The sequence below is a fragment of the Candidatus Thiodiazotropha endolucinida genome, from assembly GCF_001715975.1.
Taxonomy (GTDB): Bacteria; Pseudomonadota; Gammaproteobacteria; order Chromatiales; family Chromatiaceae; genus Thiodiazotropha; species Thiodiazotropha endolucinida.
Genome location: NZ_MARB01000014.1, coordinates 1 through 57,671 on the forward strand (window position 1 = coordinate 1; position 57,671 = coordinate 57,671).

Annotated in this window: 54 protein-coding genes and 1 pseudogene (1 of these 55 running past the window's edge); 29 read left to right on the forward strand and 26 right to left on the reverse strand. The window is 52.7% G+C overall.

Features of this window, described 5'->3' with window-relative positions; genetic code table 11:
* Positions 1–263 precede the first annotated feature (263 nt).
* On the reverse strand, positions 264–1,493 hold the full coding sequence (locus tag CODIS_RS12470; protein WP_235615211.1) for a pyridoxal phosphate-dependent aminotransferase: 1,230 nt from the start codon (positions 1,491–1,493) through the stop codon (positions 264–266).
* Between the two features lie 250 nt (positions 1,494–1,743).
* Here CODIS_RS12470 and CODIS_RS12475 point away from each other — a divergent pair, with 250 nt between their 5' ends.
* Complete coding sequence (locus CODIS_RS12475) at positions 1,744–3,708, forward strand: acetoacetate--CoA ligase (protein WP_083220737.1); 1,965 nt, start codon at positions 1,744–1,746, stop codon at positions 3,706–3,708.
* A gap of 124 nt (positions 3,709–3,832) precedes the next feature.
* On the opposite strand, the gene CODIS_RS12480 is transcribed toward CODIS_RS12475, so the two are convergent.
* The 14 genes from CODIS_RS12480 to CODIS_RS12545 form a co-directional block, all read right to left on the reverse strand.
* The gene (locus CODIS_RS12480; RefSeq protein ID WP_305782113.1) at positions 3,833–4,282 is read right to left on the reverse strand and encodes a YSC84-related protein; all 450 of its coding nucleotides are present in this window, start codon (positions 4,280–4,282) and stop codon (positions 3,833–3,835) included.
* A 402-nt stretch (positions 4,283–4,684) separates the two neighbouring features.
* Entirely contained in the window at positions 4,685–5,935 is a 1,251-nt protein-coding gene (locus CODIS_RS12485) for an OmpP1/FadL family transporter (protein ID WP_235615212.1), read from the reverse strand.
* 341 nt (positions 5,936–6,276) lie between these two features.
* Positions 6,277–6,900 (reverse strand): V-type ATP synthase subunit D, encoded by a 624-nt coding sequence (locus CODIS_RS12490; RefSeq protein WP_069125543.1) that lies wholly within the window; start codon positions 6,898–6,900, stop codon positions 6,277–6,279.
* Complete coding sequence (locus CODIS_RS12495) at positions 6,897–8,276, reverse strand: V-type ATP synthase subunit B (RefSeq protein WP_069125547.1); 1,380 nt, start codon at positions 8,274–8,276, stop codon at positions 6,897–6,899. The genes CODIS_RS12490 and CODIS_RS12495 overlap by 4 nt, the downstream gene beginning before the upstream one ends.
* A complete protein-coding gene (locus CODIS_RS12500; RefSeq protein ID WP_069125549.1) occupies positions 8,273–10,072 on the reverse strand; it encodes a V-type ATP synthase subunit A in 1,800 nt (599 codons plus the stop codon). Before CODIS_RS12500 ends, CODIS_RS12495 begins: the two co-directional genes overlap by 4 nt.
* A 2-nt stretch (positions 10,073–10,074) precedes the next feature.
* The gene (locus CODIS_RS12505; protein WP_069125552.1) at positions 10,075–10,707 is read right to left on the reverse strand and encodes a V-type ATP synthase subunit E; all 633 of its coding nucleotides are present in this window, start codon (positions 10,705–10,707) and stop codon (positions 10,075–10,077) included.
* 15 nt (positions 10,708–10,722) lie between these two features.
* Entirely contained in the window at positions 10,723–11,046 is a 324-nt protein-coding gene (locus CODIS_RS12510; protein WP_162420212.1) for a V-type ATP synthase subunit F, read from the reverse strand.
* A gap of 2 nt (positions 11,047–11,048) precedes the next feature.
* A complete protein-coding gene (locus CODIS_RS12515) occupies positions 11,049–11,486 on the reverse strand; it encodes an ATP synthase subunit C (protein ID WP_069125558.1) in 438 nt (145 codons plus the stop codon).
* A gap of 156 nt (positions 11,487–11,642) precedes the next feature.
* On the reverse strand, positions 11,643–13,520 hold the full coding sequence (locus CODIS_RS12520; protein WP_069125561.1) for a V-type ATP synthase subunit I: 1,878 nt from the start codon (positions 13,518–13,520) through the stop codon (positions 11,643–11,645).
* Positions 13,513–14,574 (reverse strand): V-type ATPase subunit, encoded by a 1,062-nt coding sequence (locus CODIS_RS12525; RefSeq protein WP_069125564.1) that lies wholly within the window; start codon positions 14,572–14,574, stop codon positions 13,513–13,515. The genes CODIS_RS12520 and CODIS_RS12525 overlap by 8 nt, the downstream gene beginning before the upstream one ends.
* Positions 14,575–14,583: 9 nt before the next feature.
* A complete protein-coding gene (locus CODIS_RS12530; protein WP_069125836.1) occupies positions 14,584–14,910 on the reverse strand; it encodes an ATPase in 327 nt (108 codons plus the stop codon).
* Between the two features lie 183 nt (positions 14,911–15,093).
* The gene (locus CODIS_RS12535) at positions 15,094–15,486 is read right to left on the reverse strand and encodes a gamma-butyrobetaine hydroxylase family protein (RefSeq protein WP_069125565.1); all 393 of its coding nucleotides are present in this window, start codon (positions 15,484–15,486) and stop codon (positions 15,094–15,096) included.
* Entirely contained in the window at positions 15,486–16,538 is a 1,053-nt protein-coding gene (gene hemH / locus CODIS_RS12540; RefSeq protein WP_069125567.1) for a ferrochelatase, read from the reverse strand. Before hemH ends, CODIS_RS12535 begins: the two co-directional genes overlap by 1 nt.
* Positions 16,539–16,542: 4 nt before the next feature.
* Complete coding sequence (locus CODIS_RS12545; RefSeq protein WP_069125569.1) at positions 16,543–17,466, reverse strand: hypothetical protein; 924 nt, start codon at positions 17,464–17,466, stop codon at positions 16,543–16,545.
* 290 nt (positions 17,467–17,756) lie between these two features.
* Here CODIS_RS12545 and nth point away from each other — a divergent pair, with 290 nt between their 5' ends.
* The 4 genes from nth to CODIS_RS12565 are packed head-to-tail and all read left to right on the forward strand — an operon-like array spanning position 17,757 to position 19,547.
* Positions 17,757–18,389 (forward strand): endonuclease III, encoded by a 633-nt coding sequence (gene nth / locus CODIS_RS12550; RefSeq protein ID WP_069125572.1) that lies wholly within the window; start codon positions 17,757–17,759, stop codon positions 18,387–18,389.
* 57 nt (positions 18,390–18,446) lie between these two features.
* The gene (locus tag CODIS_RS12555) at positions 18,447–18,905 is read left to right on the forward strand and encodes a DUF302 domain-containing protein (RefSeq protein WP_069125837.1); all 459 of its coding nucleotides are present in this window, start codon (positions 18,447–18,449) and stop codon (positions 18,903–18,905) included.
* Between the two features lie 22 nt (positions 18,906–18,927).
* Positions 18,928–19,356, forward strand: coding sequence for a DUF1841 family protein (locus CODIS_RS12560; RefSeq protein WP_417903659.1), 429 nt, complete (start codon positions 18,928–18,930; stop codon positions 19,354–19,356).
* Complete coding sequence (locus CODIS_RS12565) at positions 19,356–19,547, forward strand: hypothetical protein (RefSeq protein WP_069125575.1); 192 nt, start codon at positions 19,356–19,358, stop codon at positions 19,545–19,547. The genes CODIS_RS12560 and CODIS_RS12565 overlap by 1 nt, the downstream gene beginning before the upstream one ends.
* Before the next feature lie 93 nt (positions 19,548–19,640).
* Here the strand turns inward: CODIS_RS12565 and CODIS_RS12570 are convergent, their stop codons facing one another.
* Together CODIS_RS12570 and CODIS_RS12575 are read right to left on the reverse strand one after the other, a co-directional pair.
* Complete coding sequence (locus CODIS_RS12570) at positions 19,641–20,009, reverse strand: PilZ domain-containing protein (RefSeq protein WP_069125578.1); 369 nt, start codon at positions 20,007–20,009, stop codon at positions 19,641–19,643.
* Positions 20,010–20,017: 8 nt separating this feature from the next.
* Complete coding sequence (locus CODIS_RS12575) at positions 20,018–20,656, reverse strand: FHA domain-containing protein (RefSeq protein ID WP_069125580.1); 639 nt, start codon at positions 20,654–20,656, stop codon at positions 20,018–20,020.
* Between the two features lie 398 nt (positions 20,657–21,054).
* Between CODIS_RS12575 and CODIS_RS12580 the strand changes: the two are divergent.
* The 10 genes and pseudogenes from CODIS_RS12580 (at position 21,055) to CODIS_RS12625 (ending at position 32,400) form a co-directional block, all read left to right on the forward strand.
* Positions 21,055–22,531: pseudogene (locus CODIS_RS12580) on the forward strand (sigma-54 dependent transcriptional regulator).
* 114 nt (positions 22,532–22,645) lie between these two features.
* On the forward strand, positions 22,646–23,878 hold the full coding sequence (locus tag CODIS_RS12585; RefSeq protein ID WP_069125583.1) for a sensor histidine kinase: 1,233 nt from the start codon (positions 22,646–22,648) through the stop codon (positions 23,876–23,878).
* Positions 23,875–25,215 (forward strand): sigma-54-dependent transcriptional regulator, encoded by a 1,341-nt coding sequence (locus CODIS_RS12590; RefSeq protein ID WP_069125589.1) that lies wholly within the window; start codon positions 23,875–23,877, stop codon positions 25,213–25,215. The genes CODIS_RS12585 and CODIS_RS12590 overlap by 4 nt, the downstream gene beginning before the upstream one ends.
* A gap of 68 nt (positions 25,216–25,283) precedes the next feature.
* Positions 25,284–25,592, forward strand: coding sequence for a flagellar hook-basal body complex protein FliE (gene fliE / locus CODIS_RS12595; RefSeq protein WP_069125592.1), 309 nt, complete (start codon positions 25,284–25,286; stop codon positions 25,590–25,592).
* Between the two features lie 23 nt (positions 25,593–25,615).
* Complete coding sequence (fliF, locus tag CODIS_RS12600; protein WP_069125595.1) at positions 25,616–27,295, forward strand: flagellar basal-body MS-ring/collar protein FliF; 1,680 nt, start codon at positions 25,616–25,618, stop codon at positions 27,293–27,295.
* On the forward strand, positions 27,285–28,337 hold the full coding sequence (gene fliG, locus CODIS_RS12605) for a flagellar motor switch protein FliG (protein WP_069125598.1): 1,053 nt from the start codon (positions 27,285–27,287) through the stop codon (positions 28,335–28,337). Before fliF ends, fliG begins: the two co-directional genes overlap by 11 nt.
* Positions 28,321–29,001: a flagellar assembly protein FliH gene (locus CODIS_RS12610; protein WP_069125600.1), complete on the forward strand. Its 681-nt coding sequence runs from the start codon at positions 28,321–28,323 to the stop codon at positions 28,999–29,001. The genes fliG and CODIS_RS12610 overlap by 17 nt, the downstream gene beginning before the upstream one ends.
* Before the next feature lie 6 nt (positions 29,002–29,007).
* The gene (fliI, locus tag CODIS_RS12615; RefSeq protein ID WP_069125603.1) at positions 29,008–30,423 is read left to right on the forward strand and encodes a flagellar protein export ATPase FliI; all 1,416 of its coding nucleotides are present in this window, start codon (positions 29,008–29,010) and stop codon (positions 30,421–30,423) included.
* Between the two features lie 15 nt (positions 30,424–30,438).
* Positions 30,439–30,870, forward strand: coding sequence for a flagellar export protein FliJ (gene fliJ / locus CODIS_RS12620; protein WP_069125605.1), 432 nt, complete (start codon positions 30,439–30,441; stop codon positions 30,868–30,870).
* Positions 30,871–31,158: 288 nt separating this feature from the next.
* Positions 31,159–32,400 (forward strand): EAL and HDOD domain-containing protein, encoded by a 1,242-nt coding sequence (locus CODIS_RS12625; RefSeq protein WP_069125608.1) that lies wholly within the window; start codon positions 31,159–31,161, stop codon positions 32,398–32,400.
* A 109-nt stretch (positions 32,401–32,509) separates the two neighbouring features.
* Here the strand turns inward: CODIS_RS12625 and CODIS_RS12630 are convergent, their stop codons facing one another.
* Genes CODIS_RS12630 through fliK form a run of 3 tightly spaced genes read right to left on the reverse strand, consistent with a single transcriptional unit; the run spans position 32,510 to position 34,284 of the window.
* Positions 32,510–32,785 carry a hypothetical protein gene (locus tag CODIS_RS12630; protein ID WP_154723115.1) on the reverse strand — a complete coding sequence of 92 codons (276 nt, stop codon included), beginning with the start codon at positions 32,783–32,785 and terminating at the stop codon, positions 32,510–32,512.
* Positions 32,786–32,833: 48 nt separating this feature from the next.
* Positions 32,834–33,127: an EscU/YscU/HrcU family type III secretion system export apparatus switch protein gene (locus CODIS_RS12635; protein ID WP_069125614.1), complete on the reverse strand. Its 294-nt coding sequence runs from the start codon at positions 33,125–33,127 to the stop codon at positions 32,834–32,836.
* Positions 33,124–34,284: a flagellar hook-length control protein FliK gene (fliK, locus tag CODIS_RS12640; RefSeq protein WP_069125841.1), complete on the reverse strand. Its 1,161-nt coding sequence runs from the start codon at positions 34,282–34,284 to the stop codon at positions 33,124–33,126. The genes CODIS_RS12635 and fliK overlap by 4 nt, the downstream gene beginning before the upstream one ends.
* A 443-nt stretch (positions 34,285–34,727) precedes the next feature.
* Between fliK and CODIS_RS12645 the strand changes: the two genes are divergently transcribed.
* Complete coding sequence (locus CODIS_RS12645) at positions 34,728–35,510, forward strand: pentapeptide repeat-containing protein (protein ID WP_069125617.1); 783 nt, start codon at positions 34,728–34,730, stop codon at positions 35,508–35,510.
* Between the two features lie 58 nt (positions 35,511–35,568).
* On the opposite strand, the gene amrA is transcribed toward CODIS_RS12645, so the two are convergent.
* Positions 35,569–36,156, reverse strand: a complete 588-nt coding sequence (gene amrA, locus CODIS_RS12650; RefSeq protein ID WP_069125619.1) for an AmmeMemoRadiSam system protein A — start codon at positions 36,154–36,156, stop codon at positions 35,569–35,571.
* Between the two features lie 349 nt (positions 36,157–36,505).
* On the opposite strand from amrA, the gene rdgC reads away from it, so the two are divergent.
* Positions 36,506–37,414 (forward strand): recombination-associated protein RdgC, encoded by a 909-nt coding sequence (gene rdgC / locus CODIS_RS12655; RefSeq protein WP_069125622.1) that lies wholly within the window; start codon positions 36,506–36,508, stop codon positions 37,412–37,414.
* A 281-nt stretch (positions 37,415–37,695) separates the two neighbouring features.
* On the opposite strand, the gene CODIS_RS12660 is transcribed toward rdgC, so the two are convergent.
* The 3 genes from CODIS_RS12660 to tviB form a co-directional block, all read right to left on the reverse strand.
* Positions 37,696–38,703 (reverse strand): NAD-dependent epimerase, encoded by a 1,008-nt coding sequence (locus tag CODIS_RS12660; RefSeq protein WP_069125625.1) that lies wholly within the window; start codon positions 38,701–38,703, stop codon positions 37,696–37,698.
* A 106-nt stretch (positions 38,704–38,809) separates the two neighbouring features.
* Complete coding sequence (locus tag CODIS_RS12665; RefSeq protein WP_069125628.1) at positions 38,810–39,841, reverse strand: SDR family oxidoreductase; 1,032 nt, start codon at positions 39,839–39,841, stop codon at positions 38,810–38,812.
* Positions 39,838–41,115, reverse strand: coding sequence for a Vi polysaccharide biosynthesis UDP-N-acetylglucosamine C-6 dehydrogenase TviB (tviB, locus tag CODIS_RS12670; protein ID WP_069125630.1), 1,278 nt, complete (start codon positions 41,113–41,115; stop codon positions 39,838–39,840). Before tviB ends, CODIS_RS12665 begins: the two co-directional genes overlap by 4 nt.
* A 354-nt stretch (positions 41,116–41,469) precedes the next feature.
* Between tviB and CODIS_RS12675 the strand changes: the two genes are divergently transcribed.
* Positions 41,470–43,146 carry a B12-binding domain-containing radical SAM protein gene (locus CODIS_RS12675; protein WP_069125633.1) on the forward strand — a complete coding sequence of 559 codons (1,677 nt, stop codon included), beginning with the start codon at positions 41,470–41,472 and terminating at the stop codon, positions 43,144–43,146.
* A 68-nt stretch (positions 43,147–43,214) separates the two neighbouring features.
* Here CODIS_RS12675 and CODIS_RS12680 read toward each other — a convergent pair whose 3' ends face one another.
* A complete protein-coding gene (locus CODIS_RS12680) occupies positions 43,215–45,404 on the reverse strand; it encodes a tRNA(Met) cytidine acetyltransferase TmcA (protein ID WP_154723116.1) in 2,190 nt (729 codons plus the stop codon).
* A 234-nt stretch (positions 45,405–45,638) separates the two neighbouring features.
* On the opposite strand from CODIS_RS12680, the gene hypF reads away from it, so the two are divergent.
* The 4 genes from hypF (at position 45,639) to CODIS_RS12700 (ending at position 50,687) form a co-directional block, all read left to right on the forward strand.
* Positions 45,639–47,984 carry a carbamoyltransferase HypF gene (gene hypF, locus CODIS_RS12685; RefSeq protein WP_069125639.1) on the forward strand — a complete coding sequence of 782 codons (2,346 nt, stop codon included), beginning with the start codon at positions 45,639–45,641 and terminating at the stop codon, positions 47,982–47,984.
* Positions 47,985–48,059: 75 nt separating this feature from the next.
* Positions 48,060–49,133: an AmmeMemoRadiSam system radical SAM enzyme gene (amrS, locus tag CODIS_RS12690; protein ID WP_069125642.1), complete on the forward strand. Its 1,074-nt coding sequence runs from the start codon at positions 48,060–48,062 to the stop codon at positions 49,131–49,133.
* Positions 49,134–49,230: 97 nt separating this feature from the next.
* Positions 49,231–50,031, forward strand: a complete 801-nt coding sequence (gene amrB, locus CODIS_RS12695; RefSeq protein ID WP_069125843.1) for an AmmeMemoRadiSam system protein B — start codon at positions 49,231–49,233, stop codon at positions 50,029–50,031.
* Positions 50,028–50,687 carry a DNA-primase RepB domain-containing protein gene (locus tag CODIS_RS12700; protein ID WP_154723117.1) on the forward strand — a complete coding sequence of 220 codons (660 nt, stop codon included), beginning with the start codon at positions 50,028–50,030 and terminating at the stop codon, positions 50,685–50,687. The genes amrB and CODIS_RS12700 overlap by 4 nt, the downstream gene beginning before the upstream one ends.
* Positions 50,688–50,843: 156 nt before the next feature.
* Here the strand turns inward: CODIS_RS12700 and nadB are convergent, their stop codons facing one another.
* The gene (gene nadB, locus CODIS_RS12705; RefSeq protein WP_069125648.1) at positions 50,844–52,463 is read right to left on the reverse strand and encodes an L-aspartate oxidase; all 1,620 of its coding nucleotides are present in this window, start codon (positions 52,461–52,463) and stop codon (positions 50,844–50,846) included.
* A 181-nt stretch (positions 52,464–52,644) separates the two neighbouring features.
* On the opposite strand from nadB, the gene rpoE reads away from it, so the two are divergent.
* From rpoE to lepA, 7 genes are all read left to right on the forward strand, one after another.
* Entirely contained in the window at positions 52,645–53,223 is a 579-nt protein-coding gene (gene rpoE, locus CODIS_RS12710; protein ID WP_069125651.1) for an RNA polymerase sigma factor RpoE, read from the forward strand.
* Between the two features lie 16 nt (positions 53,224–53,239).
* The gene (locus CODIS_RS12715; protein WP_069125653.1) at positions 53,240–53,830 is read left to right on the forward strand and encodes a sigma-E factor negative regulatory protein; all 591 of its coding nucleotides are present in this window, start codon (positions 53,240–53,242) and stop codon (positions 53,828–53,830) included.
* A 26-nt stretch (positions 53,831–53,856) separates the two neighbouring features.
* Positions 53,857–54,858, forward strand: a complete 1,002-nt coding sequence (locus CODIS_RS12720; protein WP_069125656.1) for a MucB/RseB C-terminal domain-containing protein — start codon at positions 53,857–53,859, stop codon at positions 54,856–54,858.
* Positions 54,851–55,336: a SoxR reducing system RseC family protein gene (locus CODIS_RS12725; RefSeq protein ID WP_069125659.1), complete on the forward strand. Its 486-nt coding sequence runs from the start codon at positions 54,851–54,853 to the stop codon at positions 55,334–55,336. Before CODIS_RS12720 ends, CODIS_RS12725 begins: the two co-directional genes overlap by 8 nt.
* A gap of 82 nt (positions 55,337–55,418) precedes the next feature.
* The gene (locus tag CODIS_RS12730) at positions 55,419–56,855 is read left to right on the forward strand and encodes a DegQ family serine endoprotease (protein ID WP_069125661.1); all 1,437 of its coding nucleotides are present in this window, start codon (positions 55,419–55,421) and stop codon (positions 56,853–56,855) included.
* Positions 56,852–57,094: a glutaredoxin family protein gene (locus CODIS_RS12735; protein ID WP_069125664.1), complete on the forward strand. Its 243-nt coding sequence runs from the start codon at positions 56,852–56,854 to the stop codon at positions 57,092–57,094. The genes CODIS_RS12730 and CODIS_RS12735 overlap by 4 nt, the downstream gene beginning before the upstream one ends.
* A 92-nt stretch (positions 57,095–57,186) precedes the next feature.
* Positions 57,187–57,671 carry the start of a translation elongation factor 4 gene (gene lepA / locus CODIS_RS12740; protein ID WP_069125666.1) on the forward strand. Its footprint extends 1,321 nt past the window's final position, so 485 of the gene's 1,806 nt are visible here — the first part of the coding sequence; it begins with the start codon at positions 57,187–57,189; its stop codon lies off the right edge, out of view.

Sequence of the window (57,671 nt, forward strand, 5' to 3'; positions counted from 1 at the left end):
GGGGCTGTTTTTGCGCCCAGCGGCGTTATCATTCGCTCATGTAGCATAACTACACCTCGCTCATTCTGCCTTGCTGGACACAAAAACAGCCCCAGCAGGGCGTATTGGATTAGTGTTAACAGGCCCTAGTTGGGGCGAATATGGCGCCCACTTACCTGGTACATTGCTTGTCTGTCTGCTGTTGTGCACGGGTTCATTCAAGCGATTGGCATTATACCGAAATCAAAGGCCAGTATGGAACACAATACAACTGACGCTTTGGTTCACCCTCCCAGCCACTCCGCCAGCTGTTCCACTGCGGTTGTAACCCGGCTGCAGTATCGGCGTATGAATTCATCATCTATCGTTTCGGCTTCAGCCTTTTCCAGGGCATGTGACCCGGTGAAATCCACGACAGCGATGCGTGTGGAGAGTTCCTTTGAACGGCGTCCAAAACAGGCGCCAGGCAACAGCGCCACACCCCGCTCCTGCAACAACCGATCGCAAAAACTCAGGCTGTCCTTGATGTCGCGGCAGGCTAGTTGCTGGCGATAAGCATCAAAGCGGGGAAAGAGGTAAAAACCACCTGAGGATGGGTGAACCGCTGCACCGGTATCCGATAGCGTCCTGCAGGCATAATCAGACAGCGCGGCGAGAATCGCTCTGCAATGATTCAGGTAGACAGCCATCTCGGGATGATCCTCCATGGCGGTGATCGCAGCATACTGTATGGGTGCGCTGGTGGAGGTAAATGTTTCACTGGCAACAGCGGCCACTGCATCCGCCAGCCAGCTGAGACTGTCCGGAAAGACGAAGAAACCCAGTCGCCAACCACCGGCACCGCACCATTTGCTTAAACCGTTACTGATGATGGTGCCTTCCGGGTAGTAGCGTGCCAGAGAGCGATGACTACCCTTGAAATGCGTACCGCTATAGATCTCATCGGAGAGTGCAAGCACGCGGTATTTACGTAATACATCCGCCAAGGCTTTGAGTCGTTCCTCAGTGTAACAGAGACCGGTGGGATTACTGGGCGAGTTGAGAATCAAAAGACGCGGTCGATCCGGATCTTGTCGGCACAATTCTTCCAGGATTTCGGGCTCCACTCCCAATCCTGTTTCCGGGCGTGTGCGTAGCCAATGGATCTGCCGGCCGATGATACGTGCCTGTGGCGCATAGGAGACCCAGGATGGCGAAGGGATTACCAGGTCGCCGTAATAGACCAATTGAACCAGAAACATCAGCTCCTTCGTACCGGGACCCACCACGATATTGTCGACAGCGTAGTCAAGGCCCTCGGTGCGTTTCACCCAGTTGACAATGGCCTCACGAAGCGCGGGGAGTCCCTTGACCGGCAAATAGTCTTTCTGATGAGCGTTTCTCGCGAGGCTCTCGCGCACATGTGCCGGTACAGGAAAAGGGGACTGTCCCAATCCCAGCCGATAGACATCACGCCCCGAAGCCATGAGCAGACGCGACCGCTCATTGATCGCCAGGGTTGCGGATTCTCCCATACCCCTGACATTTAAATTAAGATAAACCTCAGGAGAACGAGGTTGATTGACAGACATAAACTGTACCTTGTATTGGATTGTTCTCTAAACATAATAGCGGTGATCACAGATACCTATCCGGATCATCCATAGTGTTAATACGATCGTAATAGTGTTTAGGATGTCTGATGAATCGGTCATCCTGGAAAACAAACGATCACTCGTTTGATGAGTGCTATTAGCTCCATTTAACCGGCAAGAGAGCATTGCCATGAGCAATAACGATACAGAACAGCCCCCTCACCCGGTATGGATACCTTCCAAGAAGCTGATGGAACAGTGCCAGATGGCGCTATTCATGCGCCAGGCAGGGGAGTGGCAGGGGCGGGAATTTACTGAATATGGTCAGCTCTGGGAGTGGTCTGTCACTGACCCCGTCGCGTTCTGGAGTGCCTTGTGGCGCTTTTGCGATGTTGTTGCCAGTCGTGAATGGGACGAGCTACTACAAGATGGGAACCTGATGCCGGGGGCTCGCTGGTTTACAGGGGCGAGACTCAATTTCGCGGAGAATCTGCTGCGATTCAGGGATGATCATCCTGCATTGATCTGTATTGGCGAGGAGGAGGGTGGTGGTACCTTGCAATATACTGAGCTCTACCACGCCAGCGCCCGGCTTGCCGCGGCACTTTGTCAACTGGGTATAAAACCGGGTGACCGGGTTGCCGCCATCCTGCCGAACATTCCGCATGCGGTAATAGGTATGTTAGCCACATCCTGGCTGGGTGCCGTGTGGTCATCCTGCTCACCGGACTTCGGTAGTGAAGGGATTGTGGATCGTTTTGGACAGATCGAACCCAAGCTGCTCATAGTCGCAGATGGCTATCGCTACAAAGGCCGATCCATCGATATTCGCGATAAGATCAGTCAGGTTAGGGCCGAGCTGCCTGGCTGTGAGCATTGTCTGTTCGTGTCCTGGCAGGGGACAGGTGAAATCGAAGATGTGATCCACTGGGAGAGTGCATTGGATAACGATTTCCCTTTGCCACCCTTTACCCAGCTGCCTTTCGATCATCCGCTGGCAATCCTGTTCTCTTCCGGTACCACCGGAAAGCCGAAATGTATCGTGCATGGAGCCGGCGGCACGCTGTTGCAACATCTGAAAGAGCATCGCCTGCATACGGATATCCGTCGCGAGGATCGTCTGTTCTACTTCACTACCTGCGGTTGGATGATGTGGAACTGGTTGGTCTCGGGTCTCGCTTCAGGCACCACGCTGATACTTTACGACGGTAATCCCATGTATCCGTTACCCGATCGTTTATGGCGTGTGGCGGACGATATAGGTATTACCGTATTCGGTACCAGCGCTAAATATATCACGGCTCAGCAGAAAGCAGATGTGACAGTGAAGCATAAACTGCCTCTGTCTAAGTTGCGTACGCTGCTCTCCACTGGTTCACCACTGGCAGCCGAGGCCTTCGACTATATTCACCAGGCGATCAAACCGGGAGTACAGATCAGTTCCATCTCGGGAGGTACCGATATCATCTCCTGTTTCGCTTTGGGAAATCCCATGCTGCCGGTGTATCGCGGCCAACTGCAGTGTCGTGGTCTGGGGATGGCGGTGGATGTGTACGATGCTGAAGGAACGAGTCTCAACAACCAGTCGGGTGAGATGGTCTGTAAAAAGCCCTTTCCAAGCATGCCGGTCGGCTTTTGGAATGACCGTCACGGGTGCCGTTATCGTGCTGCCTATTTCGAGCGTTTTACAGGTGTCTGGACCCATGGAGACTGGACACGCATAACCGGGCAGGGTGGACTGATCATAGAGGGTCGATCCGATACGGTGCTCAATCCGGGTGGTGTGCGTATCGGCACTGCCGAGATCTACCGTCAAGTTGAGCGGCTGCCACAGGTGAAGGAGTGTGTCTGCGTGGGACAACAGTGGGATGATGACGTGCGCGTTGTGCTGTTCGTGGTCCTGCAACAGGAACTGGTTTTGAATGAAGAACTACGCCAACGGATAAATGACACCCTACGGATAAACGCCAGTCCTCGACATGTGCCTTCAAAAGTGATCCAGGTGACCGACATTCCGAGGACGCGCAATGGAAAAGTTTCTGAAATCGCCGTTCGGGATACCGTCGAGGGAAGAGCGGTTGCCAATACGGAGTCACTGATTAATCCCGATGTCTTAATGCAATATCGTAACCTGCCTGAGTTGGCTGTTTCGTAGTTAGCTACTTCGCCGTGTAGCTGAATTTCTGACCGCCGATGCTCGCCTCATACATCAAGCCGCCCTTGGCGACGGTAAAGGTGGCCATGCCTTTGTGATATTTACCTGAGGTGATGGCATCATGTTAACCGCCACTTGCGCCGACAGAACTTCCTGTGGTCGTCGCAGCGGCTGAGGCACCCGCGGTGATCGCGACAGCGGTAGCCTGCGCGCCGAATTCGAAGTTGCCGCTGGTAAACTCATCCAGTGCCCGCTTGTCCTGGAAAAAAATAATCATGCTGTAGGCCTGTCCGCCGAGTTGCAGGCCGATTGTTACCTGAGTGACCTTGGTATCGCCGATGTGCGCGCCATTCTCGTACACACGCCCCTTGCCGAAGGCGCCGCCAATGCCGATCCCCGCCTTTCCAACGGTGGGAAAAACAGCATAGCCATGATGGTTGTCGAAGAACCATCCACTTTCACTGGCGGCATTAAAGACATCAACTGTCTCCTGATATTCATCGGCCCAGGCATTCACCACTGAGAGAAGAAACAAGACAGTAATCGAATAAATGGAAGTGATTCTAATATTCATTATTGTTTACCCTCCAGTCGCCGGTGTGGGTATGATCTGCTGATAGGCGCACTATCAACCATTAGGTATTATAGATGGGGAGAAGCTTTATATTCCCTCCATTTTACCTCAATTAGACCACGCATTTGATCATAAGATTATAAATTTAGAACAAATATAAGCGGTTATTAAAATGTGTCTTTTTTTGTAAACTTTTTGCTTCTATCGGGTGTATGTAAACTATGGGGCCGCCTTGGTTATTACGCGGAACGCGTTTTATCAGTTAATACCTATTTTTTTAAAACCACTTTGTTGCAACAAGGTTTGTTGTGAGCATGGTCTATTACAAGTCGTTAACGCTCCATATACACGAATATTGTGTCTTGACGAGAATATAGGTATTGATAATAAAAATGATTGAGCTCAGAAATGGTGTGCCCAACTTAGTTCCAGTTCCCACTGCTCCATTTCCACCGAGCCTGTCTGGCCGGGTGTAAAGACCGGATTGCTTCCCTCTATCTTCTCATTCAGTGCACGTGTCAATGACAGATTGATTTGATTCATTTTATTAAAGGAAAAAGTGGTGCCGAAGCTCAGGTGGTCACGGATCGTTGCCGGTGCAAGTACATTGAACAGCGCCTGTCCGCCTTCAAACAGCTCATCGGCACGGCTATATCCTGCACGAAAGGTCCACTGAGGATCATATTTCCACTGTACCCCGAGTTTCCAGATTCCCATGTCGTCCCAACCAAATCCCAAGCCCTGATCCGAACCAAGGCGTTGACTGGGATTGGCGAAGAAGTTGACATCATTGCTATTCGCGAGAGACCTTACTTCACCGTAATTGATATACTGATAGTCAAGCGTCAATGTAACCGTTGGGCTGGCAACATAAGAGAGTCCAATAACCCATGTTGAGGGGGTATCGAAATCCCCCTGTTCCGCAAACAGGCCCTCGTAGTCGTCAAATTCTGACATATAGAGGCGGCTTTGGTATGAGGCGCCCAGTGACAGCCTGTCATTGACCCTGCCTAGCCAGCCTATCCGTACACCGTAGCCCCATGACTGATCATAACCGTTGTTGGTTACCTTGCCCGTTGCAGTTGTCGCCATGGGATTGTCGAACGGTTCCAGACCTTCCGCCTTGAACCGTTGCACAGCGACTATGGGCATGATACCCAGCCAGTGGCCTTCACTGACCTTACGGGCATAGGTGACACCGAGAAACAGTTGGGCGAAATCCACGCCTGTCGGTGAGCTGGTGGGAATGCCGAAGGCAGCCCCGAAATTACCGAACACCGCGCTATCGTATTCGGTATTCATGCCGCCGTTGCCACCGACGGAGATACCGATACTGCTATGTTCGTCCAGGGGCCTGTTCCATCCGACATGAGGCACAAGAAATATATCGTTTTCACTGGTGTATTTACCGGCTGGAATCTGCATCGGTGATAGGGCGTCGTTATTGGCTGTAAAGCCACGGTCGGAAGGGGAGAAAAGGGCCACGCCCAGATCCGTTCTGTGACCGAGCAGACCCATGCCGGCAGGATTGGTCGCGGCGGCGATGGTGTCCTGGGGAAATGCAACACCGGCACCCGCCATGCCCTTGTTGGTGGTGCCGAACCCGGTGGGGGAATAACCATTGGTTGCGTGGGCTGTATGGCTCACAGACATGATTAGTACAAGCCCTATGAAGCGGGACAGCCGGTGAGTTACTGTTGATCGCCTACCCAATAAGAAACTGACTGCCATAATGAAATTCCCCAACAGATATAAATAGTGACTAACTGCCCTAGCTCTATGGTGGTCCAAACCGATCGCAATATACATGACCCGGTATATCCAAGGATCTATGCAGTCAGGCGACATGAGTTTATTCAGTGCTATAAAACCACAAACTGGCAGGACTTAAGAATATTGGAAAATCACTTTGTAACAATTGTTTTACATCAATAAGCAGAGCGCTTACCTAGTATAGAAATCAGGGGTTGGATGTATTGACCGATGATTTTTCGTTATATTCTTTCCTGATCCCTCAACACTTTTACCTGAAACAAGGCATTCCTTTCTTCTTCCTCCAGCGCATTTTCAATGAAACGAATCGTATTGCGATATTGGGGGATGATGTTATAGCGCAACGCATTCACCCGCTTCTGCGCCTTGCGCTGTTCGGCAATCAGACGGTTGAGACTCATCGAGACTTCGCCCATCTTTACAAGCTGAAGCGAGGCTTCGGCAAAGTGCAGGCGGGTTTCATCGAAGCTGGGATCGGTGCCGAGCAGGCCGACCGGGTTGAGGGGAAGCAGTTCACCGCTGACAGACGGGTACTCCACACCGAGGTTTCGCCGCGGCAGGATTTTCAGATCCAGCACGGGTTCCACCCCGAGGGCCGCCTGATTGACGGCACGGCTGCCCATACGCAATTGCAGCATGCTGAGCCAGTGATAAGCCAGTTTGGTGGCTTCGTGGGCTTGATCTCTGATCTTGCGGTATTCACCGATGCGTTGATAGACCAGTCGCGTGAGCAGCTCCCGTTTGCGTTCCAGCAGGCTGTGGCCCTCCTCAAGAAAATTGAGCTGCCGTTTCAGATTCAGCAGGGTGTTTTTGGTCGGGGCTGCTTTGATGCGTTTACCGGTCATGTGCTCTGCCGATGGTACTTGGCGATCTCGGTTTCATTGACCCGGGTCAGTGCCTGTGGCGGGAAGGTGGAGAGCAGATCCCAGGCCAGGTTGAGGGTCTCCTCTATACTGCGGTCTTCATCCTCCCCTTGTTGTACAAAACGCTCTTCGAAGGCATCGGCAAACTCCAGGTAGCGGCGGTCACGGGCGGATAGCTCATCGGCACCGATGATGGAGGCCAGATTGCGCGTCTCCAAGGCGCGGGCGTAGAGGGCATAGAGCTGGTTGGAGACGTGGGGATGGTCCTCTCGGGTGAAATCCTTGCCGATGCCGTCTTTCATAAGACGCGACAGTGAAGGGGATATGTGTACCGGGGGATAGATGCCCTGGTTGTGCAGTTCGCGACTGAGGACGATCTGCCCCTCGGTGATATAACCTGTCAGGTCCGGTATCGGGTGGGTGATGTCGTCACTGGGCATACTCAGCACCGGCACCAGAGTGATGGAGCCGTGACGATCCTTGATGCGTCCGGAGCGTTCATAGATCTCCGCCAGATCGGAGTAGAGATAGCCGGGGTAACCCTTACGCGCCGGTACATCGCCCTTGGCGGTGGCGACTTCACGCAGTGCTTCGGCGTAGTGGGTCATGTCGGTCATTACCACCAGGACATGGCGGTCGAGATCGAAGGCGAGGTACTCCGCCGCGGTCAGGGCCATGCGTGGGAGAGTGAGGCGTTCCACCGGCGGATCGTCGGCCATGTTGACGAACATCACCACATTGCCCAGCACGCCGGAGGAGGCGAACTCCTCCTGGAAGAAGCGGGCGTCCGCGTAGGAGACACCCATAGCGGCGAAGACCACCGAGAAGCGGCTGTCGTCGTCGGGAAGTTTGGCCTGACGTACGATTTGCGCCGCCAGTCGGTTATGGGGCAGGCCCGAGGCGGAGAAGATCGGCAGCTTCTGTCCGCGCACCAGAGAGTTGAGACCGTCTATGGTGGAGATGCCGGTCTGTATGAACTCTTTCGGATAGGTGCGGGCTGCCGGGTTGAATGCAGCGGCGCTGATGCTGCGGCGCAGGTTTGAGACAATGGGGGGACGATAATCCCGCGGTTCGCCCAAGCCACTGAAGACACGACCGAGGATCTCCGGAGAGAGGGCGATTTCCACCGGTTCGTCGAGGAAGCGCACCCAGGTGCTCTCCAGGTCGATTTCGGCGGTGCCCTCGAACACCTGAATCAGCACTTCTTCGTTGGAACTGCGGATCACCTGGCCGTTGCGTGTATGACCCTGCTGGTCGCGGATATGGACCCGGTCGCCAAAGGCGATATCGGGGACATCGGCTACCGTCAATAGCCCGCCCCGGGCGGAGGAGGCGGTACGATACTCCTTGGCGCTCATGCTGTCTGTTCCCCCCGTTGTGCATATTCGGAATGGATTGCCTTGAAGACATTCAATGCCTCAACACGAAAGGCCTTCAGCTGATCTGTTTGGGACGAATCGTAAAGTTCCTTGCAGCGGCGCAGGCGTGCCAGTATCGGCATCTCGGCAAGTTCCTGGACAGGCACGCCGAGTTCGATCAGGGTGGCGCCTTCGTCATACACCGTGAGGATCAGGTCGAGCAACATGAACTGCTTATGTGGTGATGAGAAGGTATCCACCGGATCGAGGGCGCTCTGTTGCAACACACCCTCCTTGATCAGTGCGGCACCCTCCAATATCCAGCGCTGGGCGGAGGAGAGGGCCTCGGGCCCAACCAGATTGACGATACGTGACAGTTCCGCATCCCTTGCCAGCATTGCCAGCGCCTGGGCACGGCGTTTCTCCCAACCACGGTCGATGTTTTCGTGCCACCACTCGGCGGCGGTGCCGACGTCGGCGGAGAAGCTGTCGACCCAGTCGATAGCCGGGTAGTGGCGGGCATCCGCCAGCTCCTTGGAGAGGGCCCAGAAGGTCTGGATGATCTCCTTGGTATGGCTGGTGACCGGCTCGGAGAAATCGCCGCCTGGTGGAGAGACGGCGCCGATCAGGGTGACCGAGCCCTTGCCGCAATCCATGGTCTCGACCCGTCCCGCCCGTTCATAGAAGGCAGCCAGCCGGGAGGCAAGATAGGCGGGATATCCCTCTTCCACGGGCATCTGACCGAGGCGGCCGGAGACCTCGCGCAGGGCCTCGGCCCAACGGCTGGTGGAGTCGGCCAGCATCACCACGTCGTAGCCCTGATCCCGGTAGTACTCGGCAATGGTGATGCCGACATAGATCGAGGCCTCGCGGGCCACCACCGGCATGTTGGAGGTATTGGCGATGAGCAGGGTGCGATCCATCAAGGGTCTGCCGCTGTAGGGGTCTTTCAATTTGGGAAAGTTGTCGAGGACATCCACCAACTCATTGCCGCGCTCACCGCATCCGACATAAATGACGATATCGGCATTGGCCCAGCGTGCGACCTGATGCTGCACCACGGTCTTGCCCGCGCCGAAAGGGCCGGGTACGGCGCATTTACTCCCTTTGAGCAGGGGGAAGAAGGTATCGAGTATACGTTGCCCGGTGATCAGGGGTTCGACCCCGTTGTCACGACCCTGATAGGGGCGGGGTTTGCGTACCGGCCACCTGTGGTAGAGCTTGAGATGATGCACCTGACCCCGAGGGTCACGCACCTGTGCGATGGTCTCTTCCAGGTTGTAGTCGCCCTCGGGCGCGAGTTCGATCAATTCACCTTCGATGGTAGGGGGAACGACGATGCGGTGTTCGACGGTCTCAGTCTCCTGTACCACGCCAAGACGGGCGCCACCGATGATCGGCATATTGGGTTCAAGATTGTCGCTGGGTACGAAGTGCCACAGTTTCTCCCGATTGAGGGGAAGGGGGCTGAGGCCACGGGGGATCTGGTCACCTGCCTTGATGAACATCTCCTCCAGGGGGCGCTGCACACCGTCGAATATACCCCCGATGAGGCCAGGACCGAGTTCCACCGAGAGGGGGTGGCCCAGACCCTCTACCGGTTCGCCGGGTCGTACCATTTCAGTGGATTCGTAGATCTGGGCCAGGGCTTCATCACCCTCCAGAGAGATCACCTCACCATACAGGCCGAGACTGCCGATTCGCACCTGTTCTCCGTTTTGCACACCCGGTAGCCTGATAGTGACGATGGGACCGTTGATATCCTGAATGGTGCCTTTCTTGTTTTCGTGTTTCATTGTCAAAGTGCCTGTCCATCACCGATAGGGGGTAACAACCTCTCAACCAACGCCTGGTGCACTTTGCGCTCCAGGCGGGAGAGTCGGCCCTCGAAGGTGTGATCGATCTGAACGCGTTTGTCAGCTGTGGTAATCAGGCAGCCTCCTATGGTTTCGATACTCTCCTCCTTCAGTTCGAATACCTTGCCTGTCGCCAGACTGGAGGTCAGGGCTTCCCATTGGGGTTTCAGGCGCCGCAGATCTTCGGCATTGACCGAGACCATCAGCCGTTGTTCCTCGATCTGTTTCGCGGCCTGCTGCAGAAAGGCCTTCAACAATTCGGTGTATTTTGCCTCGTCCTGGGTCAAGGCCTGCATGCGTTGTTGCAAACGGCCGACCACTACCTGTACTAGATTCCAACGCATATGATCCATCTTACTGTGCAGCTTCAGCTCATCCGCCTGAACCTTGCGTAAATAGGCCCTGTCCGCCAGTGATTTGGCCAGCAGAGTCTCTTTCTCCTCGCGTAGATGAAGACGCTCGCTGGCTTCACGCAGGATATTCTTGCGTCCCGCTTCGGCCCGGCTATGACACTCGTTGGCCATCAATTCAGCCCTTTCAAGGATCGCTTTTTCAAGCGCTTCAACCTGATTCAATGTCGTTCTCCTCTGTTAACCGCCGGTCAGTTTTTTCAGTTGATTGTCCAGGTCGGAATGGAATTCCTCGGGATCTTGCAACGACGGGACCTCGGACAGGATGATACGACCGCCTTCATAGCGGATCTGATCCAGCAGCCTGGAGCCGACATGATTGACAGACTGCTCGATGATTAGCAGCGCCCGCTGTCGTTCCTGTAATAGCTGGTTCAATAATTCATCCAGTCTGCTGCTGTCGGGTTCTGTGAGGGTTTCAAATCCAATCAGCCGGAAGCCGTCCGTCAGAGCATGGCTGCCGACGAAGATCTTTCTGACTTTGTGTGTTGCAGTTTCCGGCACTTTCAGATCTTATCCAACAATAGAATACTCATCACCAGACCGTAGATGGCAATACCCTCAGCCAGGCCGAGATAGATCAACGTGCGTCCGAAGATCTCCGGTTTCTCCGCCAGCACAGCCAGTGACGCGGCGCCGATGGGTCCCACCGCGATACCTGCACCGATGGTGCTGAGGGCAGTCGGTATACCAACACCGATGATGCCAAGGCCGAGGCCAATCGATATCTCGCCACCCATTTCGGCGACCTCGGTGGCCGCCATGACCTCGTTGGCTCCCATGAAAATCAGTGCCGCCTGGGCGACGACAAAGACCAGCAGATTGATGCCGATAGTCGGTTTGAACCACGGTCTGCTGACCTTGGCAGGCTGCATCTCCATGATAACACCGGTGATGATGAGGCCGGCGATACCCAGGGTCATTACTGCAATAAGCCAGTACATATTGATCTCCTATTATGTTGAGTTTTTAGTTATGAGTTTTGAATTGTTGTGTTCGCTTCGCTGACGCGTGTTTGAATTAACTCACATGCAGTAACCTGTGACATCGCTGCCTGTTGATAACTTATAACTAAAAACTCATAACTAAAAACTCTTAAGTTAAAGTGTTAGCGGCTTAAACGCCTTCCCATCTCCCGAATAGAAGCGGGAAAAACCTTCATAGAATTCGAGTCGCAATACCTGGATGGCGACGATCAGCCCTTCCAGCACCAGGATAAAGATATTACCCAGGATTACTGTAATCCAATGACCCATATCACCCATCATGTTGGCCAGGGTGAAGACTGCGATCGCCAGCGCCACATGGTTCAGGCTGAAGGCCGCAACACGCAGGAAGGAGAGGGTATTTGATGCATAACCGGTAATCGTCTCGAAGGTCTCGATGAAGGCAACCAGTATGCGCTCTCCGATCGCAGCTTCCTGCTCGACCAGTTTGTGGGCGAAGATGCCGATCAGGGTAAGGATGGCAAGAGTGCCCCAAAACGGAGAGACGCTGCCGGTGTTGTAAAAGCTGTAGCCGGTTCCCAACAGGCCGGTATAGAGCAGCAAAGAGAGCAAGCCATTGTCTCCGAACAGGGCGCCGATACGGTCACCTATCATCATGTGGTTGAAGATATTGATCAGAGTTACCAGGATAATGAAACAGACGCCCCAGAGCAGCGCCACGGTGAGCATATAGAGTGGATCGGTGAGTGGCGCGATCCAGAGCGCATGCAGGATATGTTCAAAGCCGAAGATACTACCGTAGAGAAAACCGAACAGAACAGAGGAAAGACCGGCGGCGATGCCAAATGGGGTGAAGCTTCCCAGTTTGCGCCGCAGCAGCAGGGTGACTGCGATGATCACCGCACCATGCCCTACATCGCCGAACATCATACCGAACATCAGGATATAGGTGAGGGCGAAAAGTTGGGTTGGGTTGACCTCGCCATAACGGGGTACACCATATTGCATCACCAGTGATGAAAAGGGTCTGAGCAACCGGTTATGCCGCATTACCGAAGGTACCAGTCCCCGTTCCTCGGGTTTGGGATCGCGGGTCTCCAGTACGAAGGTATTGGGAAGCTTATCCCGCAAAGTGATTTCCACCAGGCTTATATCCTCGGCGGGAATCCAACCCTGCAGCCGGGATAGATTGCCCCGATGGCGGGCGGCCTCCCCCAGGGCCACATAGGGTGCTGCCAAATGGAGAACACGTGCTGCCTTCTGTAACTCCTGGCCGGAGGATTTTCCCCAGGCCGCAATATTTTGTTCAAGCGATTCGGCTGCTTCTTCTACTGATGCCCTGCGTTGCATGAGACGGGTCTTGGCGGTTTCAGGCTGAGCATGCAGCTCCGGTGGAATATCGAGTGGTCTGAAACCGGCGGTATCAAGCACCGATTTCAGTTTAGAGCCTTCACGGCCACCCGTGCCGGCGATGATTACATGGCTCTCGTTTTCACTTTCGTGGAAGGGAAAGAGCAGGTAGTTATCGAGTCCAAGAGCGTCTTTCAGTTGATTCACCTGGGTACGGGGGACCATGCCGATGGTGGTTTTGAGAAACTGATTGTCGCCCTGAAGCTGGCCCAGATCGATATGCAGATTACGGAAATTGGCCAGAGTGGTCTCCAGTTGATCGATACTGCGCCGTTCTTCCAGCTGCCGGCGGCGGGTTTCGTCAAAGTCGGAGCAGCTCTCCCACGCCTTCCCCAGCCATTGGTTCACCGCTTCGAGCTCCTGTTCGGAGATTGGGGTGACCTCACCGGCAAGCGCCTTGGGTGTGAATCCGACTTGAGAGGCGATCTTTTCCATTCGCGCCCTGGCTTGCGCATAACACTCGCGAAAACGTTGACCGGGAATATCGGGTAGTGCCTGCTCGGCATAGGGGCGATTGTCAGGACTGAAACTGTTGAGACCGGCCAGGATCATCGAGGCATTTGGCAGGTCCTCCGTGAGCACTTGCAGGCTGATATGCTTCATCGGCAGCGGGCTAAACATGACTAGCCTCCGTTGCTTCCATCTGCAAAGGATTGCCGGGTACCGCCTCATTCAAAATTGTCCCATCCATCTGCAGCAACTTACTCTGAATAATGGCGTAGAGCTTCATCAGGTCCATATCGCGAATAATCAAGTAGCTGAGGGCGGAGACCACCGCGTCGGGGCTGTGGTGCATCAATATACGTAATTCGTCCGAGACGGTGTGATCGAGACGCTGGCGTACCTGGGTGATGCTGTTAGCATTCGAGAGGATCGCCTTAAAAGGGGCAGGCAGGTGTTCGATGATGGTTTCCAGCCCATCCAGATTGGCCAGTTCCATCAGTTTTTCACGCTGGAGCCTGCCGCCGTAGGGGATCAGCAGATAGTAGGCTTCACTGGGGGCGAAGCGATAGACCAGCCGGTAGCGCAGCAGCCATATTATATTTTGCCGATCAACCATGATACCGATCACCTTTTTCAGACCGCGTTTATCGATACTGTCCGTAATATTGGCGTGGCGCAGCATGCCGGTGTAGTAGAGACGATCGATGGCCGCGTCAAGGGAGAAGTTTTCGTGCTGCTCCTCGAACACATTCCGCGCCTGCCTGGCAATCAGGGCATAGGGTCCCTGGTCGAGCTGACGCAACATCTCGAGCACATTTTCTGCCTGCAGCAGGGATTCGTGAGGCAGGCGGATATTCTCCGGCATCTCATACAGGTTATCCCGGATCTCCTCCATCCCAAGGCTGTTCAATTTACCCCGGATCAATGTTTTCAGGTTATAGAGTTCGAACTTTCTCGGCCAATAGAGCATCAGTCCACGGGAACGGCCGCTGAGAGGGCGCAATAGAACCGACAGTTCACTCATCAGTCGCTGTAACAGAGCCTGTTCAACCAAACGGATCCTTTGCCGGTTGTCTATGGATTCTTCAAAAATCGGCTGAAGATCGAAGGCATCGCCAAGCTGTCTGAGTGACATCTGTTTCAAGCGTTCGATCTCATCGGCATCGAGCAGACGCGCCGAAAGTACACCGACACGGGTTTTTAGGTAGGCCTGATCCCTATTCGAACTCAACGGATTGGTTCAATCTTCATCTGCCGTGGGATCGATCAGTACGGTGAAGGCTGCATCCAATGCGTCATCCTCCCGTGCTTCGGCATATTCGCGCAGTTGGGCATGGCGTTCATTGAAGCGCTTTTTTAGTTCCGCGATGGTCTGTTCAGCGCGGCTTTCCGCCTTCTCCATGAAACTATGGTGCAATTCGGGAATACGCGCCTCGAAATGTTCCTCTTTAGTCTTTACCTCTTGCAAAGCCTCCTGGATCATGCGTTCTCGCATCTCCTCGGCTTTGTTATGAATTTGTTGCGCTTTGGTTTCAGCATCGAGCAAGCGCTGAAGTGATTCTTCCATTAATACAAATCCCCCCAGTATTATGTTGGGCCGTTTGTTGTATCTGAGGATCAATGGCAGGGCATCGATCTGCGACCCTGCAGTACATGAATAGTGTAGCTAATTTAGCTGTGGAGTGTACGACTTCATTTGATCGTCGATTGAGCCAGATCATTAATCAAACATCTAATCCCACCGGCCGAATCAGACATCGACATCCGGAGGCGCCAGCTCAGGATCCTTGCGCTGATAGCCAACGGCCTTGAGCTTATCCAGGTAGGCCTGCCAAAGCTCATCATGGTGTTTGCCCAGATTATAGAGATAGCGCCAATCGTAGAGTCCTGAGTTATGGCCGTCATCAAAGTGGATCTTAATTGCATACTGACCGACAGGTTCAATCTGGGTGATGCTTACCATCTCTTTGCCACGCTCCAGTTTTGCCGTTGCAGGACTATGGCCCCGCGTCTCGGCGGAGGGTGAATAGACCCGCAGGTATTCGCATGGCAGCGAGAAATGGCTGCCATCATCAAAGGCGATATCCAGGAAACGACTCTTCTGATGTACCTTGATATCAACCGGGTGTGGATACTCGACCATCAATGCCTATCCTCTGGGCTGGGTTCTGCTTCAGGCCATCCCGAGGCATGTCTGCAGATCAGATCAGCAAGCATATTCATATGCTCTGGTGTGTCATTCAGTGCCGGTATGTATGCATAGCTTTTACCCCCGGCTTGGAGGAAGGCATCCCGGTTCTCCATGGCGATCTCTTCAAGCGTCTCCAGACAGTCGGCGGAGAAGGCGGGGCAGACCACCTGGACACTCTCTATGCCTTCGGCGCCCCACTGCTTCAAGGTCTCCATAGTATAGGGTTTGACCCATTCCTGGGCGCCAAAGCGCGATTGAAAGGCCAGATGCCATTGTTCCCTGTCCAGTCCCAACTGCTCCACAACCCGGTTCGCTGTGGCATGGCACTCATCCGGATAGGGATCGCCAGCCTGGTAGTAGTCCTCGGGGATACCGTGAAATGAGAACAGCAGCCTTCTTGCTTCACCAGCCTGTTGACGGTAATTGCGTATGCTCTCACTCAATACCCGGATATAGTCGGGATGGTCATGGTAACGCTGTATGAAGCGCACTTCAGGTATCCATCGCCAGCCCTGGAGTTCTCCTGTCACGGCATCGAAGATGGAGGCAGTGGTGGTGGCTGAATACTGCGGGTAGAGGGGAAATACCAGCAGGCGCTGGACATTCTTCCGGCGCAACTCCTGCAACACGCTGGCGATTGATGGGTTGCCATAGCGCATCGCTAAAGCCACGTGGACACTTCCCTGCATACGTGAATTCAATATCTCCGTCATGGCCGCCTGTTGCCTTCTGGAAATGGCCAACAACGGTGCGCCATCCTCTGTCCAGATGCGCTTGTAATCCTCGGCCTTTCTTTTCGGCCTGACCCGCAATACGACACCGTGGAGTATTATCTGCCAGATCAGTTTCGGGATCGCCACCACGCGTGGATCGCTCAGGAATTCCGCCAGATAGCGACGTACAGCCACAGTTGTCGGGGCATCAGGTGTGCCGAGGTTGACCAGTACTATCCCAAGACCGCCGTCTGGCTGATTGAGCTGATCTGACTGATTGATGTACTTCATAGACTTAATTCCGGTTTGTAGATCGGATTTTTGCTTCAACCCGCGCACTATTCAACAGGTCTTTATTGTGTATTTCCGGATAAAGTCGCCACAGGCGCTCAACTGCCTCGGCCTGCGTTACGGCAATACGCTCGAGTCGTTCACGGATCGCCGGGCTGAGCCCGTGCAACTGCAATAGTTGCGGCGCTCTCCAGGCGATATAGTCGGCAACCAAACGGCGAGCCTCCTCATCCTCCCAATCCTCTGTGACGGGCAGCTCCGGAAAAGTCCATGGAAGTAATTTGGGGGGACCCTCATTACATTGGCTGTATGTACCGTCCGGGTTATGTTTGAACCAGGCTCGTCTATGGTGCTGTCCGCCACGGTGACGGACCAATGCCTCCAGGATCGACGCATGCACCCGGGGATTATAACCGTCATCGTTAGGCTGTTCTCTTTCCAATAATCGCGCAGAGATGAATGAGAAATCACCTCGTTCAGCGGCGATCCACTTGGCACCATCGCATCGACTCATCTCACCCGCATTGCGACAGGAGGTCAAAAGCGCAACAGGTGCGAGACTCTGTTCATCCAGTAGCCACTGCTCGTAGATATCCGCCATGGGGAAGGGGAGATCGTCGATGACTGGAGACAGTGCAGTGATCAGTTGTTCCGCTGAGGCAATCATATCACGGACATTAAATAACGGATTAACAGGCACTTGCTGAAGACCTGAGCCGACTGTCCAGCGTCCGAAGATATAAAACTCCTTCCCGTTGAATGGCATATTGGCCCAAAGGCCCTGCGGTGTATCACTCAGAACCTGGATCTCCCAGACAACACCATTGCCGCTTAATGCACGGGCATTTTCAGTGCTGAATACCTGCAGTACGCCATTGAACGGATTGAGTCGACGTATACTGAATGCACTGATTTTCTGATTGACCATGAGGGGAGACTACATCAGGAGACTGGAACAAGCGAGTTCCCGCTTGCTATAGTCGATAACAGGCCCTAAGACGCAATAGGGGAGTTAGGGATAATGCGTGAATCGGCAGGAGTGAACCATAGTTCATACGGTCTTGATAACCACGGTCTGTACAACCTGAATGACATCTACTGGAATGTGCCAACCACGAGTCTGATGGAACAGGCAATGATATGCATAATGCGATCTCTCCCCCTTGAAACATGCCACTCATAATTCAGACTGGACTGTAACCTTTGCAACAATTTCATATGAATAAACTGAAACGCCAGGCAATCTTCGAGCGCTTGCAGGCGGATAATCCCGATCCCACCACCGAACTCAGCTACAATACCCCTTTCGAACTGCTCGTGGCGGTGATCTTGTCGGCACAGGCAACAGACAAGAGCGTGAATAAGGCGACACAACAGCTTTTTCCCCTGGCAAATACACCTGAGAAGATTCTCGCACTCGGTGTGGAAGGGTTAAAGCGTTATATCAGAACCATAGGGCTGTTCAACAGTAAAGCCAAGAATATTGTCGAAACATGCCGTATTTTGATCGAAGAGTACGGGAGCGAAGTGCCGGATACGCGTAAAGCGCTGGAGAGATTGCCGGGTGTGGGTCGAAAGACGGCCAACGTTGTATTGAATACTGCTTTCGGTCAACCCACCATGGCGGTGGATACCCATATTTTTCGGGTTGCCAATCGAACCCGTCTGGCGCCGGGAAAGACGCCATTGGAAGTCGAAAGAAAACTTTTACGTTATATACCCCAGTCATTCTTGCAAGATGCGCATCATTGGCTGATATTACACGGGCGATATACTTGTATAGCACGCAAGCCTCGATGTGGGAGTTGTGTCATTGAAGACTTGTGTGAATATCGGGATAAGTACGTATAAAAAACCCGCCTGAATTCCAGCTTTCTAGATTATTCAGGCTTATCAACGGAGATGACGATGAAAAAATCAACCCCTCTTTTTATGGTTTTTCTGTTGTTGGTGATTGCTTCCATGGCACAGGCTGACACAGGACTGATAAATGTTCAGAGTCAGTTTGGTGTCGAAAAGACAGCCGACCGATTTGCAGCGGCAGCGACAGAGGCTGGTTTGAAGGTGTTCAACAGAATCGATCATGCTGCCGGGGCGGCAAAGGTGGGAAAGTCTCTGCGTCCCACCCAACTGATTATCTTCGGCAGTCCCAAGGTAGGTACGGCTCTGATGACAAGCGATCAGCGTGTCGGTATCGATCTGCCGTTGAAGGCTTTGGTCTGGCAGGATGCGGAAGGTAAGGTCTGGCTGAGCTACAATAGTCCTGATCACGTTTTCAATAGATTCGCCATCGATGACAGGCCTAAGGTCAAGGGCAAGGTCACCGGAGCGCTGGATAAGTTCGCAAGGCATGCCACACAACCCTAGGCACCACCCGTAACTACTAAGTATGATCAGCGGTGACAGGAACCAGCTACGCCAGGTCTTTTTTGAGGCATGGCGAAAGCATCTGGCAGGTGAAGAGACAGAGCCACTGGAGAAGATGGTCGTCAGTGTGATTGTTGAACATCCTGAATACCATGAGATGTTGAGCGACAGTGAGCGATTTCTATCGCGGGAATTTCACGCTGACGACGGGCAAAGTAATCCGTTTCTGCACATGGCTATGCATATCAGCCTGTTGGAGCAGATCTCAACGGATCGACCGGCAGGCATCAGCGAGTTTTACCATCATCTTTGTCAACGCATGGGAGAGGCGCATGAGGCTGAGCATCGACTGATGGAGTGTCTTGGCCGGATGTTATGGGAGGCGCAGTCCACAAACAGGATGCCGGATGAACAAGCCTATCTGGAGTGTATCAGGACACTGTTGAATTAATGGCGGCATATACAGATAACCGAAACTGTACCTTATGCCGGGTCATGCGGGGCCTGGCTTTTGGCGGCATAGGTGCGGCCATTGGGGGCTATGGTGCGCTCTTGTTTGGTGTTGAGCGCAGTGATGCTATTTACTATGCGCTGTTTGGCGCTGTTTGGCGCTGTGGCGTTGACGGCGTTTCTGCAGCGTAAAAGGGAAAAGAAGGATTCAGAGGACGAGTAGGTGTTACGGTTTGTCTACCTGGCGGGGTCCGGGACGCTATAAAAAACCGGTCTCTTTTCTGATTATCCCAGCGCTTCCAGGTCCCGCTGCAACTGATCTTCATCAGCGATATTCAGTTCGATCAGGCGGCGCAACAGCATAATGCTCTCCATATCAATCTTTTCACACAATACCCCGAGATGTTGATTCTCTTCGTGTGCACAGACCGCATGCATGGAAATTACGGCATCAACGTGGTTGAGCATCACCTCAATAGTAATCTCATCCCCCAACTCCCCGGACCAGTCGGCAGGTGTTTTGAGTAGTGCACCTTTGAGTGAGATATCTATCAGTGTTGTGGGATAGGCGTTTTTTTTCCTGATGATTGTCGCGGGGGCATCGAAGAGTACGCGGTGGAAACGCCGACGCTCTTTCGAATCTGGTTCATTCATATCGTTTCCTAATCATGAAACTGCATTTGCGTGCCGCCCACATCGATGATATCTCCATCCGTCAATAGCTGGGCCTGGTTGCCCATCGGTTTACGGTTGATGCGGGGAGGGTTGGGGCCTTCGAGGAAGGTGATAAAATAGCCGTCCTCTCTTCGCGCGATCATCGCGCAATCACCGCCTGCATGGCCTATCCGGGTCATATTCCTGTTAAGTGGGATAATTCTTCCGAAGTTATCACCATTCATAATTTGAAGTACACCTGACTTGGATTTCGAATCATCGCTTTCGATCGGCTCATCTTCATCGGTCAACTGATCGTTGGCAGGGATTGGGCCTAGATCGGCACTCAGGTCCATAACATCTTCCGCAAAGGACAATGTATGTTTCCCGACTTGTATGACATCACCATGGTTGAGGGTGATTTCCTCTGACTTTTCATGGTTGACCAGGACAGGAAATGCTTCCTCCTGAGCCTGGAGCAGGTAGCTTTGGTCGTCATTGCGCGTGATAACCGCCTGTACAGGGGCTATGGCGAGACTATCGATCGGAATGGTGCAATCATCATTGCGCCCGATTTCGGTCTTGTCGCGCTCAATGTGAAAGACATCAATAACACGACCTTTGAAGGAGAGGGTGAGTTTAGCCATGGAAAAGTCTTAGATTCAACCTGTACAAAGTAGAGTATATACCCAGATTTATTGGGAAAACCATATCATGACCACTCTTCTTTCTATAGGGATTTTATCGGTATATATAGATAAATCTGATGGCAATGATCCGATTACTGGGTCAGCGTCACTGTGAAGTTGTCAATATGATACGGCTCACCAAAAGGTAAATTTATATTAGTTAGACAATCTAAGGTTAATCAGTGCTCCCCTGTGATAATGTTAGAAGTTTAAACTAACCTATAATAATTACAATGTGTTACTGAAAATTATTAATTGAAAATATTGGATCGACGTAATTTTGACATTTCGTATGATTACTGCTTAACTTCGCTGAAATCACGTTGTATTTCTGCCATGTCAAACGGATTTGACTAATGGGTCAAACAATAGCTACAGATGGTCCAGTGTTTCCAAATCTTTGCGTCTATTTAATCGATCAGAATTCTGAGCGTCAGAGTTACCTGAAAAATGTCATCAGGTTTGTCGAGGGCGATCTGCGTATTGTCTCGGAACTGTCTGAAATTGAGTTGCCTTCAATAGATGAGGGAGTCGCATGTGTGGCTGTTTTTCTCGGCATTGATCTGGAATTGGAACGGCAACTGGAGATTGCGCAGCAACTGCAGCAGGAGTTTCCCGGTATGCCGGCCTTTCAACTCTATGATGAGCACAGCGATCTACCGGATAAACTCGAAGGTTGTGACAATGTGATCGGCAGTATCAAGCTGCCAAGTGTCTACGATGATCTGATGGCTTTGATCCATAAGGCCCAGGTCTATCAAGAGTTAAAGACTTCAGACGTCCAAACCGCCCGACCCGTTGAACTCTTCCGTAGCTTATCGGGCAGCAGCAGGGCTACCAGACGGGTCAATAAAATGATTGAGCAGGTTGCCGATTCCGAGGCAACGGTATTGATATTGGGGGAATCCGGTACGGGCAAAGAGGTGGTGGCCCGCAAGCTCCACTTTCACTCGGTGAGACGCGGCAAGCCCTTTGTCCCTGTGAATTGCGGGGCGATCCCGGCCGATCTACTGGAAAGTGAGTTGTTTGGTCATGAAAAAGGGGCCTTTACCGGTGCCATCAGTGCCCGCCAGGGGCGTTTCGAAATGGCCGAGGGCGGTACTCTGTTTCTCGATGAAATCGGCGACATGAGTATGCCGATGCAGGTTAAGTTGCTGCGGGTATTGCAGGAGAGAACCTTTGAGCGGGTTGGCAGTAATAAAACCATGGCTTGTAATGTCCGTATCATCGCCGCAACCCATCGAAATCTCGAAGAGGCCATCAAGAATGGGGACTTCCGGGAAGATCTGTTCTATCGATTGAATGTGTTTCCAATTGAAATGCCACCTCTGAGGGATCGTGTTGAAGATATTCCCGTATTGGTGAACGATCTGATTCACCGCATAGAAAACGAAAAACGGGGATCGGTCAGATTGACTCCTGCAGCGATTGCCGCTCTGAGTCACTACCGCTGGCCCGGTAATGTCAGGGAGCTGGCCAATCTTAATTGAACGCCTGGCAATATTACATCCCTACGGGGTTGTCGATGTGGTCGATCTGCCGGAGAAGTTTCGCCCCACGGGCGATCTGCATGAGATTACCCAACTCCCACAAGTTACCCTCGAGGGCGAGGAACCTGGCACCACCATGAATGCTCCGCGTCTGCCCAACGATGGTCTTGATCTAAAGGCGCATCTGAATTCACTCGAACAGAGTCTGATCCAACAGGCCCTGGATGAATCGGATGGAATAGTCGCTCATGCCGCCAAGCGGCTACATATGCGGCGTACCACACTGGTGGAAAAGTTACGTAAATATGGCCTGCAGCGTCAAACTGAGTCGCCAGGAATTTGACGCACTGTCAAATCTGTCTTTATAACTACTTGATATATAACAAAAAGTAAATTAGGCACACATATTGCAACTTGGTCAGTGAGTAAGCTCAATTGACTACAGAGGCCAATATACGTGTCACCCAAGCCATCTCTTGCCGATAGACAGCACGCCTTGGAATCTGCGTTCAAGCTGTTTAATCAGCTCTCTGAAGAGCTGACCGGCTCCTACGAGCAGCTACAGCAACAAGTGCTTGAGTTGAATCAGGAACTTGCTGCCGCCCGCAGTGAGCGTATGGTACAGCTTGCAGAGAAGGAGAGATTGGCGGATCGTCTCGAAAGACTGCTTGAAACCTTGCCTGCAGCGGTCATAGTGCTGGACGGCGAAGAGCGTGTTCGTGAGTTCAATCCGGCCGCCCTCAAGCTGCTCGGTACCCTCAATGAGTATGATGCATGGCCGGAAGTCGTGCGTGCCATTGTTTTGACCGGTGATATCTCAGGTAGCGAATTAAAGCTGCGTAACGGTCGCCTGCTTACCCTCTCTTCCAGCCAGTTGGAACAGACCCCAGGACGTATCCTTGTCCTGCTCGATGTCACTGAAACCCGTCGTCTTCAAGAACGGCTGAATCGACATGAACGGTTGACCGCGATGGGTGAGATGTCGGCTCAACTGGCTCATCAGATGCGGACTCCATTGAGTACTGCGCTACTCTATGTCTCCCATCTGGCCAGTGATGACCTGGTTCCTCAGAAGCGCCATCAGTTTACCGCCAAGCTCCGTGACAGACTGCAGCACATGGAACGTCAAATACATGACATCCTGCTGTTTGCACGAGGGGGAGACGCGGGTGAATCCCGTCTTTCCCTGGGTAAACTACTGACGGCATTCGCTGCTTCTGTCGAACAGGATTTGGCCGATGCCAATGTGCAGTTGCTGATCGACGACCAGAGTCAGGAACGGGCCATTATGATCGGACGCCCAGATGCGCTTCAGGGATTGTTGAACAATCTGCTCGAAAATGCTGTGCAGCAGGGGGCCAGTGAGGTTCGGCTTATTCTGCGTGTAGGATCCGAAATCGAGTTGGATGTGGCCGATAATGGTCATGGTATACCGGATGATCTGCATCACCGTATCTTCGATCCGTTTTTCACCACGCGCAACGCCGGCACGGGCCTGGGATTGGCGGTAGTCCAGAATCTGGTGCTGAATCATGGAGGAGAGATCACCAGCGGGCGTTCGGATACCGGAGGTGCCCTGTTTCATCTTCGTTTCCCACTGGCCTTGAGAAAGAGCGATCTGGAATCAGGGATGGAGGGTGAACGAAGGTCTGTTTCAGAACATTATGATGCGATGAGGAGCCTGTCATGAGTTTAGCGACGGTGCTGATTGTTGAAGATGATCCCGCGCTTAGAGAAGCCTTGAGTGACACATTGGAGCTTGCAGGTTACCCGATCTGTGTTGCTGAAGAGGGCGGTGCGGCAATAAATCTACTGCAGCAGAGATCTGTCGGTATGGTTGTAAGCGATGTACAGATGCATCCCCTGGATGGGCACACTCTTTTACGCAAGATCAGGGAGCGATATCCTGATTTGCCGGTGTTGCTGATGACGGCTTACGGCACTATCGAGAAGGCTGTCATGGCAATGCATGATGGCGCCGTTGATTACCTGACAAAGCCATTTGAGGCGGAAGTGCTGGTCAGTAAGGTCGCCAGTCACATCCGAACAGTTGTCGGACCTGTCTTAGATGGCCCTGTTGCGGAGGATTTGCGAAGCCGTGAAGTGCTCGATCTGGCACTTCGCGTCGCCGGCAGTGATGCCACAGTATTGCTGCATGGTGAGAGTGGTACCGGTAAAGAAGTCTACGCCCGCTATATCCACCAGCACTCGATGCGTAAAGAGGGCCCTTTCGTAGCCATTAACTGTGCTGCGATTCCGGAAAACATGCTTGAAGCGGTCCTTTTTGGTTATGAGAAGGGCGCCTTTACCGGTGCCTATCAAGCAACCGCCGGCAAATTCGAACAGGCACAGGGCGGCACACTGCTGCTGGATGAAATATCCGAAATGAGCTTGGCGCTGCAGGCAAAACTGCTGCGCGTCTTACAGGAGAAGGAGCTTGAACGCCTGGGTGGCCGCAAGCTGATTGAGTTGGATGTAAGAGTGCTGGCAACCACCAACCGCAAATTGCGTGAAGAGGTCTCAGCCGGCCGGTTCAGGGAGGATCTTTTCTATCGCTTGAATGTTTTTCCCCTCAGTCTGCCCCCGCTGCGGGAACGTCAGCGGGATATTCTGCCTTTGGCGCTTCATCTCCTGCAGCAGAATCTCAGAACCGGGCAGACACTGCCGAATCTGAGCGATGAGGCGAGACAACGCCTGCTTGTTCACCCATGGCCGGGTAATGTGAGGGAACTCGACAACCTGATGCAAAGAGCGCTCATTCTCGATAGCGATGGCGTGATAGATGCCGATGAACTCTGCTTCGAGAGCGAGGCAGCGGAATCCACGCCTGTACAGGCCTCACAGCGATCTCATCCGGGCCGCCTGCCGGAAGATCTTCGCTCAGTGGAGGAGCAGATGATTCTGGATGCGCTGGAAGAGGGGCGGGGCAGCCGCAAGGCGGTTGCCAGCCGCCTTGGCATCAGTGAACGGACACTGCGTTACAAGATTGCGCGCATGCGGGATGCCGGCGTCACCATACCGGGTTGAAATGGTATGAAAACTGCGTGGCAAAGTTGAGTAGCTGATTTAATGGGAAGGGTACGATGAGTAACAGTATGAACATTGATCAAGTCCTGGCTCAGATGCGGGTGATGGCGGCCCAGGCAACCAATAAATCATCCCAGGCATCGGAGAGCGGCGGGGCGGATTTCGGTGAACTCCTGAAACAGTCAATCGACCACGTCAATTCCGCGCAACAGGAGGCCAGTGCATTGCGCACCGCGTTTGAGAGTGGCGAGGGTGATATGGATCTGGCCCAGGTGATGATTGCGGCCCAGAAGTCGAGCCTCTCTTTCGAGGCCATGGTTCAGGTACGCAACAAACTCGTCGAAGCGTACAAAGACGTAATGAATATGCCGATCTAAGTTTCTAATTAAGAAGGCAAAAAATGGCAACGACAGCAACCGAGACAAATACTGAGATTCAGGTAAAGCATCGTCTTCAGAATAATCCCACTTTACGTGTGATTGCTGTAATGGTGGGATTTGCCGCAAGCGTCGCCTTGGGAGTGGCAGTGGTGCTTTGGACCCAGAAGCCCAGTTACAGCCCGCTCTACGGCAACCTCGCCCACAAGGATGCTGTCGAGATAGCTCAGGCCTTACAGCAGGCCGGCATCAAGTATGAGATCGATCAGAGCAACGGCATCATCATGGTGCCCAGCAGTGACCTGCAGGAAGCGCGGATGAAACTTGCCGGCCAGGGATTGCCGCAATCGGGTTCCGCCGGCTTTGAGTTGATGCAGGAGGATACGGGGTTTTCCACCAGTCGTCTGGTCGAATCGGCTCGCTATCAACGCGCCATAGAAGGTGAACTGGCCCGCACCATTATGACCCTGACCAGTGTCGAGAGCGCCAGGGTCCACTTAGCGAATCCGAAGCAGTCGGTGTTTGTCCGCAAGCGTAAATTCCCCAGTGCATCGGTGGTGCTGAAACTCTATTCCGGACGAAACCTTGAGAAGGGACAGGTTGATGCAATCACTCACCTGGTTGCCTCAAGTGTGCCGGAACTTGATGTCTCCAAGGTTACGGTGGTCGATCATAAGGGCCGTCTCTTGAGCAGCAAGGATGACTCACGGGAAATGGGGTTGACCACAAGTCAGTTTGAGTATACCCGGGAACTTGAGAGTCACTACAAACAGCGTATCGAGGATATTCTTTCGCCCATGGTGGGTCGGGAAAACCTGCGTGCGGAAGTCACCGCGGACGTTGATTTCACCTATATCGAAAAAACCCAAGAGTATTTCAATCCGGATGCCACTGCGCTGCGTTCCGAGCAGCTCAATGAACAGTCATCTTTGTTGAATGAGGCTCAAGGAGTACCTGGCGCCTTATCCAACCAACCGCCGGCTGCCGCGACCTCGCCTCAAGTCACGGCTGGTGGCGCTAATGCCGAAGCCGGCGGCACACCTATCAACACCAGTAAAAGGGCAACCCGAAATTATGAGCTGGATAAGACGATCAGTCATACCCGACTGCCCACCAGTCGCCTGCGTCGGCTTTCTGTTGCGGTGGTTGTCAATCATCGCTACCGGACCGCAGAGGATGGAACGGTCGAAGTGATAGAACGTACTGCTGAAGAGATTACCCGGATCTCCACGCTGGTGAAGGAGGCGATCGGTTACGATCTCCAGCGCGGTGATAGTGTCCAGGTCGTCGATGAAGCCTTCTATGTGCCGGCACCGCCGGAACCACTACCGGAGGCTCCGATGTGGGAAGAGGCATGGTTTTGGGATATCGTACGACAGGTTGGTGGCGTTCTGCTGTTCCTGCTACTAATCTTTGGAGTATTGAAACCGACAATGACCCGTCTCACCAAACAGGTGGCGATCAGCCCCATGCCTGAAGGTGTGGCTGCGGCTGCAGGTGGCGCCACAGGAAGCCTCGAAGAAGGTGCTGTAGGCGAACCTGGCGGTATGATGGGCGCCCTGGCCGAGGATGATGCTTCCCTGCATCTTCCGGGGCCTCGCAGTTATGAGAAGACTCTGGATGCAGCTCGAAACATGATCGAGGAAGATCCGAAACGAGTGGCGCAGGTCGTTCGGAAGTGGATTGCAGAAGATGGCAGATAATCAGGTAGCAGATTCGAAAGCGGTAGCAACCGAAGAAAACAGCGAAGTCGCTAAGATTGGCGGCGTCTCGCGTGCAGCTATTTTGTTACTGGCGCTCGGGGAGAAGGATGCCGCTGAGCTGTTGCGGCATATGGGTCCGAAAGAGGTGCAGGATGTCGGCCTCGCCATGGCGACTTTGACCGATGTCTCCACCGATCAGATGGAAGGCGTGATGCGACACTTTGTCTCGACCCTGGAGAAGCAGACGGCATTGGGGCTTGGCTCTGACGAATATATCCGCACCATGCTCAACAGCGCATTGGGCGAAGACAAGGCGGGTGGGGTGATAGACAGGATACTGCTCGGACGTAACAGCAAGGGACTCGAACAACTGAAGTGGATGGATCCCAGGGGAATCGCAGAACTTATCCGTCTCGAGCATCCGCAAATCATCGCTATAGTACTCTCATTTCTGGAATCGGATCAGGCGGCCCAGGTTGTCAGCCAGTTTCCTGAGCGGGTGCGCACGGACGTGATCATGCGGATTGCGACCTTGGACGGCATTCAGCCTGCTGCACTGCAGGAACTCGACGAGATTCTTGAAAAACAGTTTTCCGGCGCCACCAATGTTAAATCCTCCAATTTAGGTGGTGTTAAAACAGCCGCGGAAATACTCAACATGCTGGATGGTGCGGTGGAAAGCAAATTGATGGAAGAGATCATTGAAGTCGATAGCGACCTGGGACAGGAGCTTCAGGACAATATGTTCGTCTTCGAGAATCTCATCGATGTGGATGATCGCGGCATCCAGAGCCTATTGCGAGAAGTCAGTACGGAACAGTTGCTATTGGCCCTGCGCGGCGCAGATGAAGCGTTGAAAGAGAAGATATTCAAGAACATGTCCAAACGTGCGGCTGAAATGTTGAAGGATGATCTCGAGGCAGCCGCGCCCGCTAAGCTGAGCGATGTCGAATCCGCCCAGAAAGAGATACTGGTGGTGGCACGCCGTCTGGCGGATGCCGGTGAGATAATGCTCGGAGGCGGTGGTGAAGAGTTCGTCTAGATCAGACAAGGATTCCGACCTTGATCAGGTCATGCAGTGGTTGCCACCTGAAATGAGTGATGGCAGGGTGGGGACACCGCGAACCTTACAGCCACCTGGTGCACCTCCTACGGCAGGTGAACTGGAGCAACTTCAAAAACAGGCCTATGAGGAGGGTTTCGAGAAGGGTAAACAAGAGGGGTTTGAATTCGGTCACAAGGAGGGGCTGGCACAAGCCAAACGCGATATCCAACACTACACCGCTCACCTCAACAAGTTGCTTTCCCATTTCGAACAGCCATTGCGGGACTTGGATGACCAAGTCGAGAAGGAGTTGCTGAGTCTGGTTATCGCAATCGTCAAGCAGCTCCTGCGACGTGAGGTGAAGAGTGATCCGAATCTGATCGTCGGTGTGGTCCGTGAAGCGCTCTCAGTTTTACCTGTCTCTTCCAATAATGTGCGATTATTGCTTCATCCGGAAGATGCAGAGCTAATTCGTGAAGTCTATGCATTGGGGGACAACGAAGTGGGTTGGAGTCTGATCGAGGACCCGGTCATCAATCGTGGCGGGTGCAAAGTGGTCACCGACACTTCGCAGATCGATGGTACCCTCGAATCCCGCCTTACCACGCTTATTGCCCCGTTGCTGGCGAGCACCCGGGCCGTAGACAGTCAAAATGAGTAATCATCAATGACAACAGATTCCATCGTGACCCAGCGTCAGGCGAACCTGGCAGAAAGACTGCGTCAGTACCAGGATCGCCTGGGGGACGACCGCGGCTTGGTGGTAGAGGGCCGCCTAACCCGTATGGTCGGTTTGACACTGGAAGCAATCGGTTGCCGTGCAGCCATCGGCGGACAGTGTGACGTGGTGAGCAGCAACGGAACCCATATCGAAGCAGAGGTTGTCGGATTCGGCGAGGAGAGTCTCTATCTGATGCCAACCGGTGACATCCAGGGCCTGGAGCAGGGAGCCAGAGTCATCCCCACAGGGCGGGTATGTGAAGCTGTTGTCGGAGAACAACTCCTCGGACGCGTCATTGATGGTGCCGGCAAGCCCTTGGACGGACTCGGTACCATTCACAACGATGAGCGTCGCCCGCTGACCGGGACTTCATTCAATCCCCTGGCGAGAACCCCAATCCGCGAACCCCTGGATGTTGGTGTCCGTGCCATCAATGCCCTTCTCAGTGTCGGACGTGGCCAGCGTTTGGGGCTGTTCGCCGGTTCCGGTGTCGGTAAGAGTGTTTTGCTGGGGATGATGACACGCTATACCAATGCAGATGTCACGGTAGTGGCATTGATTGGAGAACGTGGCCGTGAAGTAAAGGAGTTTGTAGAGAATATTCTCGGCAAGGAGGGCCTGAAACGGGCAGTGGTGGTCGCAGTGCCTGCCGACAATCCACCCCTGCGGCGTATGCATGGTGCAATGTTGGCGACCAGTATTGCAGAAAGTTTTCGCGAGCAGGGCAAGCATGTTTTGTTGCTGATGGACTCCTTGACGCGCTTTGCTCAGGCACAACGGGAGATTGCGCTCGCGATTCATGAGCCTCCGGCGACAAAGGGTTATCCACCCTCTGTATTTGCCAAAATGCCACAGTTGGTGGAAAGGGCCGGGAACGGGGATAAAGGCGGTGGATCGATTACTGCCTTTTATACAGTACTGACTGAAGGTGACGACCAAAATGATCCGATTGCGGATGCTGCCCGGGCGATACTCGATGGACATATCGTATTATCCCGTCGTTTGGCCGATGCAGGACACTATCCCGCAATTGATATCGAGGCCTCAATCAGCCGGGCAATGAACGATGTCACCAGCTATAGCCATCAGGATGCCGCGCGTTCGTTTAAACATCTATACTCTATATATCAACAGAACAGAGATTTGATCAGTGTTGGCGCCTATGAGGCTGGTAGCGATGAACAGATCGATATTGCAATTTCTGCAATGCCGGCATTAAGCCAATTTCTTCGTCAGGATATGAATACCAGGGTTACACTCGAGCAGAGCATGCAGGATCTAGAATCCCTGTTTCCCGCTGAAGATGTCGATGATATAGAGATACCTGAAGGGCTCAATCTACCTCAAACCATCGAACAATAATTGGATATTCAGAATATGTCACCATCAAAACGACTCAAGCCGGTTCAGCGTTTCGCTCACTCAAAAGAGCAGAAAGCCGCGCGTATGATGGGACAGGCTAAGAAGAGTCTGCAACAGGAAGAAGCAAAGCTGGAACAGCTTAAATTATACCATCAGGAGTATCTGGAACGCTTTAAGAAAATGGCCGGAGAGGGCATGAATGCGACTCAATTACAGGAGTATCGGGCCTTTCTCGCCAAGCTGGATGAGGCGATCAACCAGCAGCAGGAGGTGGTGGTGGCAGCGAGCGTCATCAACCATAGTAGTACAAGGAACTTCTGGAAGAAAAAGCATAGCCGCACTCAAGCTTTAAACAAAGCCGTTGATAATTTTCGGAAACAGGAACGAAAGATTGCCGACAAACTGGAACAAAAAGAGAATGATGATCATTCACAAAGGGAAAAGTAGTTCTTTACCTGCTTAGGAAAAACAGCAGGTAGGATCCATGTGCCGTGCTTGGATTAGGTCAATAGTTAATTCTGATTTGTCCCCCGCCATCCTAAATAAAACACTGTTTCGACAATACTAATCAACTGGTCATCAGATGATCTGTTAGAATCCTATAGAGGCATACTCTCAGAAATCTGTTTTTAATCAGTAGGAAATGAGGTGGAAGCATGCAGGGAACGGGATTTATAAATAGGATTAACCGGTATCTGTGCGGTTTTCTGGTATTTACTTAGGGTTACAGGACCGATGAACGAAATTACCGGCACTTCACAGCCAGTATTACCAGTAGGGATAAGCCGGGTTGGTCGTCAACCGATTCTGGATCGACATCTTAACATCTACGGTTATGAACTCCTCTATCGCTCTGACGAGGCCTTTTGTGAAACGGGCTTCGATGGCGATCTCGCAACTGCGCGTACAGTACTGGACAGCTTTTTGGAATTTGGCTTACATCGCCTGGTGGGCCCGCATCAGGTTTTTATCAATATGACCCGTGCCTTCTTTACCGAACTGCAGCCACTGCCTATTGACAAGTCTCGTCTTGTCATTGAGGTTCTTGAGGATATAGAGCCTACGGCTGATGTTATAAACGGAGTGAGCAGACTGCATGCTGAAGGATACACCATCGCACTGGATGACTTTAGATTTGAACCACGCTGGAATCCTCTTCTGCCCCATTGCAGCATCGTCAAGGTTGATATTCTCCATCTTGATATCGATGCCTATCAGAAACAGATACATGAACTCAAGTCGATGGGATTGACGCTGCTAGCCGAAAAAGTTGAAACACGGGAAGATTTCGATCGCGTGAAGATGCTCGGATTCGACCTTTTCCAAGGCTATTTTTTCGCCAAACCGCAAATAGTGACAACCTCGAGGTTATCCAGCAACAAGAATATCGTGTTGCAGATGATCGCAAAAATCAATGACCAGAATGCCGATATCGATGAGATAGCATCGTTGATAGAACTCGATGCAAACCTGAGTTTCAAAGTACTGCGCTTCATCAACTCCGCCGCGATCAGTTTCCCTAAAAAGGTGACCTCCATACATCAGGCCGTAATCTATGTCGGTATGCACAGGTTACGTGCATGGTCGACACTGTTTATTATGGCTGGCATGGATAATTTCTCTCCGGAGCTGATAACCACCAGTCTGGTACGGGCGGAGGTATGTAAATCACATGTCACTGAATTGAAGTTGGGAGACCCTGAAAGTGCATATACAGTTGGTCTGTTGTCCACATTGGACGCCATGCTTCCCCTGTCTATGCAAGAACTCGTCATTGAACTTCCACTGCCTGAACAGATGATCGAGGCACTCAAGGAACGTAGCGGTCCCTATGCAATGAGTCTACAGTGCGCCATTGACCTGGAGGAGTGCCAATGGCTGACTGAAGCGGCACAATCCATGTCGGTTGAGCGTTTGAATAGCTTGTACGTAAAGGCTTTGGAACGTGTCGAGATGATACGCGGGGAGTTTGCATAGCGAGTGCTGACCATGCCGTATATAAATATACAGCTCAGAATGACCGGCTGATAATGTTTCATGTCTTACCCTGTCCTGCCGACCAGGGTAGACATTTCGAATAAGAAATTTAGGGTATGACGACGCCGTGGATCGGGCCGGATGGTGTATGGCAGACGCAGTAGTCACCAACATTGGCCGCACGACCCATGGGACAGACACCGGAATAGATAGCGCATTTACGGCTGCGTTGATTATTATTTGCAGGATGACTGCTGTATTGCTTTATCTGCGAGGACGTTGTAGTGGCCTGCTTCTGTTGTTGTGCGGTACCATCTTCCGCATACAGATGCAGGGACGATAGCAGCAACAGCATAACTGTAATTCGTAGTATCACACTTCTCATTTTTGACTTCCTCTGTTTTTCGGAAACGACGGATTCCGTATTGGTTGATCATAAGCCATCATCATAGCCCGGTGGCAGTTTACCTGAGAGCAGGTAGGCAAAGGCAATTACCTCTGCCACTGCCCGGTAGAGCGATTCGGGTATCTCATCGCCCAGTGGGATTTGAGCCAGCAGAGCAGCCAACTCCGCATCTTCATGCAGGGGGATGGCATGCTCATCCGCCAAGGCAAGAATTCTATCCGCCAACTCTCCACGTCCTTTCGCGGTTAGACGGGGTGCATTTTCCCCGTCATATTTCAAGGCGATGGCAAGGTCCGGGTCTTTGGCTTGATAATCGGTCATACTTTCTCGTTCAATAGCGCCTGCTCGCTGGGTAGTTCGTTTTCAATCTCGGCGATTCCTTGAAAGGCATCCAGCTTATTGACCTCCAGGCCCGTTGACTCCAGGCTGGCACGAAGTCTGCCGAGGTGCTGATTGACCAAACTCGCCGTACCCGGCTTTTCAGACCAGATGGTCGTCGATAGTTTTTCTCCGAAAAGTGACAACCTTACTCTCATAGGGCCAAGGGATGGCAGATTCATATGTAGCGTGAGACTCCACATGAACTCCGTTTCAGTGCCTTTCCTTACAGCGTCGCGACTGATTCTGAAATGAAACAGATCGAAACCTCCTTCCTGGCGAATGGGGAGTTCAAATTGCCAAACCTGTCTTGTTGTATCCTCGGTTGGCAGGGAACTAAGTTGATTTGTCTGAATTCGCGCAATTGCGCCATCCAAATGCTTGAACAGATCGAGCAACAGCCTGGTGGTTGGATTTGTCTCCTGCGCTGTGGGTGGTGGAGTCACTGGGGGTGACTGCGCCGGGTTTATTAATGGTTGTTGAAATGTCAGCGCTTGATTGATCTGGCTTCCAGGATTACCGATCAATGGTTTTATCAGTCCGATAAGACGCAGCAGGTTTAGTTTGAGATCTCTGCCGTTTATCTGATGGTTGATCAAGCGGGCCTCTGTTTGAGTCCCACTCAGTTGCATTGCTTGAACCAGCTGGGTCTTGAAGCCGGGGTCTTGTATCGGCATGACTCTGGTCAAAATGCTCTGCACAGCCTGTTTGACCGCCGGTGGTAGCTGATTGGTGCGGGTTGAGTCGGCTGTTACCTGGGTCAGGTGCTTAAACAGCTGGGGCAAAGGCTGTTGTCGGGGCATCACCTGTTTCAGCGCGGCTGACTTCATCTGTTCCAGACTGGGGAGAGTGAGCACCCGTAACTCAGGGAGATTACCTGTTTTCTCTACCTGGAGGGTCAAGGTCTGGCCGGTGGGTACTCTCAGGGTGGTTTGGGCGATCAGCCGTGTAACCCCGATCTGAAGCCGAATCGTACCGTTGATATTTTCACTCAGCGCAGTACCCCTTAATATCTGCCCAGGCTGAAGTTGCTCTAAAAGGGACTTGCCAGGCTCGATTGTCGGTAGTGGCAGTACGATTTTGCTACCGGATATCTCCATATTAAAATCCATTCATATCCCAGAGTGGGTGGCGGCCTGGCATAGTTTGATTATTTTTGCCTTGGTGATGGGGGGCAGATGATGAAGAAAAGGCCGCAGACGAGCGCCAATCACCGCAAGGGATCGCTAATGTTTGACAATGTGTATGGTTACCGCTCAATTCAGCTCCCGATGTAGTCGGTCTGTGCAGGAAATCAGATAATTTATGGCCATTTACGGTGATTAGCGTCTATTTGCTGTAAAACAGCAGATCTTTTTTCATTGCCTGACTCAGCATTAACAGGCCTGACCCAGCCTCTCGGTGGAGATCCAATAGCTATTGACGGATCATACCTTGTTTTGGGCCGGGGCTTGCTAACATTATATGCGAGCGGACTCGATGGTGTTCATTTCTTTCCCATTTGGCCGATAGGGTAGGTGTCACATTGGCGGATAACGAAGCGATGCAAAAGCAGGACGATGAAAAACCAAAAAGTTGGTTCGTCAAGCATGATGACCTGGTCATGGGGCCGCTCACCAGCGCGAAAATTCGTCACCTGTTACTTGACGGAGAGCTTGAGTTACGGGATCAGATAAGTCCCGACAAAAATAGATGGCAGACTATCAGTCAAATACCCAGTGTGGTTCCACTCCAATTGAGGGCGGCGGAAGGGGATAGTGAAGCTAAGGCCAAGGTTGCTGCCCGTGAAATTGCAGACGCAAGAGATAGTAAGCAGGAGAACCGTTTTCCCATACTCTCTTTGTCGATCTTCCTGTTAGTCATCGGCGCCGTCGTCTTCTATTCATTACGGTATGGAATGCCGAAAAAGATCGAAGAGTCTGTGTGCGAAGCACCGCCAGCCCCCGGTGTGAATTGGCGTAACTGCCTCATCAAAGATCTTGATGCGGGGGCGGCCAGCCTTGCGGGGGCGAACCTGAACAGTGCGGTGCTTCGTCGTGCAAAACTGAGTGCCACGGATTTGAGCAACGCCGATCTTCGCTATGCCAATCTCAGTCATGCGGATCTACGTCATGCGCAAATGCGCGGTACGGCTATGGTGGGGATCAATCTCCAGTTTGCCGATCTAAGGAGTGCCGATTTGAGTCATGCCGATCTGCGCTTTGCCGATCTCTCCAATAGCCGGATTGATGATGCCAACCTTGAAAACGCGAGGCTCGACAACGCACTCTGGCTAGATGGTAGAAATTGCGGGGATAACTCCATCGGGAAATGCGAAAAACAGTAGCGTCGGTGACTGACCCGCAACATCCGGCGATCCACGGCTGTTGCAGCCCAGGCTTGGCTCAGGATGGTGCGCCACTGAACGACTCGGTCTCATAACGATAAACCTCAAGCGTACTGGACCAATAGTTGGCGGGCAGGCCGGCCTTCTGTTTGAGATGGCTGAGAAAATTGCGGGTATCAGGAATAGATCCCCAAACTGAAGGGAGAAAGGTACCCCGGTGATGTCCATCCAGTAGAATCAAGCCGTCTACAGATGGTCTGATTTTTGATACCAGCTCTTGCTCGGATTCGAAATTGATGGCCTCAGCAGGCGTCAGAACTGAGATGTGTATTTCAAGATTTTTCCTCTCATGGGAGGTTAACGGTGGGAATCTTGGGTCTCGGAAAGCGGCAGCATAGGCATTCTCAGCGACATCCTCAACAATCGGCAAATGAGCTTCAAGATGCCCGATACATCCTCTCAGATCTCCTCCCAGCAGCAGGGTAACGAAACATGCTCGAATTTCTTGTAGCCCTGTTGGATAGTCATTGGCTGCAACCGGCAGCGGCACACCCTGCTCGTGACCATGCTTGATGGAATGACCAGCAACCTCAAGCAAGGTTGCTCTTTCCTCTGCAGAAAATTGTGAATGCGCGGTATGGTTCATACTATTCACCCGATATACTCATATGCATTACATTGGTTCGTTTCCACTGTCTGGAGCAGCGCTGACAGCGCTGCCATCTGCTCCCGTTTATTCTGTTTTTGACCGAGTACTCAATAGCTGTTTCATCCCTGTCTGCTTTCGGATTGACGCTGCTTTTTTAGAAAAGGGATGTTGATAAACATGTATCGAAATCGGATAAATAGCAACCTGTAACCTGGCCTGTAGGCTGACAGAATGATGGCCGGCACAATTATCTGTGGCTGAATCACTGTTTCACTTATGAAGCCCTGGATTACTCACCTCCGGTTCGCCATAATCCGCTCCTCGTTTTTACAGAATGGTAAATGTGATGTGGTTCAAAAATCTTCGTATCTATCTGCTACAGCATCCCCTCAACCTCAGTCAGGAAGCACTTGCCGATAAGCTTGAGACTAAGCGGTTTCAGGCTTGTGGCAGCCATGATCTGATCGGTATGGGATGGGACAGCCCGCTGGGCCGTCAATCGGAGGCGCTGGTACATGAGGCCGGCGGGTGTCAGATGATCTGTGCCCGTCAGGAAGACAAGCTGTTGCCTGCAGCGGTTGTCAATGAGATCGTGGAAGAGAAGATCGATCAGATCCAGCAGGAGGAGGGGCGAAAGGTAGCGCGCAGAGAGCGAAGTGAATTGAAGGATGAGGTATTTCATCAATTATTACCGAAGGCGTTCAGCCGGCATACCCGGCAATTCGCCATGATCGACAAACAGCAGGGCTGGATAGTGGTGGATGCTGCCAGCGCCAACAGGGCGGAAGCTTTGATGTCCCTGCTGCGCGACACTCTGGGCAGTCTGCCGGTAAAACCATTGGAGGTTGCGACGTCCCCATCCTATGTCATGACAGAGTGGTTGAAGCGTCCCAGCCAAAACGCGGACTTTACCCTTCTGGATAGCTGCGAACTGCAGGACCGTAGCGATGAGGCGAGCATCCTTCGGTGTAAAGGACAGGATCTTTCGGCGGATGAGATATTGGCGCATATCGATGCCGGCAAGCAGGTGGTTAAACTCGCTGTAGAGTGGGATGAACGCCTCTCCTGCACTATTGATGAGGATATGTCGATAAAACGACTTAAGTTTCTCGACCTCATCCAGGAGCAGGCCGCAGATTACCAGGTTGAGAGCGAGGCCGATGCCTTCGATGGCCAATTCACGCTGATGAGTCTGGAGTTTCGTCGCTTTTTACCCCGTTTATTCGAACTCTTCGGCGGAATAGCGGAGTCTTAGGGATTTTTCCCATAGGACTATTTTATAGAGGCTGAAGTCCGGGTGTGTTCAGGCTGAGCGAAAGTGGGCGAGTGCTGACTGAGAATCAGACCTGTGGCGCATACACGACTAATAACCAGGATTTAATCATGGTTTATTGATTTAAGTCAATGTTTGTCCCGGCAAGAGTCTTTACGCTCTCCCTACGCTCACGGTTGGTCGTTTCCGTGTTAAGCGCTAGTCTGGCGGGGACTGGGACCCATCTGCCTCCAGGGTCCTTCCCCGCCTGTTTTTTTGTCTGATCAGTAGTCGTAATAATCCAGAAACCACAGCGCGAAACTTGCCACGCCATCCTCAAGTCTGGTATCGGGTTTATAGCCTGTGTCGGCTATCAGATCGGAGACATCCGCATAAGTGGCGACCACATCGCCATCCTGCAGAGGCAGCATGTTGATTTCAGCCTTCCTGCCAAGACTCTCCTCCAGTAGCTCTATGTAGCGCATCAACTCAACAGGCTGGTTGTTGCCGATATTATAGAGTCTGTAGGGCGCAGTGCTGGTTGCCGAGTCGGGATAATCACTGTCCCAGTCCGGATTAGGCCGGGGAATACGGTCCAGCACCTGTATGACACCTTCAACAATGTCATCGATATAGGTGAAATCGCGGCGATGCTTGCCATAGTTGTAGACGTCGATGGCTTCACCACGCATGATCTTGTGGGCGAACTTGAGCATCGCCATATCGGGTCTGCTCCAGGGTCCATAGACGGTAAAGAAGCGCAATCCGGTGGTGGGTATACGATAGAGATGGCTGTAGGTATGCGCCATCAGTTCGTTGGCCTTCTTGGTGGCTGCATATAGGCTGACGGGATGATCCACATTGTCATGCACAGAGAAGGGCATCGAGGTATTGGCGCCATACACCGAACTGCTCGAAGCGTAGACGAGGTGTTGTACGCCATGATTCCGGCATCCCTCCAGAATGTGGCCAAATCCCACCAGGTTGGAATCGATATAGGCCAACGGATTTTCGATCGAATAGCGAACCCCGGCCTGAGCGGCAAGGTTTACCACCATCTCAGGTTTGTAGTGGGAGAAGGCGTCTGAAATTCCCCCGCGATCCTCGAGTTCCAGTCGTAGATCGGTGAAATGCGGATGATCTTGAGTGCGCGCCAAGCGAGCTTTTTTTAAATTGACATCGTAATAATCATTAAGACAGTCAATACTGATCACCTCATCCCCACGATCAAGCAGACGTATCGCTAAAGCTGAGCCAATAAATCCGGCTCCACCGGTGATGAGTACTCGCATGGTTAAGAGTCCTAGTTATTTAATCGTGATCGTTTCCAGCGGCCGAGGTAACTCGATTATGGGACCGCCTGTGATTGATCCCTACGCCTTTTTCGAAGATGCACTCTCAGCCGGTCAGGTCATCGATATACCAACTCATGGCCTCCGTCAGGCCCTGATCGATGTTGTGCGACGGTTCATAACCGAGCAAGTGCCTGGCTTTGTCAATATCGGCCAATGAATGTCGCACATCGCCCGGTCGAAAATCCCTGTAAGTGGGTGAGATCTCTTTCAGGTATGGAAAGCTCTCCGCCAGGATGTCCCTGATTTTGGTAAACAGCTGATTCAGCGTGGTACGGTCACCCACGGCAATATTGTAAACCTGATCGACAGCATCCGGATTGTTGCTGGTCGCGGCCAGGAGATTTGCCTGCACGGCGTTGTCGATATAACAGAAGTCACGGCTGGTCTCGCCATCACCATTGATGAAGACCTCGTCCCTGTCAATCATGGCGGCGACCCACTTCGGTATGACGGCGGCATAGGCGCCGTTGGGATCCTGGCGTCTGCCGAAGATGTTGAAATACCTCAAGCCAATGGTCTTGAAGTCATAGCAACGGGCGAATACCTGGGCATAATGTTCGTTGACCAATTTCGTCACCGCATAGGGTGAAAGCGGATTACCGATTCGGTCTTCTAGCTTGGGCAGGCCGGGGTGGTCGCCATAGGTTGAACTCGATGCCGCATAGACGAAACGTCTGACTTTTGCATCGCGGGCTGCCACCAACATGTTCAAATAGCCAGTGATATTGCTTTCATTGGTGGTGATGGGATCGGCCAGTGAACGCGGCACGGATCCCAGTGCAGCCTGGTGCAATACGTAATCGACACCCTGACATGCCTGGCGACAGCTATCCAGACTCCTGATATCGCCTTCGATGAATCTGAACTGGTCCCACTGTTCGGGATTGACGCTGTTTTTGACCTTATCGAAATTGTAGGCATGACCTGTAGCGAAATTGTCGAGACCAACGACTTGTTGTCCAAGGGACAACAGGGTTTCCAGTAGGTTTGAGCCGATAAAACCAGCGACGCCGGTGATCAGCCAGGTCGATTGCTCTATTTGCAGCCTATTCTTCAGATCGCCATAGGGTGTCATAGTCTTGCATCGACCGCGTCGGCAGGGAGGACATTCTTGACGTCGAAGAGAACCCCGTTTTCTTTACAGAGAGTACGGATTTTTTCCACCCCCATCTGCTGGAATTCACGGTGCGCGACAGCCAGTATTACGGCATCGTACTCACCCTCTTTGATATCGCTGATAGGACGAAGGCCATACTCCTCTTCAGCTTCAACCTGGGAAACCCAGGGATCATAAACATCCACCTGAGCCCCGTAATCCTCGAATTCGGACACGATGTCCACGACCCGCGTGTTCCTGAGATCGGGACAGTTTTCCTTGAAGGTCAAACCCAATACCAGCACCCTGCTATTGTTGGATGCGATCCCCCTTTTCATCATCATTTTCACCACACTGTGCACTACATAGGCGCCCATACCGTCGTTGAGCCGCCTTCCTGCAAGGATGATTTCCGGCTGGTAACCGATCGATTGTGCCTTGTGGGTAAGGTAATAGGGATCGACACCGATACAATGGCCGCCGACCAGTCCGGGTCTGAAGGGAAGGAAATTCCATTTACTCCCGGCAGCTTCCAGTACTTCCAGGGTGTCGATGCCGAGGCGGTTGAAAATCAATGCCAATTCGTTGATCAGTGCGATGTTGACATCACGTTGGGTGTTTTCGATGACCTTGGCAGCTTCCGCGATCTTGATACTGCTCGCCTTATGCGTGCCGGCAGTGATGATCGAGCGGTAGAGTTCATCCACGAAATCGGTGACCTCGGGTGTGGATCCTGAGGTCACCTTTTTGATTGTCGGCAGGCGGTGTTCCTTGTCGCCTGGATTGATGCGTTCGGGACTGTAGCCGACATAAAAATCCTGATTGAACTTCAACCCGGAGTCGGCTTCCATGATGGGAACACAAACCTCCTCGGTCGCACCCGGATAAACGGTGGATTCGAAAATAGCGATATCGCCCTTTTTAAGTACTTTTCCCAGGGCATGACTGGCGCCGATCAAGGGAGAAAGATCTGGTTGTTTATGCTCGTTGATCGGTGTGGGAACTGTGACGATAAAGATATTGCAGGGCTTTAGATCGTCGAGATTGCTGGTATAGCTCAGGTAGGGTACCTTTCGCAGCTCTTCAGGATCGACCTCAAGGGAGCTGTCTTGCCCCGATTTGAGCTCTGCAACCCGCGCATCGTTGATATCCAGCCCGATTGTCGGGTACTTTTTACCGAATTCCACTGCCAATGGCAGTCCTACGTAACCAAGGCCGAGCACACCGATGTGCACTTTCCCAAGATCAAACATACGTTATCCTTGTTAAAATGAACCTGAAGCCGTCGAGATCAGGCCAATGAGTATATTCTGACTAAAGATGATGAGTATCAGTAGCCTGTAACGGTGACAGATGATAACTTGGCATGTCGGCGAAATCGAGGGGTTTTTAGTGACATAAGAACTTCTGGCCCGCTATCGAACATAGGCGCTGTCATTTAAATCGCATACGCCGTTGGCATCGACCTGATACCGCTCTGGCGATCGGTGAATATCTGTCCATGTAAAACCGTCAGATTCCGGGCTGGTACGAATGAGAATACTGGATGTCGGGCGGTTATCTGCTTTAACTTTACCTGATCGATCAACCATGGAAATAAAGCTGAAATGATTGCCCTGGTTGCATTGCACGCCGGTTATAGCCACAGTTCCCTGGCACTGCAATCTATCGCCGCCTACGCCAAATCTGAGACTTATTACGACAGGTTGCGGTTGTTTGAAGTATTGGTTAACAGCAATCACCAGCCATTGTTGGAGGCATTGGTGGATTTGCAGCCCAGAATCGTCGGTTTCTCCACCTATCTGTGGAATATCGCTGCCGCCATTCATCTGTCAAGACTGCTCAAGCAGCTCATGCCCGATATCGTTGTTGTATTTGGCGGCCCGGAGGCCGGTCCAAGGGGTAAGTCGTTGTTGTCCCAGTCATCTAGCGTGGATTTTATCATTCAGGGTGAAGGAGAGGCGGCATTCAATGATCTGGTTAGATACGTGCTGTACGGTGAAGGGGAGTTACAGCGTATTTCCGGACTGATCTATCGGGACAAAGGCGGGATATCAAGCAATGCCGTTGAGCTGATCCCCGTCGATAAACTGCCGGCGCCGATCGCCGAAGGCATGGTGGATACAAGTCGGCCGCTTGTCTATTGGGAAACCTCCAGAGGATGCCCCTACAAATGTACCTTCTGCAGCAGCGCCACAGAACGATTGAGGCCGTTTCCATTGGAACGGATAGAGGCCGATCTACAGCAACTGGAGAGGCTTGAAAACAAGACTATTAAGCTTCTCGATCGCAGCTTTCATCTCGGTCAGCAGAGAAGCTGCCAACTGTTAAAACGTTTTGCCGGGACGGGATCGGGATTGCGATTCCATCTTGAGCTGAATCCCGACCGAATATCGCCGCAGGCAATGGAGATCTTCCAGCAGGCGGATGCGGGAAAATTTCAGTTCGAGATAGGTTTGCAAACCCTTGACGAGGTTGTCCTGAATGCGATTGAGCGCCATATGGATATCGCCAAGGCGCTGGAGAATATCAGGCAGCTGGTTGAAATGAGGCGCCATCCGGTCCATCTCGATCTGATTGTGGGATTGCCGGGAGAGACGGCAGATCAGTGCGCCGCATCACTTGACCGTACTTTTTCCCTCTATCCGGATCATCTGCAGCTGGGCACGCTGAAGCTCCTTCCCGGTACCCCGTTGAGGGATCAGGCCCAACATCTTGGATATCGATGGGATCCGGACCCACCCTATGAGGTGCTTTCACACCCGCAGCTTTCATTCAGCGAGATAGCGCGATTCAAACGCCATGCAGAGTTGCTTGAGCGTTTATGGAACAGTGGTTATCTGCGCGCTACTTTAGCGGGGTTGGTGGCAGGTTGTTTTCATGGCTCGGTGAGCCACTGTTTTGACCAACTGTTACGGGTGTGCGGTGTGGGTCTGGCGCGTGACAACCTTCAGCCGGATAGGTTGTTTGGCCATATGACAACAGTCATCCAACCCTACCTGAATCAACATCCGGAGTTGCAGGAGTTATTGTTGTGGGACTATTGTCAATTTAGCCTGGTGACCGGTAAAACACCTGTCTGGATCGCATCACGGTTAACAGAGAGAGTACGACTTATAATCGATGATAAACCGCGGCGATTGCCTGTCCTCACCTTGACGGAGTCGGGTGTCGAGCTGATACAGCGGTATCACAAACAGACGCTAACCGCCGGGCGATATGCGGTTTGGCCGAAACAGTATAAGAAAGGCAAGCCGGTTGAGATTGTCGCGCTTGACGCCTGAGCAAAGCCAGGGCATCCCGGTACTGAAATCGGCGTTTTTCTGTACCACAGCGGAAAACAAATACAGTGTTAACGGGCACGGCCTTTATTGTCTGCTTGCATACGAGATGCGCGTTCGCGGATCTCTTTGCCTGCGTAGTGAAACACCAAACGACCAACCACTTGACGAATACGCTGCACCGTCATGCCACGACCGGTTAGTTTCAATGCCGAGGCGCATACCTGCCAGGACTGTTTTTGCAGCACGCGTTTAATCAAAAGCTCGGCGTCCGCATCGTTGAGTATGCCATCGGCCAGAGCGGCAAGGGTGATCACTTGAATAGCATGCAGACTGAGGTCATATCCCCGCCGGGCGAAGGCGAAGGCGAGCAAGTCGAGCCAATCCTGGAAATCGAGGGTTGTGGTGGGCGGGTGCTCTATGTTCTCCAGTAACGGTGCGGCCAGGCTGCTGGAGAGATGGGCCAGACTGTCACCCAACAGGGTGGGAAGCTGTCTGGCGAAGCGCTGTCTGGCCTCAGTCGCCATCTTCACGCCATGGGGGCTGAGTGGTTGCAGAAACATCACCGATTGATTGTTGCTGCTGGCGCCGGTCCGTAGACCGATTCGTACGGCTTGCAGACCGCATCGCAGCCAGAACCCGATCAATTCTGGCGTGGCGCCGAAGCTGGTACCGAGGTAGTCGAACCCCGTTTTTTCCGCCTCATGTCGAACCGAGTCTACCAGCAGTCGGCCAAGCCCTCTGTTCTGTACGGTTGGATGGACTGCAATGCGCATGATACGCATGCCTTTAAGAGTGGCCGCTAAGGGGAGCCCCAGATGAGCGCTGAGGGATTGAGCCAACAGATGCCCACGGGGTCTGCGTCGGCCGGACCAGATCCGTTCGGTCATCGCTTCATCGAAACCCCCTTCGGCGGCCAGTAATGCCACAGCGACAATGAACCCTCGATGTCGCAACAGAGCGATGCGTAAGTTCGGTCCGTCCAGGAGATGCCTGAGATCCAGGGGCGTGGTTCGATAATGGGCAATGACCAATAGACCGAACAGCTGATTGAGATCGCCCTCATTTTCCAACAACTGTTGCTGTGTTGGATACTCCACTATGACTTCCTGTAGGCTCACATCCGCAACTTCGTTGTCTGGCGCAGGCGAGGCATCCAGGGCGAGAAGCCTGAAGACCAGCGCCTCGAGAGGGTCGTTCCGGGACCAGCGTATCGGCTCGGTGAGGATGACCTCCCGCCACTGAGGTGTATGACGATCGAGGTGGCCCTTGAAGCGGATGTTGAATCCCAGGCCTGTGCCTTCATAACCGTGCACCGTAGTTGCGAAGACGACGCGGGGATAGTGGGCCAGCAGCCCTTCGAGGAGTTTCGTCGGGATAGCGGCCGCTTCATCAACAAGCAGAAGATCTGCGCGCTTGGGATTGGACAAGAGATGGTCCGGGGCATGGAAACGGATGGAGAAACCTTCGTCATCGATAGAGAATGGTGAGCTTTTAGCCTCTGGCAATGCGTTGATCGCCTGCTCGAAGAGCGAACTGACCGCAGCCTGTCTGGGGGCCGTCACTAGGATATCCCGGTATCCCTCTCCAATCAGTCTGGCAGCCGCGATACCCAGTGCGGATGACTTGCCTCGTCCCCGGTCGGATGTAAGCACCAAAGGGCGTTTTCTATGACCCTTCACTACGCGGATGATGGCATCCACAGCCTGCAGCTGATCCCTGGTGCGGCATTGTGGATGATTAAAGAGTGGTATTTGAGGTGGAAACGCTTCCGGATTGACCGGTGCTGAGGGTGTGGCCTCCGGTGTGATAATCAAAGCGTCCGGGTCGCTTTGCAGAATATTGGAGATCCTTTGCAGGAATCTTCCTGTCAGATCAGCCTTATCAAAACCGGCGACCCTGATTCGCTCGGCGACTGGATCCGGGTGGGTGTGCCACTCCGAGAGAGGTGGTGTCAACAGCAACAACAGACCTCCACCGCGCAGGGTGCCGCTCAATGCACCGAAGGCGTCCGGATCGAATCCGCTATGGGCGTTATAGATGAGAAATTCACACTCCCGCCCCAGCTGGGCAAGTGCCTGGTCATTATTCAGGGTTGCGATCTCATCGGTGTTTGCATCGCCAATCCAAATGGAATCAGCAATCTTCAACTGATGCAGGGCGGCCATTGCCCGGTTTTTACACCAGGCAGGATCCCCCGCTATTACCAACAGAGCTCTGTGACGCCGCTGACTTGCATTGGCGCGGAGCTGTTGAAGCAATATATATAATGATGAATTAGTGTTAATAATAAAAAACTTACTATATCTTTATAATATTTTACATTATATATGAGCTTTACATTCCTCCGCTTTCAAAGTAGACAAGGGAGATAACCTTGACTGTTTCAGCGGGTTAACCGTTTAAATGGTCGTTAAACTCATATCCGGCTTAGCTGTTACCTGGTAACGGCCTGCATTGCTTCCAATAGTAACAGTGTAAAGGTGTAATTTTTAATGTCTGATGTCGAGGTGGCCGAACAGATCCGGGTCCGTGGCCTGGTGCAGGGTGTGGGCTTCCGTCCGACTGTTTGGCGCCTGGCACGGGCAAATGGGCTGCGCGGTGCAGTATGGAATGACAGCCAGGGTGTGGAGATGCATATCTGCGGTGAAAAATCGCAGATCGATCGCTTTTGCGAACAACTGCTGTTACAGCCTCCGCCCTTGGCGAAAATCGATTCCCTGAATCGGCATCCCACGGATCAACTGCCGCATCAGAATGAGTTCATTATCACCGAAAGCCGGTCGGGAGATGTGCAAACCGGCGTAGTACCCGATGCCGCAACCTGCGATGCCTGCCTCAAGGATATTGCCGATCAGGAAAACCGGCGCTATCGATATCCATTCACCAACTGTACTCACTGTGGTCCGCGATTGACGATTGTTGAAGGAATACCCTATGACCGGATCAATACCAGCATGCGCCATTTTCCCATGTGTGATACCTGTGAGGCGGAGTACCGGAATCCAGGGGATCGGCGCTTTCATGCACAACCCAATGCCTGCCCGGTATGCGGGCCCAGGATCTGGCTCAGCGACCCGTCGGGCGGGATAATCGAAGCCAGCGCCACAGGGGAGGATGCAATTCAGGAGGCGCAACACCAGCTGGCGGCAGGTAAGATTGTGGCAATCAAGGGAATAGGCGGTTTTCATCTTGCCTGTGACGCAACCAATGATGATGTGGTGGCGCGTCTGCGTGAGCGAAAGGGTCGCTATCACAAACCCTTCGCCTTAATGGCGAAGGACAGCCGCATTGTCCGGGAGTATTGCCGTGTCAGCGATGAGGAGGAGCGCCTTCTGCGGGGTGCGGCCGCACCCATTGTACTTCTTTCCCGTATCCCTGCTGCGCTGGCGGAAAACGTCGCGCCCCGCCAGGCCACACTCGGATTTATGTTGCCCTATTCACCGCTGCATCACCTGCTGCTGGCCGGAATGGAGACGCCATTGGTGATGACCAGCGGCAATCGGGTCGAAGAGCCTCAGTGTATCGGCAATCGAGAAGCGACGGAGCGGCTTCAGCCCCTTGCCGATCTGTTTCTTTTGCATGACAGAGAGATCACCAACCGGGTCGACGATTCCGTGGTGCGGGTTATGGAAGGAAGCCCAAGAGTATTGCGACGTGCTCGAGGCTATGCGCCTCAACCCATGCGTCTGCCTGATGGTTTTGATCAGGCGCCGCCGTTGCTTGCTATGGGAGGAGAGCTGAAAAACACCTTCTGTCTGACACGGGATGGGGAGGCGATTCTCTCCCAGCATATCGGGGATCTGGAAAATCTGATCTCCTATCAGGATTACCTGAAGAATCTTGAACTCTACGGGAAACTGTTCGACCATCGGCCGCAGCGGTTGGTTGCCGATCTTCATCCCAATTATCGTTCTACCCAACACGCCGGAAATCTCGCAGATGAGTTGGGACTGCCATTGATATTGGTACAGCATCATCATGCGCACATCGCCAGTGTCCTGGCTGAAAACGACTGGCCCTTAAACGGCGGAAAGGTGCTTGGAATTGCCCTGGACGGATCGGGTTATGGCGATGATGGCACCATCTGGGGCGGAGAGTTTTTGATCGCCGATTATCTCGGGTATCAACGCCTGGGCAGACTCACACCCATTCCACTGCCGGGTGGTACCCAGGCGATTCTGCAGCCCTGGAGGAACACCTTCAGTCAATTGAGTCACTATCTGGGTTGGCGGCAGGTAGTGGCCCGGTGGGGGGATTTGGAACCGATCGATTGGCTTAACCGTCAATCGGTGAAGGTGCTCGGCAGAATGATAGAAGCCGGGGTCAATTCGCCAATGAGCAGTTCCTGCGGGCGTCTGTTCGATGCCGTGGCGGCTCTATTGGGTATCTGCCGGCAATCGATCAGCTACGAAGGCCAGGCAGCGATTGAGCTCGAAGCCGCTGCATCACACCATCGGAATGACGATCTGGCACCCTATAGTCTGCAGATTCATGAGGAGCAGGGGAGTTTTCGCCTCGATAGTGCAACCCTCTGGCCGAGTATCCTTGAGGATCTGCATGCCGGGCGGGACAGGGGTGAGATCGCATGGCTTTTTCACCTGGGTTTGGCACAGAGTCTGAGTCAAGCGGCAGTTGAAATAGCACGTCTCCATCAACTGGATACCATCGCGCTCACAGGGGGCGTTTTTCAGAACAAAACCTTGTTCGAACTCGTCTCGCATCAACTTCAACAGGCTGGCCTCAGACTTTTGTCACAGCGGCAGGGCCCCGCCAATGACGGTGGGTTGGCACTCGGACAGGCAGCAATCGGAGCTGCAAGAAGTTTGATATCAGACTAAATTTACTATTAGTGTTAACAGGCCCTAGGGAGCTCTAATAAGGTATGTGAGGAGAGCACTGTTTCAGAGGTCGCCATGAAGACCCATTTTCCCACCAAGTACTGGCACAATGTTGATGATAAGCGGATTCAATGTGATCTCTGTCCACGCTATTGCCGAATCAAGGAGGGAAAGCAGGGATTTTGCTATGTCAGAGAAAATCACCGGGGTGCCGTGGTGCTGAATACCTATGGTCGCTCGAGCGGATTCTGCATCGATCCCATCGAGAAAAAGCCCCTCAATCACTTTTTACCCGGCACCCCCGTTTTTTCTTTCGGCACAGCCGGTTGCAATCTGGCCTGTAAATTTTGTCAAAACTGGGATATCAGCAAATCCCGGGAGATGGATACCCTGGCGGATGAGGCCTCACCCGAAATGATCGCGCAAACGGCCCGGCGGCTGGGATGCAGGAGTGTCGCCTACACCTACAATGACCCGGTTATTTTCCACGAATACGCCATCGATGTGGCAAAGGCCTGCGCCGAATACGATATCAAGTCAGTGGCGGTCACGGCAGGCTATGTATGCGCCGAACCGAGAACAGAGTTCTATCGCTATATGCACGCCGCGAACGTGGATTTGAAGTCCTTCAACGAGACCTTCTACCATAAATTGACAGGCGCCCACCTGGAACCGGTTCTCGAGACCTTGAAATATCTTAGGCACGAGACCGGTGTCTGGGTCGAAATAACTACTCTGTTGATACCTGGAGAGAATGATTCAGATCAGGAGTTGAACGATCTGAGCCAATGGGTGGTGGATAATCTGGGACCTGAGGTACCGCTCCATTTCACAGCCTTCCATCCCGATTGGAAGATGAGAGACTATCCTCCCACCCCCCATGCCACCCTCAGCAGGGCGCGCAGGATCGCTATTGATAATGGGGTGCACTATGCCTATGTGGGTAATGTTCACGATAGCCGCGAGTCGAGCACCTGGTGTCACCATTGCGGGAAACTGTTAATTCAGAGGGATTGGTATGAACTGGGGGAATGGCATCTCGATGATCATGGCTGTTGTGTTCATTGCGGCAGCCGATTGGCGGGGCTGTTTGATTCGAACCCGGGTGTGTGGGGAAGCCGGCGACAGGCAGTGAGGATGAACTATTGAGCATCAGACAACTTATGTGGCTTGCCTGCGGTTTGGCTGTGAAAGAAGTGGGCGATGCAGTGATTTCAATGGGAAATTGAGCTTCAAGGTGGTCGATATGAGTATGATCAGAAAGCCCGCGGTATCCGATCTTTTCTATCCTGAGGATGCGGATAGTCTGCAGCAGATGGTAACAGGTTACCTTGATTCGGCAATGCAAGACGGGCAGTCGCCAAAAGCGCTGATTGCCCCACATGCCGGTTATATCTACTCGGGGCCGATTGCCGCCAGTGCTTATGCCGGACTTTACACTGCGGCGAATCGTATCAGCCGGGTGGTGCTTATCGGTCCCTCTCACCGGGTACCGTTCTACGGGTTGGCAACCAGTGGGGCAGACTACTTCCGGACTCCACTGGGTGATATTCCAATCGACCGGCAGACAATTCAAACCCTGGAGGCGTTACCGCAGGTGACTTGTCTCGAGGCTGCCCATACCCAGGAACACTCGTTGGAAGTGCAGTTGCCTTTCCTGCAGGTCGTGTTGCGCGAGTTTTCCCTGGTTCCTCTGGTAGTGGGCGATGCCTCGGGTGATCAGGTGGCAGAAGTGTTGGCAAGAGCCTGGGGGGGAGAGGAGACACTGATCGTGATCAGTTCCGATCTCAGTCACTATCATGACTATGTGACCGCGCAACGTATGGACAAGGCGACCAGTGATGCCATCGTTACCCTCCATCCTGAACGCCTCGATTATGAGGACGCCTGTGGTCGCATCCCGGTTCAAGGCCTGTTGTTGGAGGCAAAACGTCTGGGCCTGTATGGAAAGCTGGTTGATTTAAGAAACTCCGGTGACACAGCAGGCAGTAAGGACAGGGTAGTAGGTTACGGCGCCTATATCTTTACCCGATCCGAGGCTGCGTGAAGCGTCGATACAGGCGGGACCCTTGTCTCTCCCACGTTGCTCACTGGATAGCCTCCCAAGGGCGTCGATATCCGCCCGATAAGGGCCAGGCGATGCGTTTTCTCGAGCGATTGGATCCCACGGCCGGCTTTTTCTCATTTCGGACCTTTTCTGATACCGAATACAGCCGTTCACCCGGCTATGATCCCTTGGAAAAAGCGGTCCACGGCACCCTTGACGCATGCTGGGATCAACTTGTGACGCTAAACCGTCAAGGGGCTGTAGTCTCGGTCACCATCAATCGGACCAATGGCGTGGGTAGGGGATTGTCCGATATTCATCAGGTCAGGGCCTTGTTTGTGGATGATGACAGGGGGGGCGATCCGGGAAGATTCCCCCTTAAGCCCCATATTCAGGTAGAGACATCACCTGGTCATCACCACTATTATTGGCTGGTGCGGGACCTCCCGTTACGACATTTCTCCTCCTATCAACAACGGCTGGCCAAAGAGTACCAGGGCGATTCCCGTGTACAGGTCCTGAATCAGTCGATGCAACTGCCTGGATTCTGGCGCAGAAAAAGTATCACCGAACCCCGGCTGCCGGTAGTGCTGGCAATCAGCGGGCACGACCCTTATCGATATTGTGAGCTGGGTCGTCTTATCACGACTGACTAGCCGCAAATGAACGCCAATCACAGCAAATTTAACGCCAATATCTTCAAGGTCATTTTTAGCGGGCGTTAATTTACGGCCTGTTATTCTCAATTCGATCCTCACATTATGAAGAGGGTCGCTTTCAAACAGGCGATCAATGCACGACTATGCCGCGCATCAATAGGGGAAGTAGTTATCGGGTATCAGTATCGTGGCTTTCTTCTGAACCCGGTTATCCAGATAGGGAAAGTCGATTGTATAGTGGAGGCCCCGGCTCTCCCGGCGTGATTGGGCCGAGCGGATGATCATATCCGCGACATCGACCAGGTTACGCAGTTCCAGCAGGTCGATAGTGACCCGGAAATTGCTGTAGTACTCGACGATCTCCCGGCGTAACAGATCGATTCGCCTGCATGCCCTCATCAAACGCTTATTGCTGCGTACGATGCCGACATAGTCCCACATGAAATGGCGCAATTCATCCCAGTTATGCGAGACCACGACCTCTTCATCGGGTTCGGTAACCCGGCTTTCATCCCAGGGCGTCAATTTGGGAGGCTCAGGGGTCTCGGCATCCAGGAGATGGATATCCTGGGCGGCGAGGTTGGCGAAAACCAGACATTCCAACAAAGAGTTGCTGGCCATGCGATTTGCCCCATGCAGACCGGAGTAGGCACTTTCGCCAATCACGTAGAGCCCGGCGATGTCGGTCCGTGCCTGCTCGTCAGCCACCACGCCACCGCAGGTGTAGTGGGCGGCCGGAACGACCGGTATCGGTTGCCGGGTGATATCGATGCCGAAGTCGAGACAGCGCTGATGGATGGTGGGAAAGTGCTCATGTATGAAATCGGCGGATTTATGGCTGATATCCAGATAGAGACAGTCAGCGCCGATACGCTTCATCTCATGGTCGATGGCGCGGGCGACGATATCACGGGGCGCCAACTCTTCACGCTCGTCGAAACGATGCATGAAACGGCTGCCATCGGGGAGTTTCAACTGACCGCCTTCACCCCGGACTGCCTCTGAAATGAGAAAGCTTTTGGCTTCCGGATGGTAGAGGCAGGTGGGGTGAAACTGGATAAACTCCATATTAGCGACCCGACAACCGGCCCGCCAGGCCATGGCAATGCCATCACCCGTAGAGACATCGGGATTACTGGTGTATTGATAGACTTTGCTCGCACCGCCTGTTGCCAGGACGACGAATCGGGCCCGGAAGGTTTCGACCTGGTTGTTTTTGTGGTCGAGGATATAGGCGCCATAACAACGTTTTTGCTGCTTGATCTGACTGCGTTCGCTGGTGATCAGATCAATAGCGATATGATGTTCGAATACGTCTATATTGGATTGAGCCAAAACCTGAGCCTGAAGCGTGGTTTCCACCTCTTTGCCTGTCGCATCGGCAGCATGGATCACACGACGGTGGGAGTGTCCCCCCTCCCGGGTCAGGTGATAGCCGCTGCTGGACGATGAAGTGTCGTCTCGGGTGAAATTGACGCCTCCCTTGAGCAACCAGTCGATGTTCATCGGTCCATGTTCCACTACCAGCTGAACTATTTCTTCATCACACAGTCCTACACCGGCGTTAAGGGTGTCTTTCACATGTGACGCAACGCTATCCTCCTCATCCAGTACGACGGAGATCCCGCCCTGTGCATAATAGGTATTGGTCTCTTTAAGCTCACGCTTGGAGATTACGGCTATTTTCAGGTGCCTGTCCAGGTGCAGGGCCAGGCTCAAGCCGGCAGCGCCGCTGCCGATGATGAGGACGTCATACTGATTATCGGTTGTCATATTTGCGGGGTCGAGTCGTTACGGTGATAATGCGCATCCAGATGTAATGCATCCTAGCTTAATTTGACATTTCATTGAACCAGATCAATTCAAGCTGGGGGATTGCGAGAACTAATCAACATTAAGACTGTCAATGGGACTGTGCACAGGATGTGCCCGTCACGAGGAGGTATCGGCCCGGATGGGCGAGCGGTTAATCGATCAGGAACTCGTCGCACGGGTTCAGCAGGGTGATAAAAAAGCATTTGATCTGTTGGTACTCAAATACCAGCAGAAGATCACCAATCTGATCTCACGCTATATCCGGGATCCGCATGAGGTGCTGGATGTGACCCAGGAGGCCTTTATCAAGGCATACAGGGCCATGCCAAAATTTCGTGGTGACAGTGCTTTTTACACGTGGCTCTACCGGATCGCCATCAACACGGCCAAAAACTACCTTGTGGCTCAGGGACGTCGCCCGCCTTCGGATGATGTCGAGGCAGAAGTGGCTGAACAAATGGACGTCGGTACGCGTCTAAAGGAGACAGGTACACCGGAGAATCATGTATTGACGGAAGAGATCAGCATGACTGTACAGAAGGCGATCGACGATCTGCCCGAGGATCTGCGTACAGCCATCGTTCTGAGAGAGCTCGAGGGTATGAGCTATGAGGAGATCGCCAACGCTATGTCCTGCCCGGTCGGGACGGTTCGTTCGCGCATATTCAGGGCTCGTGAAGCGATCGACAAAAAACTGAGACCTTTGTTAAAACCTTAATGTCAGGCATATAGAGATGACTGAGCAAGAGTTCGAAAGATTATCCGCACTGGTGGATGATGAAATTTCAGAGCATGAAATTTCGGGTGAAATCAATAAGCTGAAGAATACTCAAGAGAGTCAGGGTATCTGGTCACGCTACCATCTGATAGGGGATGCGATGCGTAACGAACTTGGCCAAATTCATAACCCGGAGATGGCCCGCTGCATCAGCCAGAGTATTGAAAATGAGCCAATTGTACTGGCTCCCGCCGCTTTGAAGCCCCGTTCTTCAAATAAGAAACGGGCCTTCACGGGACTTGCCGTAGCGGCATCACTGACAGCGGCGGCAGTCATTATGGCTCCCCAACTGATCAATCCCGGCAGCTCAGAAGCACCGAATCAGCTCGCATCGAGCGATCAACTCCCGATTAGCAATCAGAGACCGGAGAATAATACAGTCTATGTGGCTGAAAACGGTACCCGTTGGAAGCTTCTGAAAAAGCCCAAGGTCGAATCGCGTCTGAATGACTATCTGCTGAATCACCAGGACCTTTCGCCATCGAGCAATATCAAGGGCATTATGCCGTACGCCACATTCGTCAGTTACGATGAAAACAAGCAGTGAATGGTGTCAGCCTAGATGCATACGGAATGAGTTCAGTGCCTCATATCAGTAATCGCCTCAGCCAGGCCTGTATGATCCTGTGCCTGTTCCTAGTGATTTCCCAGTCCGCATCCGCTACGGATGATCCCTCGCCAAAGGATTGGCTTGAACGTATGATGCGGGCGGTACAACAGCTGAACTATCAGGGTACCTTCGTCTATCTCCACGACAATCAGCTTGAGACCATGAAAATCGCACATGCGGTGCAGGGCGATCGTGTAAGAGAGAGCCTGATGTCTCTTAACGGAACCCCACGCGAGGTGATTCGCGACGAGGAGTCGGTGACCTGTGTATTGCCTGATTCACACGAGGTTTCCATTGATAAGCGAACCCCCAGCACCAAGTTCCTCAATATTCTACCGCAGGACCTAGACCAACTCGATAACCACTACAACTTTCAAAATGTCGGAAAGAGCCGGATCGCCAATCGTCAGGCCCAGGTTGTCGTGATTGTTCCGAATGATCGCCTGCGTTATGGCTACCGATTCGCACTCGATATCGAAAGCGGCCTGCCGCTGAAATCCGATTTGCTGAATGAGCATGGCGAATTGGTCGAACAGACGATGTTCACTGACCTGCAGATAGGCGTTGCGGAAATCAGTGAGCTCCACAACAGGGAGTCTCTGTTTACCTACCGGTTGAAGAGTCATCCCGATGAAATAAACAAAATACCCCTGTTGAATCCCAACAAATGGGATTTCATTGGATTACCCAGCGGATTCAGACTAAGAATGCAACATCAATTGATCGACCCAGAGGGCAGCGATCCCGTAGATCAGTATGTATTCAGTGACGGTTTGAGTTCTCTTTCCGTCTTTGTAGAACCGGAAACCAGGGAAGAGGCGTTCAGTGGGGTATCAAAGCTTGGTGCCATCAATGCCTGGGGAGGTCAGGTTGAAGGTTTTCAGGTAACTGCAGTGGGTGAAGTGCCTGCGGTTACTATTCTGGGTATTGTGCAAGGCATGCAGCTCAAGCAAACTCATGATTGAGGAGCCTGCAACCGTCATCAGTATTGATGATGAACACGCAGTCGTAGAGACAGAAAAACGCCCAGCCTGTGGCGCCTGTACCAATGCCGGCGGATGTAGCACCTCCGTACTCAGTGGGCTCTTCAAAAGACGACACAACAGACTCAGGGTTTCCAATCCCATTCATGCCAGGCCGGGCCAACGGGTTATTATCGGATTACAGGAGAATGCACTTCTGAAAGTCTCTTTTCTTGCATACCTGCTGCCGCTTGTATGTATGATATTGATGGCGATCCTGATGCAGGCTGCGGCAACGCTTTTTATATGGCAGATTGGGGAACTCCCGCAAGTGGTCGGTGGTCTATTGGGCCTGATTGGCGGATTTATTCTACTCAGGCAGTTTGCCGGGCAGAAGCAGAATGAACCAGGTTATCAAGCAGTCATATTACGTCTGGCCGGCACGGTGAACGTCGAGTTTTCAAAAGAGTATATTGGCTAGATACCTACCCGCCGCTGACCGAAACTTTATTTTCATGACCTATTCCTTGCGCTATCTTCGAGTTTCCTCCAGGAGCTGTAACATGAGACTAATTAAAATTCCCGCACACATTTTTACGGTAGTCATACTGGGACTCATCTTTACTGTTCCGCTAAATGCCAGGGAGCTGCCGAATTTTGCGGATTTAGCAGAAGAAAACGCCCCCTCAGTGGTGAATATCAGCACCAAACAGAAGTCTCTGAGTCAAAACCTGCAGCGTTTCAATATTCCTGAGTTGGAAGATTTCCCTGAAGGCAGTCCACTTGGAGAACTGATGAAGAAGTTCTTTGGAAATCATGGATTCCCAATGCCGGAAGAGGGGCCTGAAAAGCGCTCGCTCGGCTCCGGATTCATTATTTCCGCGGATGGGTACATACTGACCAACAACCATGTTGTCGATGAGGCGGATCAGATTCTGGTGCGCATGAATGACCGCAGAGAGTTCGTGGCCGAGGTGGTTGGCAAGGATGAACGCAGCGATATCGCCCTGATAAAAATCGATGCCGAGGATCTTCCGGTGGTGGAAATAGGGGACTCCAAACGGCTTAGAGTGGGTGAATGGGTGTTGGCGATCGGATCGCCCTTTGGTTTCGATCATTCAGTTACCGCGGGCATCGTGAGTGCCAAAGGCCGTAATCTGCCAAGCGAGAATTATGTCCCTTTCATCCAGACCGATGTGGCCATCAATCCCGGTAATTCCGGGGGACCGCTGTTTAATCTCGATGGTAAGGTCGTTGGCATCAATTCTCAAATATACAGCCGTTCGGGCGGTTTTATGGGACTCTCATTCGCCATACCCATTGAAATGGCGATCGATGTTGCCGAACAGTTGAAGACCCGGGGTCGCGTCACCCGTGGTTGGCTTGGTGTATTGATTCAGGATGTAACCAATGATCTCGCCGACAGCTTCGGCATGGAGCATCCTCGTGGTGCACTGATCGCACGCGTACTGCCGGACAGCCCTTCAGAAGAGGCGGGCTTGCAGGTCGGTGATGTCATTTTGGAGTTTAACGGCGCCAAGATTGCCACCTCTTCTGAGCTACCGCCACTGGTGGGCAGCAGTAATGTGGATAAGCCTGCGCTACTGAGAGTTTTGCGCAACGGCAAAATCAAAGAAATCAATGTCAATATCGGAGAGCTGCCGGCGGAGGATGAAATGGCGCTGGCCGGTAATCAGGCGCCGAAAGTCTCCGAGAACCGACTCGGCCTGATGGTCTCATCGGTCAGTCCGCAAGTGCAAAAACAGTTGCGCCTACCCAGTCAGCGCGGTGTAGTGGTGGACTCGGTGACGGGGCAGGCCGCGCGGGAAGCCGGTATCCAGCAAGGTGACATTATCATTATGATCAATCAGCAAGAGATTGAGGGAGTAGAACATTTTAATAGACTGGTCAAGGAGTTAGCGGCAGACAAAACAGTGCCCCTACTGGTTCATCGCAATACGGGGCCAATTTTTCTCGCATTGCGCGTTCCTGAAGAGTGACCGCTCTGCATTTCTATTACAGAGAGGGTTGCCATCTTTGCGATGACATGCTGATGGAGCTTGATCGGTTGCAAGCGGAGTGGGGCTTTGAGCTTATCGAGATCGATATCGACCGCAATCCCGCCATCCGGGAGAAGTATCAGACCCGGATACCGCTACTGGAGGATCACCAGGGAAGGTGTCTGAGTGAGTATTTTCTCGACCAGGTGACGCTTCTGCGCTATTTGCAGGGCGCTTGATTTGGTATCATTGCAAGTTTGCGGCATCAAACAACGATTGAAACGCCCCGGGACGGGGCGTTTCTGTTTTTCGACGAGATCTTCAAGGCTCTATGGCAGATTTGCAACATATCCGTAATTTTTCAATCATCGCGCACATCGATCACGGAAAATCGACAATTGCGGATCGATTTATCCAGAATTGTGGAGGATTGACTGATCGTGAGATGGCGGATCAGGTGTGTGACTCCATGGATCTGGAGCGCGAGCGGGGCATTACGATCAAGGCACAGAGTGTAACCCTCGATTATCGGGCTGAAAACGGCGAGACATACCAACTCAACTTTATCGATACCCCCGGACATGTGGATTTTTCCTATGAAGTGTCCCGTTCCCTCTCGGCCTGTGAAGGTGCGTTGCTGGTAGTCGACGCTGCACAGGGTGTCGAAGCACAGAGTGTAGCCAACTGTTATACCGCTATCGAGCAGGGACTCGAAGTGCTGCCTGTGCTGAATAAAATTGATCTGCCGTCGGCGGATCCCGAACGGGTCATCAATGAGATCGAAGAGATTATCGGGCTGGATGCCGGGAATGCAAT

What these genes read in the sequence shown, in the direction of transcription:
- CODIS_RS12470 (WP_235615211.1), bottom strand. Translation starts at nt 1,493, where the DNA reads ATGGGAGAATCCGCAACCCTGGCGATCAATGAGCGGTCGCGTCTGCTC.
- CODIS_RS12475 (WP_083220737.1), top strand. Translation starts at nt 1,744, where the DNA reads ATGAGCAATAACGATACAGAACAGCCCCCTCACCCGGTATGGATACCT.
- CODIS_RS12480 (WP_305782113.1), bottom strand. Translation starts at nt 4,282, where the DNA reads ATGAATATTAGAATCACTTCCATTTATTCGATTACTGTCTTGTTTCTT.
- CODIS_RS12485 (WP_235615212.1), bottom strand. Translation starts at nt 5,935, where the DNA reads ATGTCTGTGAGCCATACAGCCCACGCAACCAATGGTTATTCCCCCACC.
- CODIS_RS12490 (WP_069125543.1), bottom strand. Translation starts at nt 6,900, where the DNA reads ATGACCGGTAAACGCATCAAAGCAGCCCCGACCAAAAACACCCTGCTG.
- CODIS_RS12495 (WP_069125547.1), bottom strand. Translation starts at nt 8,276, where the DNA reads ATGAGCGCCAAGGAGTATCGTACCGCCTCCTCCGCCCGGGGCGGGCTA.
- CODIS_RS12500 (WP_069125549.1), bottom strand. Translation starts at nt 10,072, where the DNA reads ATGAAACACGAAAACAAGAAAGGCACCATTCAGGATATCAACGGTCCC.
- CODIS_RS12515 (WP_069125558.1), bottom strand. Translation starts at nt 11,486, where the DNA reads ATGTACTGGCTTATTGCAGTAATGACCCTGGGTATCGCCGGCCTCATC.
- CODIS_RS12520 (WP_069125561.1), bottom strand. Translation starts at nt 13,520, where the DNA reads ATGTTTAGCCCGCTGCCGATGAAGCATATCAGCCTGCAAGTGCTCACG.
- CODIS_RS12530 (WP_069125836.1), bottom strand. Translation starts at nt 14,910, where the DNA reads ATGGAAGAATCACTTCAGCGCTTGCTCGATGCTGAAACCAAAGCGCAA.
- CODIS_RS12535 (WP_069125565.1), bottom strand. Translation starts at nt 15,486, where the DNA reads ATGGTCGAGTATCCACACCCGGTTGATATCAAGGTACATCAGAAGAGT.
- hemH (WP_069125567.1), bottom strand. Translation starts at nt 16,538, where the DNA reads ATGAAGTACATCAATCAGTCAGATCAGCTCAATCAGCCAGACGGCGGT.
- CODIS_RS12545 (WP_069125569.1), bottom strand. Translation starts at nt 17,466, where the DNA reads ATGGTCAATCAGAAAATCAGTGCATTCAGTATACGTCGACTCAATCCG.
- nth (WP_069125572.1), top strand. Translation starts at nt 17,757, where the DNA reads ATGAATAAACTGAAACGCCAGGCAATCTTCGAGCGCTTGCAGGCGGAT.
- CODIS_RS12555 (WP_069125837.1), top strand. Translation starts at nt 18,447, where the DNA reads ATGAAAAAATCAACCCCTCTTTTTATGGTTTTTCTGTTGTTGGTGATT.
- CODIS_RS12560 (WP_417903659.1), top strand. Translation starts at nt 18,928, where the DNA reads ATGATCAGCGGTGACAGGAACCAGCTACGCCAGGTCTTTTTTGAGGCA.
- CODIS_RS12565 (WP_069125575.1), top strand. Translation starts at nt 19,356, where the DNA reads ATGGCGGCATATACAGATAACCGAAACTGTACCTTATGCCGGGTCATG.
- CODIS_RS12570 (WP_069125578.1), bottom strand. Translation starts at nt 20,009, where the DNA reads ATGAATGAACCAGATTCGAAAGAGCGTCGGCGTTTCCACCGCGTACTC.
- CODIS_RS12575 (WP_069125580.1), bottom strand. Translation starts at nt 20,656, where the DNA reads ATGGCTAAACTCACCCTCTCCTTCAAAGGTCGTGTTATTGATGTCTTT.
- CODIS_RS12590 (WP_069125589.1), top strand. Translation starts at nt 23,875, where the DNA reads ATGAGTTTAGCGACGGTGCTGATTGTTGAAGATGATCCCGCGCTTAGA.
- fliE (WP_069125592.1), top strand. Translation starts at nt 25,284, where the DNA reads ATGAACATTGATCAAGTCCTGGCTCAGATGCGGGTGATGGCGGCCCAG.
- fliF (WP_069125595.1), top strand. Translation starts at nt 25,616, where the DNA reads ATGGCAACGACAGCAACCGAGACAAATACTGAGATTCAGGTAAAGCAT.
- fliG (WP_069125598.1), top strand. Translation starts at nt 27,285, where the DNA reads ATGGCAGATAATCAGGTAGCAGATTCGAAAGCGGTAGCAACCGAAGAA.
- fliI (WP_069125603.1), top strand. Translation starts at nt 29,008, where the DNA reads ATGACAACAGATTCCATCGTGACCCAGCGTCAGGCGAACCTGGCAGAA.
- fliJ (WP_069125605.1), top strand. Translation starts at nt 30,439, where the DNA reads ATGTCACCATCAAAACGACTCAAGCCGGTTCAGCGTTTCGCTCACTCA.
- CODIS_RS12625 (WP_069125608.1), top strand. Translation starts at nt 31,159, where the DNA reads ATGAACGAAATTACCGGCACTTCACAGCCAGTATTACCAGTAGGGATA.
- CODIS_RS12630 (WP_154723115.1), bottom strand. Translation starts at nt 32,785, where the DNA reads ATGAGAAGTGTGATACTACGAATTACAGTTATGCTGTTGCTGCTATCG.
- CODIS_RS12635 (WP_069125614.1), bottom strand. Translation starts at nt 33,127, where the DNA reads ATGACCGATTATCAAGCCAAAGACCCGGACCTTGCCATCGCCTTGAAA.
- fliK (WP_069125841.1), bottom strand. Translation starts at nt 34,284, where the DNA reads ATGGAGATATCCGGTAGCAAAATCGTACTGCCACTACCGACAATCGAG.
- CODIS_RS12645 (WP_069125617.1), top strand. Translation starts at nt 34,728, where the DNA reads ATGCAAAAGCAGGACGATGAAAAACCAAAAAGTTGGTTCGTCAAGCAT.
- amrA (WP_069125619.1), bottom strand. Translation starts at nt 36,156, where the DNA reads ATGAACCATACCGCGCATTCACAATTTTCTGCAGAGGAAAGAGCAACC.
- rdgC (WP_069125622.1), top strand. Translation starts at nt 36,506, where the DNA reads ATGTGGTTCAAAAATCTTCGTATCTATCTGCTACAGCATCCCCTCAAC.
- CODIS_RS12660 (WP_069125625.1), bottom strand. Translation starts at nt 38,703, where the DNA reads ATGCGAGTACTCATCACCGGTGGAGCCGGATTTATTGGCTCAGCTTTA.
- CODIS_RS12665 (WP_069125628.1), bottom strand. Translation starts at nt 39,841, where the DNA reads ATGACACCCTATGGCGATCTGAAGAATAGGCTGCAAATAGAGCAATCG.
- tviB (WP_069125630.1), bottom strand. Translation starts at nt 41,115, where the DNA reads ATGTTTGATCTTGGGAAAGTGCACATCGGTGTGCTCGGCCTTGGTTAC.
- CODIS_RS12675 (WP_069125633.1), top strand. Translation starts at nt 41,470, where the DNA reads ATGATTGCCCTGGTTGCATTGCACGCCGGTTATAGCCACAGTTCCCTG.
- hypF (WP_069125639.1), top strand. Translation starts at nt 45,639, where the DNA reads ATGTCTGATGTCGAGGTGGCCGAACAGATCCGGGTCCGTGGCCTGGTG.
- amrS (WP_069125642.1), top strand. Translation starts at nt 48,060, where the DNA reads ATGAAGACCCATTTTCCCACCAAGTACTGGCACAATGTTGATGATAAG.
- amrB (WP_069125843.1), top strand. Translation starts at nt 49,231, where the DNA reads ATGAGTATGATCAGAAAGCCCGCGGTATCCGATCTTTTCTATCCTGAG.
- nadB (WP_069125648.1), bottom strand. Translation starts at nt 52,463, where the DNA reads ATGACAACCGATAATCAGTATGACGTCCTCATCATCGGCAGCGGCGCT.
- rpoE (WP_069125651.1), top strand. Translation starts at nt 52,645, where the DNA reads ATGGGCGAGCGGTTAATCGATCAGGAACTCGTCGCACGGGTTCAGCAG.
- CODIS_RS12715 (WP_069125653.1), top strand. Translation starts at nt 53,240, where the DNA reads ATGACTGAGCAAGAGTTCGAAAGATTATCCGCACTGGTGGATGATGAA.
- CODIS_RS12720 (WP_069125656.1), top strand. Translation starts at nt 53,857, where the DNA reads ATGAGTTCAGTGCCTCATATCAGTAATCGCCTCAGCCAGGCCTGTATG.
- CODIS_RS12725 (WP_069125659.1), top strand. Translation starts at nt 54,851, where the DNA reads ATGATTGAGGAGCCTGCAACCGTCATCAGTATTGATGATGAACACGCA.
- CODIS_RS12730 (WP_069125661.1), top strand. Translation starts at nt 55,419, where the DNA reads ATGAGACTAATTAAAATTCCCGCACACATTTTTACGGTAGTCATACTG.